Here is a 55621-nt window from a genome sequence, read left to right on the forward strand (position 1 = left end):
TGGTCCATTGAGGGGAATCCCTCATCGCGCCTGCGCATGCGGCCTCCTATGCTGGGCTCACTTTCCCCCAACGGAGGTCCGCATGAACACGCAAGAGCCCAGCCGCCAGCCCAGCCCCGATCCGGCCGAGCGCGATGCCTTCTTCCCGTCGCCGTACTCGCTCTCGCAGTTCACATCGCCCAGGAGCGACCTGTCCGGGGCCGACTATCCGGATGCACGCCGCGATGGCCGCTGGAAGGTGCTGATGATCGCCGCCGACGAGCGTTATCTGCCGACCGCCAATGGCCACCTGTTCTCCACCGGCAACCACCCAGTGGAAACCCTGCTGCCGATGTACCACCTGGACAAGGCCGGCTTCGACATCGACGTGGCGACGCTGTCCGGCAACGCCGTGAAGTTCGAGTGGTGGGCCTTCCCGCGCGAGGACCGCGAAATCGGCGCACTGTACGAACGCTACGAGGCGCGCTTCCGCCAGCCGTTGCAACTGGGCGAGGTGGTGGCTGGCCTGGGGGCCGATTCAGACTATGCCGCCATCTTCATTCCCGGTGGCCATGGCGCATTGATCGGCCTGCCCGGGAGCGCGGCGGTGAAGGCCACGCTGCAGTGGGCCATGGCCGGGCAGCGCCACATCATCACGCTCTGCCATGGCCCGGCGGCGCTGCTGGCGGCGGGCGTCGACGAAGCCGACGGTGGCTCGCTGTTCCGTGGTTACCGCATCTGCGCCTTCCCCGACGCAATGGACCGGCAGACACCGGAGATCGGCTACATGCCGGGGCAGCTGCGTTGGTTCTTCGGTGAACGCCTGGCGCAGCAGGGCGTGCAGATCGTCAACGAGGGGATTGATGGCAGCGTGCTGCAGGATCGCCTGCTGCTGACCGGCGACAGCCCGCTGGCCGGCAACGCGTTGGGCAAGCTGGCCGCACGTACGCTGCTCGATGCACTGGCGGGGCGCTGAGCCCATGCCTGCGCTGGTGCCCGCGCTGCTGGAACTGGAACAGGCGCGGTCACTGCCCGCGGTGGGCGGCGTACTGCGCGCCGCCGCCTCACCCCTGGGCTACGATCGACTGCTGGTGTTTGCCACCGGAACCGGGTTGGACCGCGACGCGCAGCGTGTGTACTGGATCGAGGGCGACTGGTTCGATGACGGCAGCGATACCGCACTCGCCCGCTACCTGCATGCCTGCCCGGTCAACCGTCATGTGCTGGACAGCAATGCGCCGTTCTTCTGGAGCAAGCGCCAGGGCATGCGCGGCGAACGCTATCAGGTGGTGAGCCAGCCGCGCGGCGATGGCCTGCATGGATTACAGGTTCCGGTGTTCGGCCCGACCGGCCTGGAGGGTGCGGTCAGTTTCGCCGGCACCTCGATTGATGCATCCGCCAGCGCGCGCCTGCTGCTGGAATTGGTCGGAACGTCAGCCTTCCGTGCGGCGCGCCAGCTCGCCGAGGCGCCCGCGGATGTTCGCGCAGGCGCGTTGAGCGCACGCGAACGCGAGGTGCTGCGCTGGGTCGCCGCTGGACGGCGCCAGGCGGAGATCGCGGCCACGCTGGGGCTGTCTGCACGCACGGTGGAGAACCACCTGCGGCGAGCGCGACAACGGCTCGGCGTGGCCACCACCGCGCAGGCGGTGCGCGCGGCAGGCCGCAGTGGCGAGATTGAAGACTGAGCCAGGCAGTACAGATGCTGTCAGGCGTGCCGCGGCGTCAGCGTACCGATGAAATCGACCGGAATGGCGAAGCCTTCCAGCTGCATCCACGGCGTGGGCTCATCCTGCACCGTCAACTCGAAATCGCGGGTCACCAATGCGCAGAACAGCAGCAGCTGCGCGTGGCCGACCGCACTGCCGATGCAGGCCCGCGAGGAAAATCCGAAGGGCACGTAGGCGCCCTTGTTGGCCTGGCGTCGCTCCGGCAACCAGCGATCAGGATCGAAGCTGTCCGGGTTCTGCCAGTACTCCGGCGAATGATGCTGGAAGTAGGACGACAACTCGTATGCCCCGCCCTTGCGGATGCACACGCCCTCGATGTCGATATCGTGCGAGGCCGGACGATGCAGGGCGAACAGTCCCGGCCACAGCCGCAGGGTTTCCTTGACGAAACGCGACGTGCACGGCAGCGACTTGATCGGCAGCGCATACAACTGCTCCAGGCTCAGCGCCGAGGTTTCCTCGCGGATGCGCGCCTGCCAGTGCGGAAATCGATGCATCGCGTACAGCAGGCTGGCCGCCGTGATGCCCGGCAGGCCCGACATGCCGGCCAGCACCATCGACACCAGATAGGCCACGCGGTCCACCCCGACCCCCTGCACCAGCGGCAGCAGGGATTGCAGGAAGTCCTCGCGCGGCACGGTCTGGCGCGCACGACGCCGGATGTGCCGCGACACCGTGCGGGCCGCGCGGCGGGAAAGATGGAAGTCGATGATCCGCCGCCAGAACGAGAAGTTCTGCAGCACGATGGCGTTGTATCGGGTCTTCTGCTCACCGATGAGCGCATCGACGTCGGATCGACTGAGGCCGTCGATCAGCATCGGCAACAGCGACTGCGAGATCGTCCACCAGCTCAGTTCGCTGAGGTCATGCGGCCTGTCCGCGCGCTGGGCAAGGAAGCCGTGCATGCGCGTGTAGAGGTCGCGCATGTGGCCGGGACTGGCCAGCCGCCCGGCCTGCTCGCTCAGCAACGCCCGCACCTCGCGCCACGCAACAGGGTCCCTGCCACTGCGCAGCCCGAGAAAATCAATCAGTGAATCCGGTACGGTGTGCTGGTCGGTGTTGGCCTTGTCGATCCTGACCGCCAGGGCCGGATCAAAGATGCCGACGACATCATTGTTGAAGCGCAGTACCGGCCCTTCGCGACGCACGCGTTCGAGCAGGTCGTCGATGGAAACCACTTCCGCATCCGCTGCACGCTCATCCATGCCCTGCCTCCAATGCCAGGGAAGATCATCGACCCTCCCTGGCGATGTCATCGAATACGTGGAGTCCTTCCGGTCAGAAGATATTCCAGTAGCGATACTTGGAACGGATGCACTGCGTGGAATTGTCCGAACGCAGGTTCAGCGACACCTGCAGGGCGCGAATCAATCGTGTCATGGCACAGCTCCTTGTGGTTCCGTTGATGGTTGCTGCGGTGCCGGGTTCAGTGGCCGGCAGCGCCGTTCTAGCACGCAGGCCCGCGCGGGCGGGTCAATGCGCTGTCAAGGCCCTGCTGAATACGCCGCGGCGACCGGCGGATACCGCCAGCGCGCGCACAGCCATGAACAGGCAATCCGTGCGATGCTCCATGAAACCGTTTTCATGGAATGGAGGGATTCCACGATGTTGTCGCGTTTCCGTCGCCCTGTACTGTCTGCGCTGCTGGCGCTTGCCCTGCCTGCGACCAGCGCCTGGGCCGCAGCCCCCGCGCCGTTGAAGGTGATGTCGTTCAATGTGCGCACCCCGGCCGATACCGAGCCGGGCAAGCGCTGGCCCGACCGTCGCGACGCGATGGTGAAGGTCATCCTCGATGCGCACCCGGCGGTAGTCGGCACCCAGGAACTGGTGCAGGAGCAGGCCGAGTACCTGGCAGGACACCTCCCCGGCTACCGCTGGTTCGGCGAGGGCCGCCGCGGCGGCAGCGGCGACGAGCACATGGGCGTGTTCTACGACAGCAAGGTGCTGGCGATCGAGGAATCAGGCAACTTCTGGTTGTCCGATACGCCCGATGTGCCCGGCAGCATCACCTGGGGCAACCTGTATCCACGCATGGTCACCTGGGCGCTGTTCCGCCGCATCGACGACGGCCGCCGCTTCTACTTCATGAACACCCACCTGCCCTACCGCGACGAAGACGAGCCGCGGCGGGTCAAGGGTGCCGAACTGATCGGCAAGCGCGTGGCAAACCTGCCGGCCGATCTGCCCGTCGTGCTGACCGGCGACTTCAACAGCGAACCCGGCGGCGACACCTACAAGGCATTCACCCGCGTGCTGCAGGACACCCGTACCCAGGTGAAGGCTCCGCAGGGCCCGCGGCTGACCTTCCACGATTTCACCGGCAAGGCCACCGTGCAGCTGGACTGGGTCCTGGTGCGCGGCTTCCATGCGCGCAGCTTCCTGACCGATGACCGCCGCATCGGTGGCGTGCTGCCATCGGATCATTTCCCGCTGGTGGTCGAACTGGACTGGCCCAGGCACTGAGCAGCCACGGCAGCCGCCGCTACGGCGGTGGCTGCCGCGACAGCAGGCGATACAGCGCCTGATGCTGGTCGCGCGCCTGGCAGATGCGGGCCCCGATCGCCAGGAACACGGCCACGCCAATCAGGCCCAGCCCCAACATCGAATCCTGCAGGCGCAGGAAACCGACCGCCGCCGCCATCGTCGCCAGCACCAGCAGCACCACGACCGCCACTGACAGACCCGCACCGGGTGGACCCGGATCGCCGAACAACATCCGTTGGGTATCCCGCCTTCCATCCGCCATCGCCTGTCCTCCCGAGTGCCTGACCCACTTGTTACACGTCGGGCCGGCATTCCGGCAGAGTCAGAAACGTCACGAAGGTGAAGATGTACGCGGAACGCATCGCGTTACCCTGCCTCCTCCCCCGAACTGCGGAGCAGGACATGGCCCACCAGAGCCGGCTGGCTGGATTCATCATCGACTGCCAGGACCTTCCCGCCGACGCAGGTGCCGGTTTCTGGGCCGCCGCGCTCGGCCTGCAGGCACAGGCGGCGCGTGTCGAAGGGGGCGCCGAGTATGCCGACCTGCTGGGTGCACCGGCGGGCTTGAACGTGGAAGTCCAGCGGGTCGATCACCCGTCACGGGTGCACCTGGACATCGAGAGCGACGACATCGATGCCGAGGCCGACCGCCTGGAGAAGCTCGGCGCGCGCCGGATAGGCTTCGTCAAACGCTGGTGGGTGATGGAAGCACCGACCGGCCATCGCTTCTGCATCGTGCGCATGCGCGAGCGCGAGGTGCCGGCCAATCAGTGGCCCTGAAAGCAGGAGGGGACGGAAGCCACTGCCTCCGTCCCCTGCGGTTACTGCACCTGCGCCACGCTCGGTTGCTGCGGTGATTGCCCCCAGCCGCCCAGCGCCTTGTACACGCCCACCACGCTGACATTGACTTCGGACTCGGCCGCCGCCAGGGCGTCATCGGCCGCCAGCTGCGTGCGCTGCGCATCCAGCAGGGTCAGGAAGTCTTCCGAGCCTTCGCGATAGCGGATCTGTGCCAGTGATTCGGCACGCCGTGCGGCCTGTGCCTGCTCGACCACGATCGCCAGCCGTGCCTGCTGCTTGGAATAGCGGGTCAGCGCGTTCTCGGTATCTTCCAGCGCCAGCAGCACGGCCTGCTCGTACTGCGCGGCCACGCCTTCGGCTTCAGCCTTGCTGGCACGCAGGCGTGCACGCACGGTACCGAAGTCGAATGCTGCCCAGCTCAGCGACGGGGTCAGCGACCAGGCCTTGTTGTTGCCATTGACCAGGCCACTGGCATCGCCGCCGAGGAACCCGACGAAGCCGGACAGCGACAACCGCGGGAACAGGTCCGCGGTGGCCACGCCCACGCGTGCGGTCGCAGCCGCCAGGCGACGCTCGGCCGCGCGCACGTCGGCGCGCTGGCGCAGCAGTTCGCGGGTATCGCCCAGCGGCAGCGCCTTGGCGAAGGCCGGCACGTCGTGCGGCGCGAGCATGTCGGTCAGCACTTCCGGGCGCTGGCCGAGCAGCACGGCCAGCCGGTTGCGCGACTGCGCCTCGGCCACTTCCAGCAACGGGATGTCGGCCTCGATCGCCTTCAGGCGGGCGCGGCTGCTCTGCACATCCAGCTCGCTTCCCGCGCCCAGTTCCCAGCGCGCCTCGGTCAGCTTCTGCGTATCGCGCAGGTTTTCCAGCGTGTGCTGGGCCACCGCGATGCGCTTCTGCGTTCCGCGCAGCTCGAAGTAATTGCGTGCCACTTCGGCGGCGACCAGTACCTGCGCATCGGCCAGGTTGGCCTGCTCGGCACCGAGGTCGGCGCGTGCGGCCTCAGCGGCACGGCGCTTGCGGCCGAACAGATCCAGCTCCCAGCCGGCGTCGAAGCCGAGCTGGTAGCTTTCACTGAACACCCGCTGCCCACCCAGCTGCGGATCGGGTTGCTTGCGGCGGTCGTAGCTGCCGCCAGCGGTGATGTGCGGCGCCTGGTCGAAACGGCTTTCGACGAACACCGCGCGGGCCTGGCTGACGCGGGCCACGGCCACGCGCAGGTCCAGGTTGTCCGACAGGGCGCCATGCACCAGCTGTTCCAGCACCGGATCATCGAACTGCGCCCACCAGCTGGCCACCGGCGAAACGGTGCTGAAGACCGGCTGCTGTGCGCTCTGCAGGACCACCGGTTCCTGCACCGGGGCCTTGTAGTTCGGGCCGACGCTGACACAGCCTGCCAGCACCAGGCTGGAGACGGCCATCGCCAACGTGCGGATCACCATGGCAGCACCTCGCCCAGGTAGGTGAAGCTGCCGCTGGCACCGGATTCGCCGATCAGCGCCATCTGCACGCTGGAGCGCGCGCCTTCGGCGATTTCGATTTCGCCGTTGCCGCCGTTCATGTCGGTCTTCACGTAACCCGGATGCACGGTATTGACCTTGATCGGGGTGTTGCGCAGCTCGTAGGCCAGGCTCAGGGTCCAACTGTTCACCGCGGCCTTGGACGCGTTGTAGGCGGGAATCTTGAAGTCGTAGATGCCCGATGAGGGATCCGCGTGCAGGGTCTGCGAGCCGAGCATGCTCGACACGTTGACGATGCGCCCGGACTTGGCCTGCTTGACCAGCGGCAGGAATGCCTGGGTTACTGCGACCAGCGCATACACGTTGGTGTCGAAGGTACGCTTCCAGGTGTCGAGCGACTGCTCCGACGGCGCCTGCGCCGGGTTCTCGATCATGATGCCGGCATTGTTGACCAGGATGTCGAGGCGGCCGTGACGCTGGCGCACCTGCTCGACCGCTTCGGCGATGCTGGCCGCGTCGGTCACGTCCAGTTGCAGGGCTTCGACCGGCAGGCCTTCAGCCTGCAGCTTCAGTGCCAGCTCCACCGCCGTATCGCGCTTGCGACCGGCCAGCAGCGTATGCACACCTGCCTGGGCCAGCTGGCGCACGGTTTCCAGGCCGATGCCACGGGTGGCGCCGGTGACCAGCGCGATCTTGTTCTGATGGGTATTCATGGATGCATGCCTTGTGAGGGGAAAGCCGCCGCCGGCCAGTGACCGGCGGCGACGGGGTTCCATGTCAGTGGTGGATGGTCGGCTCGCCGTGCTGCACCAGCTGGCCACCGCCGTTGCGGGTGACGAACTTGCGCAGGGCCACGTAGAACACCGGGGTGAGGAACAGGCCGAACAGGGTCACGCCCAGCATGCCCGCGAACACGGTGATACCGGTCACCGAGCGCACCTCGGCACCCGCGCCGTGCGACAGCACCAGCGGCACGGTACCGGCGATGAAGGCGATGGAGGTCATCACGATCGGGCGCAGACGCAGGCGGCAGGCTTCCAGCGCGGCTTCAACGATGCCCTTGCCGCCCATCTCCAGCTCTCTGGCGAATTCGACGATCAGGATCGCGTTCTTGCACGCCAGGCCCATCAGCACCACCAGGCCGACCTGCACGAACACGTTGTTGTCGCCACCGGTCAGCCACACGCCGAACAGCGCGGACAGCAGGGTCATCGGCACGATCAGGATCACCGCCAGCGGCAGCGACCAGCTCTCGTACAGCGCGGCCAGCACCAGGAAGGCCAGCATGATCGCCACCGGGAACACGATGAAGGCCGCCTTGCCCTGGGTCGCCTGCTGGTAGCTCAGGTCGGTCCATTCGGTGGTCATGCCCACCGGCAGCACCTTGCCGGCGATCTCGGTCAGCTTGTTCATCGCCTCGGCCGAGGACAGCAGGCGCGGGTCGGCCTCACCGGCCAGGTCTGCTGCCGGATAGCCATTGAAGCGCAGCACCGGGTCCGGGCCGAAGGTCTGCTTGATGGTGACCATCGAACCGATCGGCACCATCTCGCCGCGGTCGTTGCGGGTGCGCAGCTTGCCGATGTCCTCGACCGTCTCGCGGAACGGACCGTCGGCCTGGGCGATCACCTGCCAGGTACGGCCGAACTGGTTGAAGTCGTTGACGTAGGCCGAACCGAGGTAGGTCTGCAGGGTGTCGAACAGCTCAGTGAGCTGCACGCCCTGCGCCTTGGCCTTGACGCGGTCCACTTCGGCATCCAGCTGCGGCACGTTGGCCTGGTAGCTGCTGATCGGGAAGGCCATGCCCGGCGTCTGCGCAACGGTGCCCTGCATTGCCTGCACCGCATTCTGCAGCGCGCCGTAACCCAGGTTGCCACGGTCCTCGATGAACATCTGGTAGCCGTTGCCGTTGCCCAGGCCGAGGATCGGCGGCGGCATCATCGCGAACGCGAAGCCTTCCTGCAGGCCGGCGATCTTCTGGTTGATCTCGGCATTGATCTGTGCGGCGGTGCGGCCATGGCGCTCGGCGAACGGCTTGAGCGGGATGAACGCCACACCGGTGTTCGGCGTGTTGGTGAACTGCAGCGCGTTCAGACCCGGGAACGAGATGGTGTGGGCCACGCCATCGGTTTCCTGGGCGATCTTGGCGACCTTGCGCAGCATTTCATCGGTGCGCGCGATCGACGAACCTTCCGGCAGCTTTACACCGGCGATCAGGTACAGCTTGTCCTGGGTCGGGATGAAGCCCGGCGGCACCAGCTTGAAGATCACGCCGGTACCGACCAGCAGGATCGCGTAGACCACGAACACCGCGCCACGACGGCCGAGGATGCGGGCTACGCCACGCTCGTACTTCTCCGAGCTGGACTTGAAGAAGCGGTTGAACGGACGGAACACCCAGCCGAACAGGCGGTCGATCAGGCGGCTCGGCGCATCCTTCGGAGCACCATGGGCTTTCAGCAGACGCGCGGCCAGGGCCGGCGACAGGGTCAGCGAGTTGATCGCCGAGATCACCGTGGAGATGGCGATGGTGACTGCGAACTGCTTGTAGAACTGGCCGGTGACGCCGGACAGGAAGGCCATCGGCACAAACACGGCACACAGCACCAGCGCGATCGCCACGATCGGGCCGGACACTTCACGCATGGCCTGGTGGGCCGCAGCGGTGGGTGACAGGCCTTCCTCGATGTTGCGCTCGACGTTCTCCACCACCACGATCGCGTCGTCGACCACGATGCCGATCGCCAGCACCAGGCCGAACAGGCTCAACGTGTTGATCGAGAAGCCCAGCAGGTACAGCGCGGCGAAGGTACCCACCACCGACACCGGCACCGCGATCAACGGGATGATCGAGGCACGCCAGGTCTGCAGGAACAGGATCACCACCAGCACCACCAGGGCGATGGCTTCCAGCAGCGTGGAGACCACGGCCTTGATCGAGTCGCGCACGAAGATGGTGGTGTCATACACCGCTTCGTACTTCACGTCGGCCGGCATGGTCTTCTGCATCTCGTCCATCGTCGAGATGACCTGGTCACGAATCTCCAGCGCATTCGCACCGGGCGACTGGAAGATACCGATACCGACCGCGTTCTTGCCATCCAGCTGCGAGCGCAGGGTGTAGTCACCGGCACCCAGTTCAAGGCGGGCCACGTCGGCCAGGCGCACGATCTCGCCATCGGTGCCGCTCTTGAGCACGATGTCGCCGAATTCCTTTTCGGTCTTCAGGCGGCCCTGGGCGTTGATCAGGGTCAGGAACTGGCTGTTCGGCAACGGTTCGGCACCGAGCTGGCCGGCCGAGACCTGCACGTTCTGCTCGCGCATGGCACGCACCACGTCGCTGGCGGTCAGGCCGCGCGAAGCCACCTTGTCCGGATCCAGCCAGGCACGCATGGCGTAGTCGCCGCCGCCGAAGATCTGCGCGTCACCCACGCCCGGAATACGCGCCAGCGCATCCTTGACGTGCAGGCGGGCGTAGTTGCGCAGGTACAGGGTGTCGTACTTGCCTTGCGGCGAGGTCAGGTGCACCACCATCAGGAAGGTTGGCGACTGCTTCTGCGTAGTCACGCCCTGCCGGCGCACGTCCTCGGGCAGGCGCGCCTGCGCCTGCGCCACGCGGTTCTGCACCTTCACCGCCGCCGCGTCCGGATCGGTACCGGGGCGGAAGGTGACGGTCATCTGCAGCACGCCGTCCGAGCCGGCGACCGACTTCAGGTACATCATGCCTTCGACGCCGTTGATCGCTTCTTCAAGCGGCGTGGCGACGGTCTCGGCAATGACCTTGGGGTTGGCGCCCGGATACACCGTGCGCACGACCACCGACGGCGGCACCACTTCGGGGTACTCGCTGATCGGCAGGATTGGAATCGTGATCAGGCCTGCGGCGAAGATCACGATCGACAGCACCGCCGCGAAGATCGGCCTGTCGATGAAGAAACGGGAAAAGTCCATGGAGGAATTCCTGGGAAAGGCGTCCGGCGGGCAACAGCCACCCTGCCCCTCGCCGGGATGACGAAGGCAGGGAAGGCTGCCGCTGGCGCCGGCAGCTAAGCGGGGACGCGGATCAGGAGCCGGCGGATCAGTGGTTCAGGGCGGCGGTGGCATCGCGGCCCGGTGCCGGCGCAGCCTGCGGCTGCATCGCCACGGCCTTGGCCTGCACCGGCATGCCCGGCATGAAGACCTTCTGCACGCCGTCGATGATCACCTTGTCGCCGGCGGCAAGGCCGTGCTCGACAATGCGCAGGCCGTCGGCGGTGCGGCCGAGCTGGATGTCGCGGCGCTGGGCCTTGCCATCCTTGTCTACCACGTAGACGTACTTGCGGTCCTGGTCGGTCAGCACGGCCTTGTCATCGATCAGCATGGCCTGGAACTGGCCGCTGCCAAGCAGCTGCACGCGGGCGAACAGGCCCGGCGTGAACTGGCGGTCGGCGTTGTCCAGCAGCGCACGGACGCGGATGGTGCCGGTGCTGCGGGCCACCTGGTTGTCGAGGAAGTCGACCTTGCCCGCATGCGGGTAGCCCTCTTCGCCGGACAGGCCGACCTTCACCGGCAGCGCGCTGTCACGCTCGCTGGGGCGCTCGCCCTTGCGTGCCATCTGTGCATAGCGCAGGAAGGTGCTTTCGTCGGCATCGAAGTAGACGAACACGGTATCCAGCGAGACCAGCGTGGTCAGCACGCTGGCACTGTCACCGGCGGTGACCAGGTTGCCGGCGGTGACCATCGCGCGGCCGGCGCGGCCGTCGATCGGCGCACGCACCTTGGTGAACTCCAGGTTGAGGCGGGCTGCATCCAGCGCCGCCTGCGCGGCCTGCACGGCGGCGCCGGACTGGTCGGCCGCCGCGCGGCGCTGCTCGGCGGTCTCGGTGGAGATCGCCTGCTGCTCGGACAGCCGCTTGGCACGCTCGGACTCGCTGCGGGCCAGCGTGGCCTGGGTGCGGGCGCGGGCCAGCTCGGCGGCCGCGCGATCGTACTCGGCCTGGTAGCTGCGCGCGTCGATGGTGAAGAGCACTTCGCCCTTCTTCACTTCCTGGCCTTCGACGTAGTTGACCTTGTCGATGTAGCCGGACACGCGCGGGCGCAGTTCAACGCTCTGCACCGCTTCGACGCGGCCGCTGAACTCGTCCCACTGGCTGACCTGCTTGACCAGCACCGGCGCGGCGCTGACCTGCGGCGGCGGCGGAGCACCGGCCTCTTCGGCATGGCCGCCGCTGCAGGCCGCAAGCACGGCCGCGGCGAGGATCGACACGCCGACCATCGCGATGCGATGGCCGAAACGATGTGGGGTGGTATTGGGGGAAGTCATGGCATGCATCCGTACGGAGGGGTGGTACAGCTATATGAGAACGTGTTGCAAAAATCGGCGGCGCATACTGCGACCTCAACCATGGTCGAGGTCAAGCGATGCCCGCGGTATCGCGCCACAGTGGAGGGACATCCAGGTGCAGCAGGCCGCGCGGCAGTTCGGCATCGCTGCTGTCGCAGCGGACGATGGCGCGGTTGTCGCGGCAGCCGTCCAGCAGGGAGACCACACGACGACCGACCAGCAACGAGCTTGGCCACTCGATGCACGCATTGGCCGCGTTGGCCGGGGTGCACACCGGACTGCAGACTTCCAGCATCTGCGCGCGCACACCCAGTGCCTGCGCTTCCTGGTGCACCACCTGCGCGTACATGCGCAGCGCGGCGGTGGTGATCGAGGTCTCGCCGTAGCCCGCCCAGGGCTTGGCGTTGGCGGGGCTGCCGATCATCACGTAGCGGCGTGCATGCACGTTGTCCTGCAGCAGTGGCAGCAGGTGACGCACCGCGTGCACGTGCGGCATCAGGTCGGCCTGCATCGCCCCCAACAGCTCATCGCCATTGCGGTCGGTCACCCGGCCGCGACGGTAGGGGCCACCCATTGCGGCGATGACCGCCGCCAGCGGACGCGGGCGCTGCGCGATGCGTTCGGCCAAGGCACGTGCCGAGCCGTCATCGCTGAGCGAGCCCACCAGCGTCTCCAGGCCAGGCTCGTCGGCGAACTGCTCATGCAGCGCCGCCAGCCGACCCGGGTCGCGGCCAACCACCAGCACCGGGCTGCCGGCTTCCAGCAATGCGCCGACCACGCCCTGGCCGACGGCACCGGTGCCGCCGAGGACCAGGACTTCGGGCGTCAGTATCCCATTCACGGGACATTTCCTCCCAAATCCGGGATAGTCCCGATCCGGCGCAGCCGGTCACCCTTGTGCGGGGCCAGGCGGATGGCACCGCCACGCTGCTGACGCATGGGCGCGGTAAACTCACGAAAGTCCTTGTGTACCAAGGAACTCGGACGGGCTTCGACGGTCATCGCCAGGTCCAGGGTGTTCTGGCCGACATGCCGGAAGCGGGCAAGAATGTTGCGCATGCTCATGGCGAGGGGGCTCCATTTCACGAATGGCGCCACGATAGACCTCAAACCTTTACTTGATTAGTCCTGATTAAGGGGAATAATCATCCCGCTCCCGGTCCAATCGTTCTGTCACGATTGTCCCATCCCCGACGTCCAGGATCCCCGACCATGTCCCACGATCTCAACGAGACGCTGATCTTCGTCAAGGTGGTCGAGCAAGGCAGTTTCATTGCCGCTGCCAAATCGCTCGGCCTGCCCAAGACCACGGTCAGCCGCAAAGTGCAGGAGCTGGAAACGCGCCTGGGCGCGCGGCTGCTGCACCGGACCACCCGCCGCCTCGGCCTGACCGAAGCCGGCTCGATCTACCACGAGCATTGCCAGCGCATCGCGCGCGAGCTGGAAGAAGCCGAAAGCGCGGTGAGCCAGTTGCAGTCCGGCCCGCGCGGCTGGCTGCGCTTCACCGTGCCCTATTCGATCGGCATCACCTGGATCGCCCCGCTGCTGGGCCAGTTCCATGCGCAGTATCCGGAAATCCGCCTGGACATGCACATGGGCAACGAGAAGCTGGACCTGATTGCCGGCGAAGCGGATCTGGCGCTGCGTGTGGGCGCCCTGCCCGATTCCAACCTGGTCGCGCGCAAGCTGGGCAGCCTGCGCACGCAGGTGTTCGCCAGCCCGGCCTACATCGAGCGCTATGGTGAGCCGCTGCATCCGGAAGAACTGCAGTTCCATCGCATCCTGGCGATGCGCAAGCCGTATCACACTGGCAATTCACCGCGCTTCACCTGGCAGCTGGGCGAGAACGGCGGCGAGCTGCGTGACTTCCCGGTCACCCCGCTGATGACCGCCAACGACATGTCTGCGCTTAATGGTGCACTGGTGTGTGGCGAAGGCCTGCTGCTGACCGGTGATGTGATGGCCAAGCCGTTCGTCGAGTCCGGCATGGTACGGCGCGTGCTGGCCGGCTGGACCGGTCCGGAAGTGGACTTCAACGCCGTGTTCGCCGGTGGCCGCCTGGTCTCGCCGAAGGTGCGGGCGTTCGTCGATTTCCTGGTGGAAAAGCTCAACTTCGACGCCAACTACATGCTGGCGCAGTGCCCGGGTGCGAAGCTGGCACAGCAGCAGAAGGCCCAGGAAGACGCGGCGTTGGAGAGCAGCGGCAAGCGCATCCTGGAGAAGGTCGCCGCCTCGGCGGTGTAACCGGCTTCTGTAGAGTCGAGCCATGCTCGACTGCGGTTGGAACGGCGCCGACCAAGGTCGGCGCCGTTCGGAGAAGCCGCGAACGGGAACGCTGTCGGCGTGCCGAGCAAGCTCGGCACCCACAAAATGCCGCCTGCAAGGGCGGCATTTTCGTTCCGGCTGCGTGGCTCTCGGTAGATGCCGACCTTGGTCGGCGCCGTTCGGAGAAGCCGCAACCGGAAGCGCTATCGGCGTGCCGAGCAAGCTCGGCACCTACAGAAAATGCCGCCTGCAAGGGCGGCATTTTCGTTCCGGCCAGGCCGGAACAGCAACAACGCTACGCGTTATTGCTTGAGCGGAATCACGCGGATTTCAACGCGACGGTTTTTGGCACGGCCGGCATCGGTGCTGTTGTCGGCAATCGGATACGACTTGCCAGCCCCCAGCGTTTCGATGCGCACGCTCTGCACGCCTTGGCCGATCAGGTACTGCGCCACCGAATCGGCGCGTTCCTTCGACAGGCGGTTGTTGACCGCGTCGCTGCCGATGCTGTCGGTGTGGCCCACCACTTCGATCATGGTCTGGTTGTACTCGCGCAGCGTACCGGCCACACCGTTGAGCGAGCCGTAGAACTGCGGCTTCAGGGTGGCCTTGCCGAAGTCGAAGGTGATGCCGTCCGGCAGGTTCAGCATGATGTTGTCGCCCTGGCGCTGCACATCGATGCCGGTGTTGGCGGTGCGCTCGCGCAGCGCGCGTTCCTGGCGATCCTGGTACTGGCCGACGGCGGCGCCGCTGAGCGCACCGATACCGGCACCGATCAGTGCGTGCTGACGACGCTCGGTGGCGCTGTCGCCGGTCAGCAAGCCGGCAGCCACACCGATGGCGGTACCGATCAGCGCGTTGCGGCCGGTACGGTTCTGCTGTTCGGTCGGGTTGCCGTACTGGTCGCTCTGCACATAGGAGCCGCCGGTGGCGCAGGCCGACAGGACGGCCGCACTCATCAGGGCCAGTGCGACGTTGCGGGTGGTGTTGCGGATCATGTGGTTCTCCTTGTTTTCCGGTCGGGTCGGCGGCTTACGGGCGCAAAGAGAATAAACAGCCCGATGCGATGTCGGGATGATGATCGGTCGAGGCAACAGGGCCGCGTTCAGCTAACTGACTGGAACGCTCAGCCCGCGCTTTACCCAGCCCCCGTCTGCCGGTAGGCGGCCAGCGCAGCATCGCGGCCGGCGGCCAGATCCACCAGCGGCGTACGCGGATAGCCCGGGGCATGCGCCGCCAGCAGCAGCGGATGCTGCCACGGCGCGAAGCGCGCCTTCACCGGCAGCGCCGCCAGTTCGGGCACCCAGCGGCTGATGTAGCGCGCCTGCGGGTCGAACTTCTCCGCCTGGGTGACCGGGTTGAACACCCGGAAGTACGGGGCCGCGTCGGCGCCGGTGCCTGCCACCCACTGCCAGCCCATCGTGTTGTTGGCCAGGTCGGCATCGACCAGGGTGTCCCAAAACCAGCGCGCGCCCTGCAGCCAGTGCGCACGCAGGTGCTTGCACAGGTAGCTGGCAACAATCATCCGTACCCGGTTGTGCATGTAACCGGTGTGCCACAGCTCGCGCAGGCCCGCATCGACGATCGGCACGCCGGTGTTGCCGCGCTGCCAGTCATGCAGTTGCGCTGCAGTGGGCGTGGCCCAAGGGAAGCGGTCGAAACGCGGATTGAGGTTGTCGGTCGGCGTCTTCGGGAAGTGATGCAACAGGTGGTAGGCGAAATCGCGCCAGCCCAGTTGCCGCAGATAGCCGTCGATGTCGGCGTCAGTGCCGGCACTGCGCAATCTCTCCAGCGCATGCGCGATGCGCCACGGTGCGATCTCGCCGAAATGCAGATGCGGCGACAGCCGCGAGGTGCCGACCCGGTCCGGCAGGTCACGCTGCTCGCGGTAACCGCGCAACGCGCCGTCCTCGAACACGGACAACGCCTCCAGCGCGCCGGCCTCGCCCGGCTGCCAGTGCTCCCAGAAGCCGGAATCCCAGTCCAGCGTGGGCGCCAGCCGCAGCTCGTCCAATGCGAGGCCGTCGACCGAGTGCGCGGTCAGTGCCTTCGGCGCGGCACTCAGCGTCGGCAGGCGCCAATGACTGAGTACGTTGCGCCAGTACGGAGTGAACACCTTGTACGGCTGACCCTGCTGTGTCGCGATGTCCCAGGGCTCGAACAACAGGCTGCCATTGCAGCTCTGTGCGTCGATGCCCTGCTCGCGCAGCGTGCGTTTGATGGTGGCGTCGCGCGCCTGCGTAGCCGGCTCGTACTTGCGGTTCCAGTACACCGCCTCGGCGCCGGTCTGCCCGATCAGCAACTGCAGGGCCGGCAGGCTGTCACCACTACGCAGCACCAGCGACGAACCGCGCGTGCGCAGGTCGGCGTCCAAGGCACCCAGTGAACGGTGGCGCCACGCATCGGAGGCCGCGCCAGGCACCCACTCGCCTTCCTCGTGCGGCGCGTGGAGATAGACCGGCACCACGTCGTGACCCGCATCCAGCGCGGCCTGCAGGGCCGGATTGTCCTGCAGCCGCAGATCACGGCGGAACCATACCAACGCTACCGACACATGCACCGCCTTCGATGTGGAAGGCGGACATGATAGCCAGGGGCGGTGAAGGTGATGCGCGCGTCCGGCCACCCACCCACGGCGGGGTTCTAGCGCTTGAACCGCTGCATGGCCTCGCGGATCACTGACCGTGCCTCGGCGGCGTTGCCCCAGCCATTTAGCTGCACCGGGTTGCGCCCGGCCGGCAGGTCCTTGTAGACGCGGAAGAATGCTTCGATCCGCTGCCGTTCGGCCTCCGGCAGGTCCGCCAGGTCGCGGATACTGGCGTAGGTCGGGTCGACCTTGTCGGTCGGCACCCCGATGATCTTCTCGTCGTGCTCGCCGCCATCGATCATCTTCAGGTAACCGATCGGCCGGAAACGCACGATCACGCCCGGATGCAGCGGTTCGCGGGTCAACACCAGCGCATCCAGCGGATCGTTGTCGCCGGCCAGGGTGCGCGGCATCGAGCCGTAGTTGGCCGGATAGGCGACCGGCATCGACTGGAAGCGGTCCACGTGCACCAGGCCGTCTTCCTTGATCTCGTACTTGGTGAAGCTGCCGGCCGGGATCTCCACCGCCAGGTTCACTTCCTGCGGGGCCTGCGCCGGCTGGGCGACCAGGAAGGGATGCAGCACGGTATCGGCGGCGGTTACCGCACTGGCCAGCAACAGCAGGGACGCGCCGATGGCAGCCAATGGAATGATGCGGCGGGGTGTGGTCATCGGCGTCTCCTCATTCCCAGCAGCGGTCGGCGCGACCCTTGGCGGTCTGCGCACGCGGGCAGTCGCGTGGCGTGATGCGGCCTTCGGTCAACTCCGTGCGCTGCTTTCCACCCTTGGCATCACGACGCAATTCGAAGGCATCGTAAAGACGGCCGGTCACGGTGCGTGCTTCATAGCGCAGGTGCTGCGGGTCGATGTTCAGCACCTGGAACAGCTGGGTGTCCTCGGCCACCGGGTCCATCGTCCTGCGCGCTTCGTCGGAAAGGCGGTACTGCTTCGGTCCGGCCACGGTCACCACATACTGCGGCGTCGCGGCCTGCCCTTCGCCACGGCGGCCATAGGTGTGGTCATGGCCCTGCAGCACCAGATCGACGTTGTGGCGGCGTACCACCGGCAGCAGCACGTCACGCAACGCGGCGTTCTCGCGCCCTTCGCGCGGCGAGTAGAACGGCTGGTGCAGCAGCACGATGGTCCACGCCTGCCGATTGCCGGTCAGCACCTTGTCCAGCCACTGTGCCTGCGCCTTGGCGGTGCCGAGGTCGAGTGCCGATGTGCCATCGACCACGGCCACGCGCACGCCCTGCGCATCGAACCAGTAGCTGGTCTGCTGCGCGGCGGTGGCACCATTGCCCGGCAGCGCGAACGTCACCGGCCAGTGGCGGCCCAGCACGCGGCGCTCCTGCGGGGTGTCCTCGAATTCCTCGAAGTACTCGTGGTTGCCGATGGCCGGCGCCACCAGCGTTTCCTGCGCCAGCCAACTGGTCGCAGCGAACCACTCACCCCACTCGCTGTCATCCATGTTGTCGCCTCCGCTGACCAGGTCACCGGCAAACAGACTCATGCGCGCCTGCGGCGCAGCCTTCTGCGCGGCACGCACCACGCGGCTGACATGGCTGACGTTCTTGTTCTGGGTATCGCCGAAGTACAGCAGGGTCAGCGGCTGATCGGCGCTGGCCAGCGTGCGCAGCTGGTTCCAGGCGCTCCAGCTGCCATTGCCCTGCACACGGTAGACGTACTGGGTATCCGGCTGCAGGCCATCGATATCTGCCCGATGGTGGTGCGACAGACCGTTCTCGGTCTGCAGCGCGCGGGTCGTCGCACGCACCTGGCGGATGCCTTCAATGGCCGGCGAATCTGCGGCCAGCGCGATTTCCAGCAGCGGCGCCTGCACGCTGTCGTCGGTACGCCAGGCCACGGCGAACCCATGGCTGGAATCAACCGCCGGCGAGGCGACGATGCGGTCCGGCACCGTCGTCGCCGCGTAGTGGCGGCTACCTGCCGGCACCTGGGTATTCGGTTCGGCCGCCGCGAACGACAGCGACGGCAGCGCCAGCAGCAGGCCCAGCGCCAGCGCGCGCATTACGCACTGCCCGCTCATGCGCCACACTCCAGCGGCAACGCCAGCTGCTTGGCGATGCTCTCCCAATCGAAGGCCACCACGCCCTGGTCGTCATGTACTGCATACAGCGCACCGTGTGGGAAGCGCGCGCTGGGCTGCTGCATCATCCAGATGCCATCGGTGTTGGCCACGGTATTGCCCTGGAACGCGCCGACCGGCTTCAGCGTGTGCCGGTCGAACAGGTGGAACACGCTGCGCTGCTTGCCCTGTTCGGTGGTGATCCACCAGCCGTCCTTGCCGCAGGTGCGCAGGGTCACGCCTTCGGCCTGGGCCTTGAACACGTCGCGGCCAAAGGTGGTGCCAGTGAAGCGGCCCGCCAGGGTGTAGACCTTGAACTCGCTGGCGTAGCGCTCGTCCTCTTCGGCAATCAGCAGCCGGTCGTTCTCGGGGTCGCCCCAGATCGACTCGACCACGCGCAGTGCACCGGCCTCGGTGGTATCGCCGATGCTGGCCACCAGCTTCGCCTCGACCTTCGCGCCGTCGCGGGTCACATGGTACTGGCGCACGCGCTTGTCCAGCTCGGCCAGCGGCGGCAGGATGTCACGCCCCTGCGCATCCTCGCCGTTGTCCCAGGAATCGGTGACGTAGACGCTGTAGCCATCGGCACGGCGGTCGACCCACAGACCGTACGGCTTGCGCAGGTCGTCCGCAGCGAAGGTCGCCAGCGGCGCGAAGTCCGGCAGGCTCAGCACCTGCACGCGGTGATTGTCGCGCTCGACGATCCACAGCAGGTCGTCGGTCACCGCGATGCCGTTTGGGCGGTCGAACTGCCCCGGTGCGGTGCCGCTGCTGCCGACGTCACGCAGGTGCTGGCCGGTGCTGCCGTCGTAGACCACCAGCTTGTCGGTGGCCTTGGCGGTGGCGATCAGCCACAGCGCGCCGTCCGGCGCGCGCCAGGCCGCCGGCGAGTCGATGTTGTCGGCCGGGGTCATCGGTGACAGGAACGCTTCGGCGATGGTGCTCACCACGCGCTCGCCATTGGCGGCCGGCGCGGCCGCTCCCGCAACCGGATCGTTGCCGGTGGCCGGCGTGCAGCCGGCGACCAGCGTAGCCGCCAGCGCGGCGGCCAGGACAGTGACGCCACGCCCCATCACAGCGCCACCTTCAGGCCCAGCGCATAGGTGCGGCCGTACTCTTCCATCTGCAGGGTGCGCGAGCGGGTGCCCTGGTACAGCTCCAGCGGCTTGTCCAGCAGGTTCTGCGCTTCGAAGTACATGCTCACGCGCGGGGTGAACTTGTAGTCCAGCGAGAAATCGAGCTGGGTGTTGGGTGCCACGTAGATGTCGAATGCACGCCCCTTGCCGATGCTGTCCAAATACTCGCTGCGGTACACGGCCGCCAGACGCGTGCTTACACCGTACTTTTCATAGCCGATGTGTGCGCTGTAGACATGCTTGGAAGCGCGCGGCAGGGTGAAGTCCTCGCCCTCACGTCCCTTGATGCCGGCATCGAACGTGGTGTCCAGCCAGGTGCCACTGGCACCGACCAGCAGGCCATCCAGGCCCTCCGGCAGGAAGGCCAGCTGCTGCTGCCAGTTGAACTCCGCGCCACGCACGATGGCCTTGCGACCATTGATCGGCTGGGTCACGTCGAATCCGCCGTAGGCCGGATCATTGGTCCGCACGGTCTCCACGATGTAGCCATCGATCGACTTGTGGAACAGGCCCAGCGAAACGATGCCGCTGCTGCCGATGTACTTCTCCACCGACAGGTCGATGTTCTTCGACTCGTACGGATCCAGTTCCGGGTTGCCCAGGCGCACTTCCTCGTCACCGCGGCTGTAACCCACGCGCGGCGAGACGTCGCCGAAGGACGGGCGCGATACGGTCTTGTTGGCCGAGGCGCGCAGCACCCAGTCATCGGCCGCGTCATAGCGCAGATGCAGGCCCGGCAGCACGTTGGTGTAGCTGCTGTTGGCCACGCGCGGGGTGACCGTGAAGCTGCGGCCGTTGGCGGCCACGTCCACCTGGTTGCCGACTGCCTTGAAGCGGGTGTTCTCCACGCGCACGCCGCCGATGATGCGCAGCGCGCCCACATCCCAGGTACCCATGGCATAGCTGGCGAAGATGTCCTCGCTGGCCACGTAATCCTCTTCCAGCGACGTCATCGCATTGCCGCCGACATCCTGCGGGCGGGCGCTGTACTGGCCACCATTGGCGGCCCAGAACGCGCGCATCGCAGCCGAGTCCATGCCATCCCCCATGTTGCCGTGGCGATGCTCCGGCGAAGAGGTGGTCCAGCTCGACAGCACCACCTTCGGGCCGACGCGCAGTTCGCGCTCATCGACATTCACGTCGCGGTCGCGCCAGCGGCCCAGCAGGCCGAACTTGATGCTGCTGCTGTCGCCGTCGAAGCGCACGTTGACCTGCGCGCTGTGTTCCTTGTCGTTCACCTGCTTGGGCGAAAGCACGACGCGGTCGAACGCGTAGTTGCCGTTGTCCAGCCACTGCGGATTGTCGAAGCTGTAGCTGGGCAGGCGGCTGCTCTGGTCCAGGGTGCCATTGAAGGCCTTGCCGTTGAGCTTGAAGCGCGCCTCCATCTCGTCGTTCACGCGCTCTTCGGTACGGGTGTAGCCGATCCGGTAATCGACCACGGCGTTGGTCAGCTTGTTCTCGCCACCAAGACTGGCCGCAAAGGTGTTCTCCTTCTTGGTGCGGTAGCGCATGCGCTTGTCGATCGAGTCCTTCGGCATGCCATCGAGCCGGTACTGGTCGGTGCCGGTCTTGACCATCTTCGCGTCGTCGAAGTTGAAGATCACGCGCTGGCGGGTCTCCGCATCGTCGAACTGGCTGTACAGCGTGCGCAGGTAGTACGTGCTGTCTTCGTTGGGGCGCCAGTCGAGGTTGAGGTTGGCACCGATGCGCTTGCGCTCGATCTCGTACTTGCGGTGCTGCAGGTTGATCGCGGTCACGTCACCGGGGGCGGCATCGTCCTCGCCGTCATATTCCACTTCGGTGTTGTCCGACTCGAACTTCCGCTTCTGGTAGTTCACGCCCAGCGCCACGCCGAACGTGTCGTTGAACACTTCGCTGTAGTTGAAGGCGGCCTTGGGGCTGGTCTCGCCGGACAGCTGCTGGTGGCTGCCCTCGATCTTGCCGCGCAGGCTGCGGCCGTCGCGGTCGAAGGCCGACGCCGATTCCACCAGCACGGCGCCGCCGATGGCATCACCGGGCATGTCCGGGGTCGGCGACTTGACCACGCGCAGGCGCTCGGTGGAGTCCGATGGGATCACGTCCAGCGGCGCGGCGCGGCTGGAATCTTCCGGCGTACCGATGGCGATGCCATCCACGCTGACGCTGTTGAGATTGGCATCCAGGCCGCGAATGACCACGAAGCGGCCTTCGCCCTGGTCGCGGGTCACGCTGACGCCCGGCAGGCGCTGCAGTGATTCGGCCACGTTCTTGTCCGGATACTGGCCCAGGGTATCGGAGGACACCGCGTCCTCGATGGCGTCGCTGCTGCGCTTGAGGTCGACCGCGCGGATCTGCGATTCGAGCTGGGCGCGCACTTCGATACGGTCCAGGTCTACCGCGTCGGCCGCCACGGCGCCGGTAGCGGCTACCGCCTGTTGCCCGGCAGCCTGCAGCGGTGCCGCGGCCCCCATCGCCAGGGTCAGGGTGATGGCAACGGCCAACGGAGTCTTGATATGCACTGGGAATCCCCATTCCTGTTAAGAATGGGTCTGCACGGTATGTCCGCAAGGTTGCATGGCCGTGACATGCGCCTGCACATTTCATGTACATCAGATCCAGGCCCGGTTTGGGATTCGACACGCCAATCCGGCAAAATGGCCTCCTCTCTCCTTTTCCCCCTTCCCGACCATGAAGATCGTCGAAGTGCGCCACCCGCTGGTGCAGCACAAGATCGGCCTGATGCGCAACGCTGCGCTCAGCACCAAGGATTTCCGCGAACTGGCCAACGAGCTGGGTACGCTGCTGGCCTACGAGGCCACCGCCGACCTGGACACCGAGCCGCACACCCTGCCCGGCTGGGCCGGCCCGGTGACGGTGCAGCGTATTGCCGGCGCCAAGATCACCGTGGTGCCGATCCTGCGTGCCGGCCTGGGCATGCTCAGCGGCGTGCTGTCGCTGATCCCGGCGGCCCGTGTCAGCGTGGTCGGCCTGCAGCGCGACGAGGAAACCCTGCAGCCGGTGCCCTACTTCGAGCGCCTGACCGGCCGCCTGGAAGAGCGCGACGCGCTGATCCTGGACCCGATGCTGGCCACCGGCGGCACCCTGATCGCCACCATCGACATGCTCAAGCGTGCCGGTGCCCGCCGCATCAAGGGCATCTTCCTGGTGGCCGCGCCGGAAGGCATCGAAGCGGTCAAGGCCGTGCACCCGGACGTGGAGATCTACACCGCAGCCATCGATGCCCAGCTCAACGACAAGGGCTACATCCTGCCGGGCCTGGGCGACGCCGGCGACCGCATCTTCGGTACCCGCGTCGGTTGATCCGGTGAACCGGGGTCAGAGCCCTTTCACAGCGAAAGGGATCCGACCCCAACATCGCGGGGGTCGGACCCCTTTCGCAGAAAGGGCCCTGACCCCACCACCCCGCATTCCGGCCTACAGCCCGGCGGCGAAGGCTTCCAGCTGGTCGATGGCGGTGTTCCAGCCGTCGAAGAAGCCCAGCTGCTCATGCTGGTCACGCAGCGCCTTGTCCGGGTGCATCACCCGCGCGGTGTAGCGGCAGCCCTGCCCCTCGTCCTCCATCGTGATCACGGCGGTAAAGCCCAGCCAGGGTGACTGCGGTCGCCAGCCCGCACCCAGCATCGAGGTGAACACCAGGCGCTGCTGCGGCACGATCTCCAGGAAACTGCCCGGATTGTCACTGCTGCCGCCATCGGGACCCTGCATGAAGGTGTGGAAGGCCCCGCCGGGGCGCAGGTCGAATGCGCGTACCTCGGTGGTCCACGGCTTCGGGCACCACCACTGGCGCAGCAGTTCCGGGTCGGTCCACGCCCGCCACAAGGCGGCGCGCGGTGCGTTCAGCACACGGCAGATCACCAGATCGGTGTCGGGGTTGTTACCTGCGTCTACGGCCATGGGCCTGCTCCTGTCGGTGAAGGGTTTCGACGAAATCGACCATGCGGTCGGAACGCGCTTCCCAAGCCGCACGCTGTTCTGCGAGCCATTGTTCGGCCTGGCCCAGCCGCGCCGGCACCAGTTCGCAGGTGCGTGTGCGCCCCTGCTTGTGGCTGCGCACCACGCCGCTGCGCTCCAGCACGGCCAGGTGTTTCATCAGTGAGGGCAAGGCCATCTCGAAGGGTTCGGCCAGCATCGACACCGTGCGCGGCCCCTGCCCCAGCGCCGCTACGATCGCGCAACGGGTCGGGTCGGCCAGTGCCTGGAAGACGTCTTCAATGGCAGGATAATACTTACCCATATAGCTAAGTAATACGCCGGTCTGAACGTTGCCGCAAGCAGGCGCGGCACTGGCGTGATTCTTCACGTGGCCTTGCCGGCCTGAAGCGAATGCTCCGCGCACCCGCCACCCTTGGAGCTCTCGATGAAAGCCTCTTTCCTGCTGGCCGCCGTCCTGCTGGTCGGCCTGCCCCTGGCTGCCAACGCCACAACCCCGCAGCAGCAGCGCATGGCCGAATGCTCGGCCAAGAACAAGGGCTTGAAGGGTGATGCCTACAAGACCGCGCAGAGCTCCTGCCTCAGCGGCCACGCTGCCGAGACCAAGGCGGTCAATCCGCAGCAGGAACGGATGCGCAAGTGCAACGCTGACGCGGGCGCGAAGAAGCTGGCCGGTAATGCGCGCAAGACCTTCATGAGCAGCTGCCTGAAGTCGTCATAATCGTCGCGTCCGGATCGAACGCCATCCACGCATGGCGTGGATCTGCCACCGTCAGTGAAAGGCCGGGCATTGCCCGGCCTTTTCATTACCCCAGGGCGCGCGCCTTCAGCTCGCCCTGTTCGTGCAGGGTCACGAAACGTCCCTTGTCATCACGGCCCAGCTGCGCCAGCGCCACCTGCGGGTCGTGGGTGAAGAACAGCCGCACGTTGCGCGCCAGCTTGTCTTCAAGGAACTGCCGCTTCTCGTCGATCAGCAGCTCGGCGTTGCGGTCGTAGCCCATGGTGATCGGCACGTGTACCCATGAGCGCCCCGGGATCAGGTCGGCACAGAACACCACGCCACCATGCGCACTTTCGCCGGCATGCGCGTGACCGACGATCTCGGCCAGCATCAGTCCCGGCGTATGCCCGTCGCTGTAGCTGAAGCGCACGCTGCGGCCAAGTGCCTTCGAGTACTCCCCGTCCACCACTTCCAGCCGGCCACTGGCCTGCAGCAGGCCCGGCAGTTCCGGAATGAAGCTGGCACGGTCGCGCGGATGCGGCTGCACGGCGCGCTGCCAATGCTGCGCACCGACCACATAAGTCGCATTGGGGAACAGCAGTTCCGGCTCTCGCCCTTCGCTCCATGCCGCCAGCAGGCCACCGGCATGATCGAAGTGCAGGTGGCTGAGCACCACCACGTCGATATCCTCGTGCTCGAAGCCGGCTTCGCGCAACGAATCGATCAGTACGTGCTGGCTTTCCTGCACGCCGTAGCGCTCGCGCATGCGCGGATCGAAGAACGCCCCGATACCCGTTTCAAACAGCACGGTCTTGCCTTCCAGCGGACTGGCAAGCAGTGCGCGGCAGGCCAGCTCGATGCGATTGAGCTCGTCCGGCGCCGCCCATTTTTCCCACAACGCACGCGGTGCGTTGCCGAACATCGCGCCGCCATCGAGGCGCTGCGAGTTTCCACGAATAGACCAGAGTTTCATGCGTCGATTATCGGCGCCGGCCCGTTAAATAATCGCTAGAAAGGAAACAGAAAACCCCGCCGGCAAAGGCGGGGTTTCGGTAATCTGCCGGATTGCCGGCCAGCAGCCGGCGCTACCGGATCAGCGTGCCGGCACGACCTGGGCGCTGCCCACCGGGTTGCGGGGGTCGCTGCCGCCGAACAGCTTGTTCGCCTTGCGGTCCCATTCCACGGTCTGCAGGTTGCCCCACACGTGACTGGAACCGCGGCCGCCTGCGGCGACGTCACCCGGCAGGTCGATCTTGTGGCCCATCGCCTGCAACTGCTTCACCGTCGCCGCGTCGAACGCATCGTCCTCGGCTTCGATCAGGTCCGGCAGCCACTGGTGGTGGTAGCGCGGCAGCGCGGCAACCTGCTGTGCATCCAGGCCGTCGTCGTAGCCGAGGATGCCCAGCAGCACCATGGTGATGATGCGGCTGCCACCCGGGGTGCCCAGCACCACGACCTTGTCGGCGTTCTCCATGAAGGTCGGCGTCATCGAGCTGAGCATGCGCTTGCCGGCCTTCGGCGCATTGGCCTCATAGCCCATCACGCCGAACGCATTGGGCGTGCCCGGCTTCAGCGCGAAGTCGTCCATCTCGTTGTTCAGCAGCACGCCGGTGCCCTTGGGAATCAGCCCCGAGCCATACAGCAGGTTGACGGTCTGGGTGGCGCCGACGCGGTTGCCGTCGCGGTCGATGATCGAGAAGTGCGTGGTCTCGTCATCTTCCAGCGGCGTCGGGTTGCCCGACAGCAGGTCGCTGGGCGTGGCCTTCTCCAGATGGATGGTCGCCCGCAGGCCCTGTGCGTAGTCCTTGCTGGTCAGCACTTTCTGCGGGATCTGCACGAAGTCCGGATCGCCGAGGAAGAAGGTGCGGTCGCGGTAGGCGCGGCGCATCGACTCCACCACCAGGTGGGTGCGGTGGGCCGGGTCCATCTTCCTGATGTCCCAGCCTTCCAGGATCTGCAGCATGCTGGCCAGCGCGATGCCACCGGACGACGGCGGCGGCGCGGTGGTGATCTTCCAGCCGTTGTAGTTGAACACGATCGGCTCGCGCTGCTTGACGCGGTAACCGGCCAGTTCTTCAGCGGTCCACTTGCCGCCAGCCTGCTTCACGCCCGCCAGCAACAGCTTTCCGGTCTGGCCCTTGTAGAAGCCATCAAAGCCACCCGCGGCCAGGCGCTCCAGCGTCTGCGCCAGTTCCGGCTGCTTGAACAGGTCGCCGCTGGCGATCGGCTTGCCATTGCGCAGGTAGACCTCGCGCGTGCCGGGATAGCGCTCCATCACTTCACGCCGCGACGCGTAGCCCTTGGCCATGCGGTCGTACACCGGGAAACCTTCGCGCGCGATGCGGATCGCCGGCTGCAGCGAGGCGGACAACGGCAGCTTGCCATGCTTGGCCGACAGCTCGACCAGCGCTGCGGGCAGGCCGGGAATACCCGCCGACCAGGCACCGTTGACCGAACGATCACGGTCCAGGTTGCCCTGCTTGTCGAGGAAGGCCTGCGGGGTCGCCGCAGCCGGGGCGGTCTCGCGCGCATCCAGCATCACATCCTTGCCGGTGGCCGCGTCGTGCAGCAGGAAGAAGCCGCCGCCGCCCAACCCGGAACTGATCGGCTCGACCACCGCCAGCGTGGACGACACCGCCACTGCAGCGTCGAAGGCGTTGCCGCCCTGCGCCAGGATGTCGATGCCGGCCTGGGTGGCCAGTGCGTGGCCGCTGGCAATGGCCGCGCCATCAGGGCGATCGGCACGGGCCGGGCTGTCAGCCCAGGCCATGGGGCTCAGCAGCAGGCCGAGCAGCAACAGGGGGTGGACGATCAGCGTCTTCATTCGGATGGGGGCTCCGCGTAGAGTTCGGGGTGATCGTGCTGCAGCTGGCGCAGCTTGGCCAGCAGCTGGTCTTCCGTTTCCACGATCTCCGGGTCCGGGTCGATGCACTCGACCGGGCAGACGACCACGCACTGTGGCTCGTCGAAATGACCCACGCATTCGGTGCAGCGCGCAGGGTCGATCACGTAGATGGTTTCACCCATCGCAATGGCCTGGTTGGGGCAGGCCGGCTCGCACACGTCGCAGTTGACGCAGAGCTCGTTGATTTTCAGCGACACGGCGATACTCCTCGCCCGCGCCCTGGGACAAAGGACCGGCCAGCGCGGGCGCGCGGGCCGGTCAGGTCATCAGCGGCGCCCCTTGCAGGATGCCGCCCGGGCCATGCCGGAGCATGGCCGCCATGGCTCGGTATTACTTGGCTTCGACGAAAATGTACTCGGCACCGGTCGGCTGGATCGCAGCCTGCACGCGGGCGTTGTCGGCCGACTGGCCGATGAAGACGACGCGCACGCCCTTCATCGAATCCGGCGACACGTCCTTGAACACGGCCTGGATCATGTCAGCCATCTTGCCCGAGGCCGACGAACCGAAGGCCAGCATGTTGCCCGGCTGCACGCCACGGGCCACGGCCTGGGTCGCGCTCTCGGTCTGGCGCTCGTACTTGGCCTGGAAGTCCGGGTCCGATTCCGGCGAGAGGTAGTACAGGAACGGGCTGTTGGTGATGTTGCCCATGTTCTGGATCGCCACTTCCTGCAGGTACTTCTTCCAGCCTGCATCGTCGTCCTTGGCCGGGGCGACCAGGGCCGGCTTGGCCTCGTCGACCGGAGCGGCCTCTTCCTTCTTGCAGGCGGTGAAGGCCAGGGCCAACGAAGCGATCAGCATCGCGCGCATGGTGGTGTTCATGGGTTTCCTCCCGGAATGGTGCGTGGTGGTGTACGTAATGGGGTGCGGGTACAGCGGGGCTTACGACTGTGCCGACTTCGCTTCGCGGACCTTGCGCAGGGCTTCGAGCACCGCGGCCGGCACGAAACCGGACACGTCGCCGCCCAGGCGCGCGATCTCGCGGACCAGCGAGGACGAAATGAAGCTGTGCTGCTCGGCCGGGGTCAGGAACAGGGTCTCGACCTCGGGGATCAGGTGGCGGTTCATGCTGGCCATCTGGAATTCGTACTCGAAGTCGGACACCGCGCGCAGGCCGCGCAGCAGCACCCCGCCCTGCACCGAACGTACGAAATGGGCCAGCAGGGTATCGAAGCCGATGACCTCGACGTTGCCGTGGTGGGCCAGCGCGCCACGCGCCAGCTGCACGCGCTGCTCCAGCGGCAGCGCCGGGCCCTTGGACGGGCTCTGCGCCACGCCGACCACGACCTTTTCGAACAGCGGCGCGGCCCGGCTCACAAGGTCGATATGACCGTTGGTGATGGGGTCGAACGTGCCGGGGTAGACGGCAATGCGGCGATTGGCCACGGTCATGGGCGGATGCAGATGTTCAGATGAGGTCAAAGTGTAGCAGTGGCACGGCGGTACAGGGCAAAGCGCACCTCGCGGGTGCCACCCTCGCGGTGCAGCAGCCAGTCCGGCGGCAGCACCGGCACGTGGCCGGCCGGCGATTCCAGGTACAGCCAGGCGTCGGCGGCCAGGTGCCGCGGCAGCTGGGCCAGCACGTCCTGCCACAGGCCATCGGCAAACGGCGGGTCGATGAAGACCAGGTCGGCCTGCTGCGCCTGCGCCCCTTGCAGCCAGCGCAGGGCATCGGCCTGCACGACGGTGATCTGGTCGCTGGCCTGCAGCCTGGCGACGGCGGCGGTCAGGTTGCGTCCCAGCTGCGCATCGCGCTCGACCAGGGTGGCGTGGGCAGCGCCACGCGAGACCGCCTCCAGGCCCAGCGCGCCACTGCCAGCGAACAGGTCCAGCACGCGGGCCCCGCCGAGCTTGGGCATCAGCCAGTTGAACAGGGTCTCGCGCACGCGGTCGCTGCTGGGGCGAAGGCCCGGCAGGGTCGGCACCGGCAGCCGGGTATTGCGCCAGCGCCCGCCGATGATGCGGACCTGGCCGTCATTGCCACCGCGGCCGCTCATCGGCGCCCCCGGCGGGAGGAATTCGAGAAATTCAGCATGAGCGGGATTGTAGTTCGGCCGGGCGGCGCCCGGCACCCGCAGAAGCCGAAGCAACAGCAACAGCGGGCATCCCCGCGGGATGGCGGGGTGGGTCCGGTTGAGGGGGACGCTGCAAGTACGTCCATGTAAGCTCGGTCGCCGCATCCATGCGGCTCACGCCCCCTCAACCGGACCCACCCCGCCTTCGACAGTTTCCTGCGATCTGTCGGAACGGCTCTTGGGGTCAGATCCGTTTTCCTGCAGAAAACGGATCTGACCCCATTGGATGCACCCCGCCTTCGACAGTTCCCTGCGATCTGTCGGAACGGCTCTTGGGGTCAGATCCGTTTTCCTGCGGAAAACGGATCTGACCCCAGATTTATTTCGATGTCTGACAGATGTGTCGACCAAGGTCGACACCCACCAACAGCCGAGTGAACCTGTCAGAGGCGGGGCGGTGTGGGGTGGCAGGACCGTTGGCGCCATGGATGGCGCCATCGAGCCCCCATGGGTGAGGGCGCTTTGCTTGCGAAGCACTGCTTCGCAAGCGCCCGAACGCACAGCCGCCAGCGGCTGGGCCGGCCCCCGGAGGGGGGTTTACGGCGTGTCCTGCCAACCCACACCGCCCCGCCATCCCACGGATAGCCCGCTGTTGCTGTTGCTGTTGCTGTTGCTGTTGCTTCGGCCTCTGCAGGTGCCGGGCGCCGCCCGGCCGACCAACCCCTTGATTTCGGGACAATCAGCCATACCCCTTGGCGAGGCCGCACGCGCTGGCGCGGCATTGCACATGGAGCCCTATCGATGACCGAGACCACCCAGACCGAAACCCTTGGCTTCCAGACCGAAGTCAAGCAGCTGCTGCAGCTGATGATCCACTCGCTGTACTCCAACAAGGAGATCTTCCTGCGCGAGCTGGTCTCCAACGCCGCCGACGCCGCCGACAAGCTGCGCTTCGAAGCCCTGACCCAGCCGGCCCTGCTGGAAGGCGACAGCGAACTGCGCGTGCGCGTCAGCTTCGACCCCGCCGCCCACACCATCACCATCGAAGACAACGGCATCGGCATGAGTCGCGCCGAGGCGATTGCCCATCTCGGCACGATCGCCAAGTCCGGCACCGGCGATTTCCTGCGCCAGCTGTCCGGCGACCAGAAGAAGGATTCGCAGCTGATCGGCCAGTTCGGCGTCGGCTTCTACAGCGCCTTCATCGTTGCCGACGAGGTCGAAGTGACCTCGCGCCGCGCCGGCCTGGCCGCAGGTGAAGGCGTGCGCTGGACCTCGCGCGGCGAAGGCGATTTCAACGTCGCCACCGTCGACAAGGCCGAGCGCGGCACCCGCATCGTCCTGCATCTGAAGGATGGCGAGCATGATTTCGCCGACGGCTGGCGCCTGCGCAGCATCCTCAAGAAGTACTCGGACCACATCGGCCTGCCGATCCAGATGCCGAAGGAAGGCGAGGAAGGCGCCACCGTCGAGTGGGAGACCGTCAACCGCGCCAGCGCGCTGTGGACCCGTCCGCGCACCGAGATCGGCGACGCCGAGTACACCGAGTTCTACAAGCACGTGGCGCACGACCACAGCGATCCGCTGGCGTGGAGCCACAACAAGGTCGAAGGCAAGCTGGAGTACACCTCGCTGCTTTACGTGCCCGGCCGCGCGCCGTTCGACCTGTACCACCGCGATGCGCCCAAGGGCCTGAAGCTCTATGTGCAGCGCGTGTTCGTGATGGACCAGGCCGAGCAGTTCCTGCCGCTGTACCTGCGCTTCATCAAGGGCGTGGTCGACTCCAACGACCTGTCGCTGAACGTCTCGCGCGAGATCCTGCAGTCCGGCCCGGTCATCGATTCGATGAAGGCGGCGCTGACCAAACGCTCGCTGGACATGCTGGACAAGCTGGCCGCCGACAAGCCGGAGCAATACGCCACGTTCTGGAAGGAATTCGGCCAAGTGCTGAAGGAAGGCCCGGCCGAGGACTACAACAACCGCGAGAAGGTGGCCGGGCTGCTGCGCTTCGCCTCCACCCGCGGCGACAGCGATGCGCAGACGGTGTCGCTGGCCGATTACCTCGGCCGCATGACCGAAGGCCAGGACAAGATCTACTACCTGACCGGCGAGAGCTACAGCCAGGTGCGCAACAGCCCCCACCTGGAAGTGTTCCGCAAGAAGGGCGTGGAAGTGCTGCTGCTGACCGACCGCATCGACGAGTGGCTGATGGGCTACCTGACCGATTTCGACGGCAAGGGCTTCGTCGACATCGCTCGTGGCGACCTCGACCTGGGCGCGCTGGAAACCGAAGCGGACAAGCAGGAACAGGAAGCCGCGGCGAAGGACAAGCAGGGCCTGGTCGAGCGCCTGAAGACCGTGCTGGGCGATGACGTGGCCGAAGTGCGCGTGTCACACCGCCTGACCGATTCGCCGGCGGTGCTGGCCATCGGCGAACAGGACCTGGGCCTGCAGATGCGCCAGATCCTGGAAGCCAGCGGGCAGAAGGTGCCGGACAGCAAGCCGGTGCTGGAAATCAACCCGGGCCACCCACTGATTGCCAAGCTGGATGCCGAAGCCGATGGCGCGCGTTTCGACGACCTCGGCCGGGTGCTGTTCGACCAGGCCGCGCTGGCCGCCGGTGACAGCCTGAAGGACCCGGGTGCCTACGTGGCGCGGCTGAACAAGCTGCTGCTGGAGCTGTCGGCCTGATCGACAGGGTGGTCGCCGGGCATGGCCCGGCTTACCCGGCGGTGCTCTGGTAGAGGCCGACCTTGGTTGGCGCCCCAAAAGCGTGCCAACCAAGGTTGGCACCTACCGGGGCGGATCGAGCGTGCCAGCCAAGGTTGGCACCTACCGGCGCGGGTGGAGAGTGCCAACCAAGGTTGGCACCCACCAGGGGCGGCGGTTGGCGCCTGCCGAAGGGGTTCAGGCGTCGCGATCCAGCAGCGAACCCAGCATCTGGTCCTGGCGGCGGATCACCGCGGCATTGGCGGCGAAGGCCACCACCTCGGCTTTCGCGGCCAGCAGGTCACCCGGCGGCGCGCCGGCATCGGCGCCGACGGGAATCACCGCGGCCTGCACCCCACCCTGCCCGGCAGCACTGCCCTGCAGCTGCAGGCGCTGGGCATCCGGGGTCGCCAGGTTGGCCACGTTGTGCGCAGCCACCTGCACGCCCTGCTGGGACGCACGCATCCCGCCGAGGGCAATTCCCATCACGTTGTCCATGGCGGTCTCCGGGCCGCACGACGCAGCCCTCCGGACCGGTTAACGGCCGGCGGGCCGCGACCTTGAGTCCACATCGGCCCGACAGGCCCGAGTGGTAGCATATCCCCCTGATTTCAGCGCCTTTTGCCAATGCTCAGTTTTTTCCGCCGCAAGAAGCCCCAGGATGCCCCCGCAGCGGAGGCACCCAAGACCCAGCACTACTCGGCTGAAGAGCTGGCGGCGGCGTTCCCGTCGGCCGCGCCGGTCGAGGACAAAGAGCCAGCACCGGTAGCCGTACCGGCCGCGCCTGCGCCGGCCGAGCCGCCGCCGGCAGCCGTCGTTCCGGTCGCTTTCGAGCCCACCCCGGTGGTTCCGGCTCCGGTGGTTCCGGCTCCGGTCGTTCCCGCTCCGAGCGCTCCGCAATCGGCCGCCCGGATCGATGTCGCCCCGGTGGCGGCCCCGGCCATCGAACCGGCACCCGCACCACTGCCTCAGCCCACCCCGGCACCGGTCACCGACGACCTGCCTGCCGCCGCCTCGATCGATGCCGTTCCGGCGCCTGCCGGCAAGCCCGGCTGGCGCGAACGCCTGCGCAACAGCGTCATCGCGCGCAGCTTCGGTGGACTGTTCTCGCGCAACCCCAAGCTCGACGACGATCTGCTGGACGAACTGGAAACCGCACTGATCACCGCCGACGTCGGCGTGGGCGCCACCACCGATCTGGTCGAGGGCCTGCGCAAGCGCATGAAGTCGCGCGAGTTCGCCGACGCCAATGCGCTGCTGGCCGCGTTGCGCGCCGAGCTGATCGCGATCCTGCAGCCGGTGGCCAAGCCGCTGGTGATCGATCGCAACGCCAAGCCCTTCGTGGTGCTCACCGTCGGCGTCAACGGCGTCGGCAAGACCACCACCATCGGCAAGCTGGCCAAGCGCTTCAAGGACGACGGCCACAGCCTGATGCTGGCTGCCGGCGATACCTTCCGCGCCGCCGCCGTGGCCCAGTTGCAGGCCTGGGGCGAGCGCAACGGCGTAGCCGTGGTCGCGCAGGGGCAGAACGCCGATGCCGCTTCGGTGGCATTCGACGCGCTGCAGGCCGGCAAGGCCCGCGGCACCTCGGTGCTGATCGCCGATACCGCCGGCCGCCTGCACACCCAGTCCGGCCTGATGAACGAGCTGGGCAAGATCCGCCGCGTGCTCGGCAAGATCGACCCCACCGCCCCGCACGAAGTGCTGATGGTGATCGACGGCACCACCGGCCAGAACGCGCTGTCGCAGTTGCGCCAGTTCAATGCCGCAGTGAACGTGACCGGCCTGGTGGTGACCAAGCTGGACGGCACTGCCAAGGGCGGCGTGGTGTTCGCGCTGGCCCGCGAGTTCGGCATCCCGATCCGCTTTGCCGGTATCGGCGAGCGCCCGGAAGACCTGCGCGTGTTCGATCCGGAAGCCTTCGTCGACGCCCTGCTGCCCGAAGCGCTGGGCGCCTGATACACCGCGCAGCCACGCATGGCGTGGCTCTACCGCAGCCTGGTAGAGCCACCCCACGGGTGGCTGCCTCTCTGGAACTCCAATGCCCCGCCAGCCGCACGCCAGCGCCGAAACTGCAGAACGGGACGGTTTCGTCGCCCGCCTGCTGCACTGGTTCGACGACCATGGTCGCCACGACCTGCCCTGGCAGCACCCACGCAGCCCCTATCGGGTCTGGCTGTCGGAAATCATGCTGCAGCAGACCCAGGTAGCCACGGTCATCCCGTACTTCCAGCGGTTCCTGCAGCATTTCCCGACGCTGCCCGACCTCGCCGCCGCCAGCAATGACGCGGTGATGGCGCAGTGGGCCGGGCTCGGCTACTACGCCCGCGCACGCAACCTGCATGCCGCCGCGAAGCGCTGCGTGGAACTGCACGACGGCGACCTGCCGCGCGATTTCGATGCCTTGCATGCCCTGCCCGGCATCGGCCGCAGCACCGCAGGTGCGATCCTCAGCCAGGCCTGGAACGATCCGTTCGCGATCCTCGATGGCAACGTCAAGCGCGTGCTCAGCCGTTACCACGGCATCGACGGCTTTCCCGGCCTGCCGGCCATCGAGAAACAGTTGTGGTCGATTGCCGAGGCGCACGTGGCGCAGGTGCCGGCCGGGCGAATGGCTGATTACACCCAGGCGCAGATGGACCTGGGTGCGACGGTGTGCAGCCGCGCCAAGCCAGCCTGCGTGATCTGCCCGCTGCAGGACGCGTGCGCGGCGCGCCGCGAAGGCCGTACCGCCGAACTGCCCACGCCCAAGCCCAGCAAGACCCTGCCCGAGCGCGAAGCCGTGGCCCTGCTGCTGCGCGATGCCCAGCAGCGCGTGCTGCTGCAGAAGCGGCCGGACACCGGCATCTGGGCGCAGCTGTGGACGCTGCCGCAGGCCGATGCCGGCAGCGTACTGCAGGACTGGTTCGACGCGCACGTCGAAGGTTCGCTGGAAGACGCCGAGGAACTGCCGGTGTTGCAGCACACCTTCAGCCACTACAAGCTGCACCTGCAGGTACTGTCGCGGCAGGTGCACGGCCTGCGCGTGGAAGAACCCACGCTGCGCTGGGTCGCCAACGACGAGCTGCCCGCGCTGGGCCTGCCAGCGCCGATCCGCAAGCTGCTCGACGGCGCCACGACCAAGGCGCCGAAACGAAATTCCAAGAAACCCCGCAACCACGAGTGAGTGCCATGTCCCGAACCGTCTTCTGCCAGTACGAACAACGCGATGCCGAGGGCCTGGACTTCGTGCCCTACCCCGGCGAACTGGGCCAGCGCATCTTCAACAACATCGGCAAGCAGGCCTGGGCCGCGTGGCTCGCGCACCAGACCATGCTGATCAACGAAAACCGCCTGTCGCCGCGCACCCCGGAGCATCGCGCATTCCTTGAGGGCGAACTGGTCAAGTTCCTGTTCGAGAAGGACGCGGAAAAGCCTGCCGGCTTCACCCCGGAAGCCTGACCCACAGGTAGTGCCGGCCGCTGGCCGGCATCGCGCAGATGCCAGGTTGCCGGCCAGCGGCCGGCACTACCGCGCTATTTCGTATTTTCCTCGCGCTCCTGCACCTGCGCCTGGCGCAGCTCCTGCTCGGAGGCACGCAGTGCCTTCACGTCCAGCTTGCGGATGCTGTTGATGAAGCACGGCATGCGCGGGCCACCGGTCGGGTCGCGCACCAGCACCTTGTCGAAACGCGATGACACGCGGCCCATGCTGCTGGTCAACCCGATGGCGGTGGCGTACGACAGGTCCGGGCACGGACCACTCAGTTCCAGCAGGTAAGCCTCGCTCGGCCGGGTCCACACCGCCAGCGCGCTGTCACCCAGTTCGGTCCAGCCATTGAGGCTGCCGAAGAACTGCATGTCGTTCTGCGGCGCGCCGGCGTGGGCGCGGTAAAGATCCAGTTTCTCGGTACTGCTGAGCCGGCCGGTGGTCGCGCAGGCGGCCAGCGCCAGGCAGAGTCCGGCGATCAGGATCGGGGTCTTCATGGCGATCTCCTCGGGGAACCTGCTGCGATCATGCGCCGGCCGATGTGCGACCGGCGCGAGGGCAGGTAAACCCGTTCAGGCGCCGGGAGGCGGCCGTTGCCGGCCGCTCAGACGTCGGCGTGGGCCAGTGCGTGCAGGCGCCCTTCGCGCAGCTCCAGCACCCGGTCCAGGCGCCGCGCCAGGCTGCGGTCGTGGGTAACCAGCACCAGGCTGGTATGACGCGCGCGGTTGAGTTCCAGCATCAGCTCGAACACGGTGCCCGCGGTGCGGTCATCCAGGTTGCCGGTCGGCTCGTCACCGAGCACGCAGGCCGGATGATTGACCAGCGCACGTGCCACCGCGGCACGTTGGCGTTCGCCGCCGGACAGCTCGCCCGGCTTGTGGTCCAGGCGATGTCCGAGGCCGACCGCTTCCAGCAGCGTGGTGGCCCGGCTGCTCGCTTCGGCCACGGCAGTGCCGGCCAGCAGCACCGGCATCATCACGTTTTCCAGCGCGGTGAACTCAGGCAACAGGTGGTGGAACTGGTAGACGAAGCCCAGCGCCTGGTTGCGCAGCAGGCCACGCGCGGTGTCCGACAGCGCGGACATGCGCTGGCCGGTCACGTAGACCTCGCCTGCGGTCGGAATATCCAACCCGCCCAGCAGGTGCAGCAGCGTGCTCTTGCCGGCACCGGAGGCACCGATGATCGCCACGGTTTCGCCGGCGGTCACGGTCAGGTCCAGTCCATCGAACACCGGGGTCTGCATGCGCCCTTCGGCGTAGGTCTTGCCCAGTGCTTCGGCGCGGATCACCTCATCGCCGCGGTTGAAGACCTTATTCATAACGCAGGGCCTCCGCCGGCTGGGTGCGTGCTGCCCGCCAGGCGGGATACAGGGTGGCCAGGAAGCTCATCAGCAGCGCGACCACGGTGATCGCCACCACGTCGCCGGTCTGCATGTCGGTCGGCAGGCCGGTGATGTAGTACACATCCTCCGGCAGCAGCTTGACGTTGAACACGCTCTCGATTGCACCGAGGATGCGTTCCAGGTTGAGGGTCAGGGTGATGCCGCCGATCAGGCCGGCCAGCGTGCCGAAGATGCCAATCAGCGAACCCTGCACCATGAACACCTGCATCACCCCGCCCGGGGTCAGGCCGAGGGTGCGCAGGATGGCGATGTCGGCCTGCTTGTCGGTCACCAGCATCACCTGCGAGGACACCAGGTTGAACGCACCCATGGCGATGATCAGCGACAGCAGGATGCCCATCACCACCTTCTCCATGCGCAGCGAGTGGTAGAGGTTGGCGTTCTGCTGGGTCCAGTCACTTACCCGGTACGCACCACCCAGGCTCTGCGCCAGGTCCACACCCACTTCCAGCGAGCGGTCCATGTCGTGCAGTTTCAGCCGCACGCCGGTGGCGCCGTCGCTGCGCAGCACGCGCTCCAGGTCCTGCATGTTGGCGAAGCCGACGCCCCGGTCGACCTCGTTGTAGCCGGCCTCGAAGATGCCGCTGACGGTGAAGCGTTTCATCCGCGGCACGGCACCGGCAGGCGTGCCCTGCACTTCGGCGAAGGTCACCAGCACCTGGTCACCGACGTCGACGCCGAGCCAGATCGCCAGTTCCTTGCCCAGCAGCAGGTTGAAGCTGCCCGGCGTCAGGCTGGCATAGCTGCCCTTGGTGACCTTCTTGTCGATCACCGATACCTTCGGCTCCAGCGCCGGATCGATGCCCTGGATGATCGCACCCTGCACGCGCGGGCCGCTGATCATCGACTGGATCTCGATGTAAGGCGCGGCACCGGCCACGCGCGGATCCTTGCGGGCTACGTCGACCACGCGCATCCAGTCCGGCATCGGCTCGCCGTCGCGGCTGATGGTGGTGTGCGCGGTCATCTGCAGCAGGCGGCTGCGGATTTCCTTCTGGAATCCGCTCATCACCGCCAACGTGGTGATCAGCACCGTAACGCCGAGCGCGATGCCCAGGATCGATGCCATCGAGATGAAGGAGATGAAGCCGTTGCGGCGCTTGGCGCGCAGGTAGCGCAGGCCAATGGCCACGGGAATGGGTTTGAACATGCAGGCACGCCGGTCAATTCAGCTTATGGTGCCATCGTCCGGGGCTGACGGGAAACGGCGCGTGCGGCCACGGCCAGTCGCAGTTCACGTCGCTGCCCGGAATCGAGCACATCCGGCCAGAACAGCAGGCACCGGCGGCGCTGGTCCTGATGCCAACGCAACAGCAGCCACGGCCCGCGCACCACCAGCCGGGGTGCCTCGACGTCCTGCCCGGCCACCCGAATCGGCTCGGGAAGCGGAGGCAGAAGCACCTGCACGCGCGGCCTGCGCTGGCGCCAGGCCAGTTCGGCCAGGCCCGTGCACCAGGCCAGCACCACTGCGGGCATCAGCAGCCGTGAAGGCAGATCCGATGCGCGCAGCAGCCACGGCGCAGCCAGCAGCACCGCCAGCTGGGCGGCGGCCTGCAGCCGCGAGGGGCGCCACTCAAGGCTTGAGGGCGAGGATCTTCTGCATGAGGGGGATCGCGTGCGCATGCGGGCAGGCCTCGTAGCCCATGAACCAGCGCCACAACTTATCGTCCTCGCAGTCGAGCAGGAACAGGAAAACCTCGCGCTCTTCGGTCGGCGCAGTGCTCCACTCGTGGTCCAGGTAGCGGCCGAACAGCTGGTCCAGCTCACGCATGCCGCGGCGGCAGCGCCAGCGCAGCTTCTTCAGCAGAACGTCTTCTTCCATCGTGTTTCTCCAGATACAGCAAAGCCACGCATGGCGTGGCTCTACTGGGGTCATGCAACTACCCTGCGCCGTGTATCAGGCGCGGCGTTCCATCATCAGCTTCTTGATCTCGGCGATCGCCAGTGCCGGGTTCAGGCCCTTCGGGCAGGTCCGGGCGCAGTTCATGATGGTGTGGCAGCGGTACAGCTTGAACGGATCTTCCAGATCGTCCAGGCGCGCACCGGTGTCCTCATCGCGCGAGTCGATGATCCAGCGGTAGGCCTGCAGCAGGATCGCCGGGCCCAGGTAACGCTCGCCGTTCCACCAGTAGCTCGGGCAGCTGGTCGAGCAGCAGGCGCACAGGATGCACTCGTACAGGCCGTCCAGCTTCTTGCGGTCTTCCGGCGACTGCAGGCGCTCGCGGTCCGGCGGTGCCGGGGTCTGGGTGCGGATCCACGGCTTGATCGACGCGTACTGCGCGTAGAAGTGGGTCAGGTCCGGAACCAGGTCCTTGACCACGTTCATGTGCGGCAGCGGGTAGATCGGCACTTCCTTCTTGCCGCAGTCCGAGATGGCTCGGGTGCAGGCCAGGGTGTTGGTGCCGTCGATGTTCATGGCGCACGAACCACAGATACCTTCGCGGCACGAGCGGCGGAAGGTCAGGGTCGGGTCGATCTCGTTCTTGATCTTGATCAGGGCGTCCAGGACCATCGGGCCACAGGCGTCCAGATCGACTTCATAGGTATCGGTGCGCGGGTTGCTGTCGTCGTCAGGACTCCAGCGGTAGATCTTGAAGGTGCGCACGTTCTTGCCGCCGTTCTTGACGGGGAAGTGCTTGCCCTTCGTGATCTTGGAATTCTTGGGGAGTGAAAACTCGGCCATGGCTGCTCTCGTTGGCTCAGGCGGCCCGCGCGCGTGGGCGCGGATTGCATGGTAGGCGGGGTCGGATCAGTACACGCGCGGCTTCGGCGGCACCACGGACACGTCGTCGGTCAACGTGTACATGTGCACCGGACGGTAGTCGAAGCTGCACTTGCCCTTCTCGTCGACGCTGACCAGGGTGTGCTTCTGCCAGTTGACGTCGTCGCGGTCCGGGAAGTCCTCGTGCGCATGCGCGCCGCGGCTTTCCTTGCGCTGTTCGGCCGAGTTGATCGTCGCCACCGCATTGAGCAGCAGGTTGTTCAGCTCGTAGGTCTCGATCAGGTCCGAGTTCCACACCAGCGAACGGTCGGAGACCTTCACGTCCTGGAACGAGTCGAAGATCTTGTCCATCTTCTCGCAGCCTTCCTTCAGCGTCTGGCTGGTGCGGAAGACCGCCGCGTCGGCCTGCATGGTGCGCTGCATGCGATCGCGGATGACCGAAGTCGGGGTATCGCCGTTGGCGTGGCGCAGCTTGTCCAGCAGGCCCAGCGCCTTGTCGCAGGCATCGGCCGGCAGCGGCTTGTGCGCAGCGCCCGGCTTGATGGTCTCGGCACAGCGGTTGGCCACGGCACGGCCGAACACCACCAGGTCCAGCAGCGAGTTCGAGCCCAGGCGGTTGGCGCCGTGCACGGACACGCAGGCCGCTTCGCCGATGGCGTACAGGCCCGGCACTACCGCGTTGTCGTTGTCGCCGACCTTCTGCACCACTTCGCCGTGGTAATTGGTCGGGATGCCGCCCATGTTGTAGTGCACGGTCGGGATGACCGGAATCGGCTGCTTGTGCACGTCGACGCCGGCGAAGATGCGGGCGCTCTCGGCGATGCCCGGCAGCTTCTCGTCGATCACGCCCGGGCCGAGGTGGGTCAGGTCGAGCAGGATGTGGTCCTTGTGCTCGCCGACGCCGCGGCCTTCGCGGATCTCGATGGTCATCGAACGGCTGACCACGTCGCGCGAGGCCAGGTCCTTGTAGTGCGGCGCGTAACGCTCCATGAAGCGCTCGCCGCTGCTGTTGCGCAGGATGCCACCTTCACCGCGGACACCCTCGGTGATCAGGCAGCCGGCGCCGTAGATGCCGGTCGGGTGGAACTGCACGAACTCCATGTCCTGCATGGCGATGCCGGCACGCATGGCCAGGCCGCCACCGTCGCCGGTGCAGGTGTGCGCCGAGGTGGCGCTGAAGTAGGCACGGCCGTAGCCGCCGGTGGCCAGTACCACGCCCTGGGCGCGGAACAGGTGCAGGGTGCCGTCGGACATGTCCAGGGCCAGCACGCCGCGGCAGGCGCCTTCCTCGTCGAAGATCAGGTCGAGCGCGAAGTACTCGATCATGAAGCGCGCATCGTGCTTCAGCGACTGCTGGTACAGCGTGTGCAGCATCGCGTGGCCGGTACGGTCGGCCGCCGCGCAGGTACGCTGCGCCGCCGGGCCTTCGCCATACTTGGTGGTCATGCCACCGAACGGACGCTGGTAGATCTTGCCTTCGGCGGTGCGCGAGAACGGCACGCCGTAATGTTCGAGCTCGATGATGGCCGGGATGGCCTCACGGCACATGTACTCGATGGCGTCCTGGTCGCCCAGCCAGTCCGACCCCTTGATGGTGTCGAAGAAGTGGTAGCGCCAGTCGTCCTCGCCCATGTTGCCGAGCGCGGCCGAGATACCGCCCTGGGCGGCAACGGTGTGAGAACGGGTCGGGAAGACCTTGGTCAGGCACACGGTCTGCAGGCCCTTGGCGGCCAGGCCGAACGTGGCGCGCAGGCCGGCACCGCCGGCGCCGACCACGACCATGTCGTACTTGTGTTCGGTGATCTTGTAAGCGGACATCTAATCTGGATTCCTGTGTAGGTGCCTGGGCTCAGGCAACGCCGAGGGCGATGCGGCCCACCGCAAACACACTGACGATCATGCCGAGCACGGCGACGAACTTCACCGCGGTCTGCAGCACCAGGGCCAGCAGCGATTCGTGGATGTAGTCTTCCAGCACGACCTGCATGCCGAGCTGCGCGTGCCAGAACATGGCGATCAGCAGGCCGATCAACGGCACCGCGTTCCACGGCTTGGCCACGGCGGCGGCGGCGGTGGCGTAGTCCGAGCCCAGCAGGCCCAGCACGAAGACCAGGAACCAGATGCCCAGCACCACCAGTGCGGCGGCGGTCAGGCGCTGGTGAACGAAGTGCTCGGTGCCGGTCTTGGCCGAGCCAAGGCCGCGCACGTTCTTCAACGGGGTACGGAACTTGCTCACGCGGCACCTCCGAACATCACATAGGCCCACACCAGCAGGGTGATCACCAGGCTGCCGATGACCGACAGCCAGCTGCTGCGGATGAAGGCGGGGATGCTGAAGCCGATGGCGAAGTCCTGCACGACGTGGCGGATGCCATTGCACAGGTGATAGGCGAACGACCATGTCCACGCGAACAGGAACACGCGGCCATACCAGGCCCCGGCATGGCCGGTGAAGCAGTTCCAGGACTCGGGCCCCATCATCAGGGCCAGCAGGCCGGCGGCGATGATGAGGGCACCAACAGACAGAAAGACGCCAGTGGCTCGATGCAGGATCGAGGTGGCCATCTGAATCTGCCAGCGATACACCTGAAGGTGCGGGGAAAGTGGGCGTTGTCTGGTCGCCATTCGCTGGGCTCGTTGTCTCGGCTGGGCGGCACACGGCCGCGTTGGCTCAATGCTGATCAGAAATCGATGCAGCGTCCGTTTTTCTCCCAATCGCCATACCGCACCGGATCAAGTCCGCCGCGGCCGCCGAATTCTTCCGCTTTTTCCTGTTCCACGGGCACGGGTGCCGCGGGGACCAGCGGGGCTTCAGATTCGTCGTCGGGAGTGGGGGTTGTTTGGCCTATCATGTTCGGTCTCGCAACGCACAAATTTTAGACCTCGTTCACGTGCCTGACAACCTGCCCCCTGCTTTCGTCGGATATCCGCGCCTGCCCGGCCACCAGCTGCTGAGCCTGCAGGGCCCGGATGCGGCTGTCTTTGCCCACGCCCAGTTCAGCAGCGATGTCACCGCCCTGCCCCTGCAGCACTGGCAGTGGAGTGCCTGGCTGAGCGCCAAGGGCCGCACCCTGGCGGTGTTCCAGCTGCTTCGGCTGGCCGACGACCACGTGATGCTGGTGCTGGCTGACGGCGATGCCGATGCGATTGCGTCGCAACTGCAGCGCTTCGTGTTCCGCCGCAAGGTGAAGGTGCAGGTGCGCAGCGATCTGGCGGCGGCTGGCGCGTTCACCGCGCCCGAGGCCGCCAGCGGCGGGGCGATTGCGCAGACCGCAGGCGACGGCTGGGAGCTGGACCTGGGCAGCGATGCCCTGCCGCGCACCCTGCGCGTTGGCAGCGCCGACGCGTTCGCTGCCGGCAATGAAGCCGATGAGGCCGCTTTCGCCCTGGCCTGGCGCCAGGCCGACCTGCGCTACGGCCTGCCGCGGCTGGAAGAAGGCCAGCGCGAAGTGTGGACCCCCCAACAGCTGGGCCTGGACCGCCTAAACGGCTACAGCGTGAAGAAGGGCTGCTATCCCGGCCAGGAAATCGTCGCCCGCACCCACTTCCTCGGCAAGGCCAAGCGTGCGGTGCAGTTGCTGCATACCGCAGCACCGGCACAGGCCGGCGATGGCGTGCAGCAGGATGGCGCGGGGCTGGGCACGATTGCCAGCGTGGCCGGCGACCTGGCACTGGCGGTACTGCCACTGGAGGCCAGCGACGCTGACCTGCAGGTGGGCGATGCCATTGCGCAGCGCGTGCCGTTGCTGGATGGCCTGGCCCGCTGAAGCAGGCGGGGACCTGCACGGGTGGGTGCAGGAATGGTAGTGCCGGCCGCTGGCCGGCAACCATGCAGGGTTGAGGTTGCCGGCCAGCGGCCGGCACTACCCCTTACAGGCGCGCGCCGGTCTCCGGGTTGAAGAAATGCAGGCCCTGCGGATGGATCGCCACGCGGATCTGCTCGCCCACCTCGGGCAGCGCCTGCGGCGCCACGCGCATGGTCAGCGCGTGCTGGCCACTGCTCAGGTTGACGAAGATCTCGTTGCCGACCGGCTCGATGCCTTCGATCCGCGCGCTGAACGCATGCGCATCGTCGGCGGCCGCCGGCTGCAGATGCTCCGGACGCACGCCCACCGCGATCGGCTTCTGCAGCCACGCCGGGTCGATGGTGGCCTGGCCCAGCGGCGCACACCAGTCACCGTCGACCACGGTCACGCCACCGGCATCGCCCTGCAGCGTGCCGCGCAGCACGTTCATCGCCGGGCTGCCGAGGAAGCCCGCCACGAACAGGTTGGCCGGGCGGTCGTACAGCGCCATTGGCGTATCGATCTGCTGGATGATGCCGTCCTTCAGCACCACGATGCGCTGGCCGAGGGTCATCGCTTCCACCTGATCGTGCGTCACGTAGATCATGGTGGTGCCCAGCTTGCGGTGCAGCTGCGCGATCTCGGTACGCACGCTGTGGCGCAGCTTGGCATCCAGGTTGGACAGCGGTTCGTCGAGCAGGAACACCGCCGGCTCGCGCACCAGCGCACGGCCCAGCGCGCCACGCTGGCGCTGGCCACCGGACATCGCCTTGGGCAGCTTGTCCATCATCTCGGTCAGGCCCAGCGTCTGCGCCGCCTCGGCGATGCGCTTGTCGATGGTCGCCTTGTCGTGACCGCGCAGCTTCAGGCCAAAGGCCAGGTTCTCGGCCACGGTCATGTGCGGGTACAGCGCATAACTCTGGAACACCATCGCGATGTCGCGATCCTTCGGCGCCACGTCGTTGACCACGCGATCACCGATGGTCAGCGTGCCGCCGCTGATCTCCTCCAGGCCAGCCACCATCCGCAGCAGGGTCGACTTGCCACAGCCGGACGGGCCGACCAGCACCATCAGCTCGCCATCGGCGACCTCGAAGCTGGCGTCCTTCACCGCGACCTGGCCGTTGTCATAGACCTTGCGCACACCCTGCAACTGCACTTTTGCCATATCACCTATCCGGTCCGCCCGAAGCCGGGCTGTCTTTTGGGACTGCCTCGGCCCTCCCGATGGCAGTGATGATTGCGCGCTTGCCGCATGACGGCGAGCACTGCAATCGAATACAGTTGCCCATTCTGCCATGTAAACGTTTTCACGTGGCACTATCCGATGATCGGTGCGCACCGATCTGCGTCGGCGGTTGAACGAAGGTTCCGCCGAGGCAGTGGTTTCGAATGGAACGGTCTTCCGGCCCCCCGGAGAACGCCCCTGACGAACCTCGGACAGGCAGTTGCGCGGATGTCCCCCGAACCCAGCCATGAAGCGATTGACAACGATGTCACCCGGATCTGAAACTCGAGCGATGCACGACACCCTCTTCCTGTTCGGTGCCACAGGTGATCTGGCCCAGCGCTACCTGTTCCCTTCGCTGCTTCGCCTGCTTGGCGACGGCCTGCTGCCGGAGGACTTCCGCATCCGTGCGCTGGCCCTGTCCGGGCATGACACCGAAGCCTTCCATGACATCCTGCGGCCGCGCCTGCAGCAGGCCATGCCGATGGCCACGCAGGACGACATCAGCGCCCTGCTGCGTCGCATCGACTACCGCTCTGTGGACCTGCGCGACGTCGACTCGGTTGCCGCCGCGGTCGCCGACCTCGTGCACCGCAAGTGCGTCAGCTACCTCGCCATCCCGCCGGGCCTGTACATCTCCACCTGCGAAGGCCTGGCCAAGGGCGGCGCCCTCGCCGCGCCGGCACGCCTGATGCTGGAAAAGCCGATCGGCAGCGACAGCGAGAGCGCCGAGGAAATCATCAGCACCATCGGCCAGTGGATCGACGAGGACCGCGTGTTCCGCCTCGACCACTACCTGGGCAAGGCCGCGGTGCAGAACCTGATCGCACTGCGCTTCGGCAACACGCTGCTGGAAGCGGTGTGGAACCGCAACTACATCGAATCGGTGCACATCCTGGTGGCCGAAAGCGAAGGCGTGGATGGCCGCGATGCCTATTACGCCCGCTCCGGCGCGCTGCGCGACATGGTGCAGAGCCACATCCTGCAGCTGCTGTGCATGGTGGCGATGGAACCGCCGGCATCGCTGGAAGCCGATCGCATCCGCGACGAGAAGGTCAAGGTGCTGCGCGCCCTGCGCCCGCTCGATGCCCGGCACGCCGCGCGTGACAGCATCCGTGGCCGCTACACCGCCGGCACCATCAATGGCCAGCCGGCACAGGCCTACCAGCCGCCGGAAGGCAGCGACGTGGAAACCTTCGCCGGTGTCACCGCGCATATCGACAACTGGCGCTGGAGCGGCGTGCCGTTCCACCTGGTCACCGGCAAGCGCCTGCCCGAGCGCACCACCCGCGTGGTGGTCACGCTGAAGCCGGTCACCCACTGGCTGTTCGAGCGCCCGCAGCGCGCGCAGGCCGCACCGAACCGCCTGGTGTTCCAGCTGCAGCCGCAGGAAAACATCGAACTGGGCCTGATGAGCAGCCTGGCAGGCCCGGAATGGGGCGCGCTGGAGCTGCATCCGCTGGAGCTGGAACTGTCGGTGCCGACCGGCCTGCACCGCCGTATCGCTTACGAACGCTTGTTCCTGGATGCCTTCAACGGCAACCACACGCTGTTCGTGCGCGATGACGAAGTGCGTGCGGCCTGGGCCTGGATCGACAGCGTCGCCGACGCCTGGAAGGACGCCAAGCTGCCGCTGGAGCCCTACCCCGCCGGCCAATGGGGCCCGGGCAATGCGGGCGGGTTCCTGCCGCAGGACCTGGACGCGCCCGACAGCGGAGCGTCGGCATGAGTGCCAGCTCGCAGCCAGTGCTGGTCGCCGACATCGGTGGCACCAACGCGCGCTTCGCCCTGGCCGACACCTCGCTGGACGCACCGCTGCAGAAGGACAGCATCCGCGAGTACGCGGTGGCGGAGTTCCCGTCGCTGGGTGATGCCGCGCGCCACCATCTGGAACAGATCGGCGCCACGGCAAGCCGCGGCGTGTTCGCCGTGGCCGGTCGCGTGGATGGTGACGAAGCACGCATCACCAACCATCCGTGGGTAATCTCGCGCAGCCGCACCGCTGCCATGCTCGGGTTCGACGAACTGCACCTGATCAACGACTTCGCCGCGCAGGCGATGGCGATTTCGCTGCTGCAGCCCGATGACGTGGTCCAGGTCGGCGGGGCTGCCTGGGTACCGGGCAAGCCCGGCCAGCCACGCAACTACGCGGTGATCGGGCCCGGTACCGGGCTCGGCGTCGGCGGCCTGATCATGCGTCACGGCCGTTGCTATCCGCTGGAAACCGAAGGCGGCCATGTCAGCTTCCCGCCGGGAACCCCGGAAGAGATCCGCATCCTGGAGATCCTGTCCGAGCAGTTCGGCCGCGTCTCCAACGAGCGCCTGATCTGCGGCCCCGGCCTGGTCAACATCCATCGCGCCGTGTGCGAGATGGCCGGCATCGATCCGGGCCAGCTGCAGCCGGTGGACGTGACCGCCCGCGCCCTGCACGGCGATCCGCAGGCGATGCGCACCGTGGATGTGTTCTGCGCCGTGTTCGGCGCCATTGCTGGCGATCTGGTGCTGACCCAGGGCGCCTGGGACGGCGTGTTCCTGACCGGCGGGCTGACCCCGAAGATGCTCGATTCGCTGCAGCACTCCGGTTTCCGCCAGCGCTTCGAGCACAAGGGCCGGTTCTCTTCCATCATGGCGCGCGTGCCCTCGTTGGCGGTGATGCATCCCCACGCCGGACTGCTGGGCGCCGCCGCCTATGCCGCCGACGCCGAACGTGACGCACCTGGAGTTGCCGCATGAGCCCCACCACCTTCCACGACGACCGCATCGAGTTCATCAACCATGGCGATGCCGATGGCTGGATCGAAGCCGTTGCCGCCGAGATGGCGCACACCCTCAACCACGACATCAACGAAGTGGGCCGCGCCCGCATCCTGCTGTCTGGCGGCACTACACCGGCGCCGGTCTACCAGGCGCTGGCCGAGTTGGACGTGCACTGGGACCGGGTGGAAGTGAGCCTGGCCGACGAGCGCTGGCTGTCGCCGCAGGATCGCGACAGCAATGCCTGGCTGGTGCGCGAGCACCTGCTGAAACGCGCCGAGGGTGCGCATTTCGATCCACTGGTGCGGATCGGCAAGCCCCTGCCCGAATGCGTGTACACCGCCAACCTGCAGGCACAGCACAGCCAGCCGCCGAGCCTGGTGGCACTGGGCATGGGCAACGACGGCCACACCGCCTCGCTGTTCCCGGGCTCGAAGGACCTCGCCCGCGCACTGGAAAGCACCCTGCCCTATGCCGCGCTGGATGCCACCGGCTGCCCGGGCGCGAACCAGTGGCCGCTGCGCATCACGCTGACCCCGCATGGGCTGCGCCAATGCCGACAGCGCCTGCTGCTGCTGCGCGGCAAGCAGAAGCTGCAGGTGCTGCGCCAAGCGTTGGACAGCAACGACGCCCAGCAGTATCCGATCCTCAACGCGATCAACCTGGAAGGCGCGCGCCTGCGCGTCCACTGGGCTGATTGATGTCGGCGGCGGCGCCCCGCCGCCGCTTGCCTCTCGCCACCTTGAACGCCGGTAGCCAATGAGCCTCCATCCGCAACTGCAAGCCATCACTGAGCGTGTCATCCGCCGCAGCGCCGCCTCGCGTGCCGCCTACCTGGCCGCGATCGACGCCTCCCTGCGCGAAGGCCCGTTCCGCAGCCGCCTGAGCTGCGGCAACCTCGCCCATGGATTCGCCGCCTGTGGCGGTACCGACAAGAGCCGCCTGCGCGGCGGCGTGACGCCGAACCTGGGCATCATCACCGCCTACAACGACATGCTCTCGGCGCACCAGCCGTTCGAGACCTATCCCGAGCAGATCCGCGAGATCGCCCGCGAGCTGGGTGCCACCGCACAGGTGGCCGGCGGCGTGCCGGCGATGTGCGACGGCGTCACCCAGGGCCGCGGCGGCATGGAACTGTCGCTGTTCTCGCGCGATGTGATCGCCCAGGCCACTGCGATCGGCCTCAGCCATGACATGTTCGATACCACCGTCTACCTCGGCGTGTGCGACAAGATCGTGCCGGGCCTGCTGATCGGCGCGCTGGCCTTCGGCCACCTGCCGGCGGTGTTCGTGCCGGCCGGCCCGATGACCCCGGGCATCCCCAACAAGCAGAAGGCGGAAGTGCGCGAGCGCTATGCCGCCGGCGAAGCCACCCGCGAAGAGCTGCTGGAAGCCGAGTCCGCCTCGTACCACGGCGCCGGCACCTGCACCTTCTACGGCACCGCCAATTCCAACCAGGTGCTGCTGGAAGCGATGGGCGTGCAGCTGCCGGGCGCATCGTTCGTCAATCCGGGCACGCCGCTGCGCGACGCCCTCACCCGCGAAGCCACCGAACGTGCACTGGACATCACCGCGCTCGGCGACGACTTCCGCCCGCTGGGCCGGATCATCGATGAGCGCGCGATCATCAACGCGGTCATCGCGCTGATGGCCACCGGCGGTTCGACCAACCACACCATCCACTGGATCGCAGTGGCGCGTGCCGCCGGCATCGTGCTGACCTGGGACGACTTCGACGAACTGTCGCAGCTGATTCCGCTGCTGGCCCGCGTCTATCCGAACGGCGAGGCCGACGTGAACCGCTTCGCGGCCGCTGGCGGACCGGCCTTCGTGTTCGGCGAGCTGATCAGGGCGGGCCTGATGCACGGTGACCTGGTCAGCGTGGCGCGCGGCGGCATGGCCGACTACGCGCGCGAGCCGCAGCTGCGCGACGGCCAGCTGGTCTACCTGCCGGGCCTGCAACACAGCGCCGATGACGAAGTGGTGCGTGGCGTCGACAATCCGTTCGAGCACCAGGGCGGCCTGCGCCTGCTGCGCGGCAACCTGGGCAAGTCGCTGATCAAGCTGTCGGCGGTGAAGCCGCAGTACCGCACGATCGAAGCACCGGCCGTGGTTGTCGATGCGCCGCAGGTGCTGAACAAGCTGCATGCCGGCGGCCTGCTGCCCGAGCACTTCGTGGCGGTGGTGCGTTACCAGGGCCCGCGTGCCAACGGCATGCCGGAACTGCATTCGCTGGCGCCGCTGCTGGGGCTGCTGCAGAACCAGGGCCGGCGCGTGGCACTGGTCACCGACGGCCGCCTGTCCGGCGCCTCGGGCAAGATTCCGGCGGCGATCCATGTGACGCCGGAAGCGGCGCGCGGTGGTCCGCTGGCCAAGGTCCGCGAGGGCGACATGATCCGCCTTGATGGCGAGGCCGGCACGCTGGAAGTGCTGGTGGACGCGGCCGAGTGGGCCGCGCGTCCGCTGGCCCCGAACACGGCGCCTGCCGCGCATGACCTGGGCCGCAACCTGTTCGCGATCAACCGTCGCGTGGTGGGGCCGGCCGATCAGGGTGCGATTTCGATTTCGTGCGGGCCGGCGGCGGCCGATGGCGGGCCGTGGGAATACGACGCGGAGTACGAGCTGGGGCACGATGCCGCAGCGGCGGCGGCGCCGCATGAGGCAAAAGACGCCTGAAGCGAAAAGCCGCGGCAGGCTTCCCGGCCTGGGCAGTAGAGCGCCCTGGACAATTCCCGGCGCGTCATTTGCGCTGCGGCCACTGAATCAAGAAGAGCAAAGGCAAGGGCAAAAGCATGGGTATCGAACAACATCAGGTGAAGGCGGCGGAGCTGTTGCGTGCGGCGGGCATCCTGCCGGTGGTGACGATTCATACGCTGGACCAGGCGCGTGCGGTCAGTGCGGCGTTGCTGGAAGGTGGCCTGCCGGCGATCGAGTTGACGCTGCGTACGCCAGTGGCGATGGAAGCATTGGCGATGCTCAAGCGCGAGCTGCCGGACGTGGTGGTGGGCGCCGGCACGGTGCTGACCGTGGAGCAGATGCAGCAGTCGATCGATGCGGGCGCGGACTTCCTGGTGACCCCGGGTACGCCACCGGCGCTGGCCGATGCGCTGGCGGCGGCCCCGCTGCCGGTAGTGCCGGGTGCGGCCACGCCGACCGAACTGCTGTCGCTGTATGCGCGCGGCTTCCGCGTGTGCAAGCTGTTCCCTGCCACCGCCGTGGGGGGGCTGGCGATGATCAAGGGTCTGGCCGGCCCGGTTGCCGACCTCAAGCTGTGCCCGACCGGCGGCATCACCGAAAACACCGCCGCCGAGTACCTCGAGCAGAAGAACGTGGTCTGCATCGGCGGTTCGTGGATGGTGCCGGGCAGCTGGATCGCCGACGGTCAGTGGGACAAGGTGCGCGCCAGCGCCGCCGACGCCGCGAAGATCATCAAGCGCGTACGCGGCCACTGAGCCCGACGCAGCTGTAGAGCCGAGCCCATGCTCGGCTCCGCGCCCGCAGGCCGGAAAGCAGCCGAGCATAGGCTCGGCTCTACATTTTCTCTATCGGCAGTGACGGCGCACGGAACCTGTCGGTGGCCCTGCGGAGGGCTCAGCCGTTGGCCGAATCCCTTACAGCGGCCGTGCCGGATCCACCAGCCCGTACTGGCTGGCCATGCGCGCCAGCGCGATGTTGTCGTGGATCCCCATCTTCTCGAACAGCCGCGCCTTGTGCGTGTTCACCGTCTTCGCACTCAGGCTCAGGCGCCGCGCGATGTCTTCCTGGCGCAGGCCCTGGGTCAGCAGCAACGCCACTTCCAGCTCGCGCGGCGACAGGCTGTCGAATGGAGAGCCGTTGCCTTCAACGGTCGACAAGGCCAGGTTCTGCGCGATGCTGGTGCCCAGGTAGCGACGGCCCATGGCCACATCGCGCACCGCACGCAGCAGCTCCTGTGCATCGCAGCCCTTGCCGATGTAGCCCGCAGCCCCGGCTTCCAGCAAGCGCTTCGGCAGCGGACCGTCTTCCAGCACCGACACGATCACCACGCGGGTGTTGCGATGGCTGCGGACGATGCGCTCGGTCACCTCCATGCCACTCACGCCGGGCAGGTGCAGGTCGCACAGCACCACGTCCGGCAGCAGCTGGCGGACGTCGCGCAGCGCATCTTCGCCGGTCTCGGCTTCGCCCACCACCTCGATGTCGGTCTCCCCCGACAGGATCATCTTCATCCCGGTGCGGACCAGTGCGTGGTCATCCACCAGGTAGACTCGAATCGTCATTCACGTACCTCTTCGAATGCGGCCATTGCAGGTCAAGCTAGGCAGGGCGCCGATACCCCTGCAAGCGCGTTCGAGATGCGACCCGGGCATTCTGCCTTGCGCATCACAGTACCGCGCGTTGTGCTTGCCCCCTGTCTTGCAGAACCTGCTGCAACGAAACAACTGATCTATTACGTAGACGCCCCGGAGGGGCCATCCACGTCAATCCCCCTGTGATGATGCTTCGCTGGCCGTCGCTGGCGGCGAATCCTGACGTCGCCAAGGATGCCGGCGACTGAACATGACCAGATAGCACCCTACCACCCAAACCAGCGCGGCACACCATCCGGCCAGGATATCGGAGGGGTAATGCACGCCCAGATAGACCCGGGAGACGCTGACCAGCAGGCTGAACGCGGGCGCCAGCAGCAGCACCGGCCAGCGCCAGCGGGTGTTCCAGGCCAGCAGCACCAGGGTCACGGCCAGGGTCATCGAGCCCATCGCGTGGCCGCTGGGAAAGCTGAACGTCGATTCCGGCGCGATCGATTCCCACAGGCTGGGGCGCTGGCGCTGGAAGAAATGCTTGCTGCCCATGTTCAGCAGCGCCGAGCCGACGAAGCTGACCGCTACGAACGTGGCCTCACGCCAACGCCGGTAGCCCAGCAGCACGCCGATGATCAGCACGTCGGCGGGAATCAGGAACCATTCGTAGCCCAGCCTGGAAATGAGCACGAAGAAGCGGTCCAGCAGCGGTGAGTGCAGGCCATGCATCTGCCACAGCAGCGGCGCATCGAAATGGAACGATTCAAATTCGTGCACTTCGTCGGCCAGCGCGACGAAACCCGCCAACGGCAGCAGCACGCCACCGAACAGCAGCACCAGGCGCCAGGCATTGTGCGCCATCCAGTGGCGGAAACCGGAGGCGGACTCCGGCGCAGCGAGGATCGCAGGCTTATCCGGCGCTTCGGACATATTTGTGTTCGACGTAATCGTCGATCAGGGCGACGAACTCCTGGGCGATGTTCTCGCCACGCAGGGTCACCTTCTTCTCGCCATCGACGAACACGGGCGCGGCCGGGGTTTCACCGGTGCCCGGCAGGGAAATACCGATGTTGGCGTGCCGCGACTCACCCGGCCCATTGACGATGCAGCCCATCACCGCCAGGGTCATGTTCTCCGCACCCGGATGGTGGATCTTCCACAGCGGCATCTTCTCGCGCACGTGGTTCTGCACCACCTTGGCCAGTTCCTGGAAGAACTCGGAGGTGGTGCGGCCGCAGCCCGGACAAGCCGTGACCAGCGGCGTGAAGGCACGCTGGCCGGTGGTCTGCAGCAGTTCCTGGGCGACGATCACTTCCTGCGTGCGCGACTGGCCCGGTTCCGGGGTCAGCGAGATGCGGATGGTGTCACCGATGCCTTCCTGCAGCAGCACGCCCAACGCCGCCGACGAGGCGACGATGCCCTTGCTGCCGATACCGGCCTCGGTCAGGCCCAGGTGCAGGGCAAAATCGGAGCGCTGGGCCAGGTCGCGGTACACCGCGATCAGCTCCTGCACGCCACTGACCTTGGCCGACAGCACGATGCGATCGCGCGGCAGGCCGAGCTCCACCGCCTGCTCGGCCGAATCCAGCGCCGAACGGATCAGCGCCTCGCGCAGCACGCGACCGGCATCCCAGGGCTGCTCGCGCAGGTTGTTCTCGTCCATCAACTTCGCCGCCAGGGCCTGGTCCAGCGAGCCCCAGTTGGCACCGATGCGCACCGGCTTGTTGTAGCGGATCGCGAACTCGATCAACTGAGCGAACTGCAGATCCTTCTTCTTGCCGAAGCCGACGTTGCCCGGATTGATGCGGTACTTGGCCAGCGCTTCGGCACATGCCGGCTCGGCGGTCAGCAGCTGGTGGCCGTTGTAGTGGAAATCACCGATCAGCGGCACGTCGATGCCCATCATCGCCAGCTTGTCGACGATGCGCGGGATCGCCGCAGCGGCTTCCACGGTATTGACGGTCAAACGCACCATTTCCGAACCGGCCCGCCACAGCTCGGCCACCTGCTTCACGCTGGAGGCCACGTCGGACGTGTCGGTGTTGGTCATCGACTGCACCACGACCGGCTTGCCTCCGCCTACGGTGACCCCGCCGATCTGCACGGCATGGGTCTGGCGGCGGGGCCAGGAGGTGGCATCGGAGGGAGGAGTCGGGCGGGTGACGGCGTCGTGCATGGGCGCATTCTACCGCCCGCCCCCGCATTCCGGGTGACTCGCATTCAGCCGGTGGCACGGCTGCGGCCGATTGTCGCAGGCACAGCCGCCCGTGAACGCATACGATGAGCGTGAATGACCGGTCCCGACGCCCCGTTTCTCCGTACCCTGTGCAGCCTGCGCTGGCTTGCCGTAGGCGGCCAGGCCGCCACCATCCTGGTTGCCACCTGGGTGCTGGGCCTGCCGTTGCCGCAGCTGCCGCTATGGGCCGGCGTGGCGGTGCTGGCCCTGTTCAACATCTATACCCAGTTGCGTCCGGACGCGGCTGACACCGCACCGCTGACCGCGTTCGGCCACATCCTGGTGGACGTGATCATCCTGACCTGGATGGTCGGCTGGAGCGGCGGCATGGCCAACCCGTTCAGCTCGCTGTTCCTGATCCTGATCGCGCTGGCCGCGTTCGCCCTGCCCCTGCGCTGGGCATTGGCGGTCGCACTGGCCTGCCTGCTCGGCTACGCCGCCAGCGGCATCTTCGGCCAGCCATTGCCGGACGGTTATTTCCGCGCGCAGGACCTGAATCGCTGGGGCGTGGTCGCCAACTTCCTGATCTCCGCCGCGGTGGTACTGGCCTTCTCCACCCGGCTGGCGCTGGCCCTGCGGGAGCGCGAACTGGAACTGTCGGCACTGCGCGAGCGCTTCGCCCGCAACGAGGGCATCGTCGCGCTGGCCACCCATGCCGCCTCGGTGGCGCATGAACTGAACACGCCGCTGGCGACCATGACCCTGCTGGCCGACGATGTGGCCGAGCGCAGCGAAGAGCCGGAAGTGCGCGAGGACATGGAAACCCTGCGCGAGCTGCTGGTGCAGTGCCGGGAGCGCGTGCTGGCGCTGGCTGCTCCGGCCTCGGCCGACGCACCGGGCCGCAGCCATTCCAGCGCACAGCAGGTGCTTGAGCAATGGCGCCTGGTGCGGCCGACCATCGACCTGCACCGCAACGATGATGCGCCGCTGCGGCTGCCGCTGGACCCGGGCGTAGGCCATCTGCTGATGGTCCTGCTCAACAACGCCGCCGATGCCGGCGAGAAAGCCGGCCGGCCACGCGTGGACCTGGACCTGCGCATCGAAGGCGACGACCTGATCGGCGAAGTCCGCGACTACGGCCATGGCTTCGACGCCCGTGCCGCCGTGCTGCCGGGCAAGCTGTTCGGCAGCAGCAAGAGCGAGGGCATGGGCGTCGGCCTGGCCCTGTCCCATGCCACCATCGAACGCCTCGACGGCGAGATGTGGATGCGCCCGGCCCAGGGGGCCGGCAGCCGCGTCGGCTTCCGCCTGCCGCTGGCCCCACGCGAGGACACCCCATGACCCTTCACCATTCCACCCTGGGCCTGCTGGTCGACGACGACGAGCTGTACCTGCGTACCCTGCAACGCAGCCTGGCCCGCAAGGGGCTTGAAACGCAGACCGCACAGGATGCCGCCAGTGCGCTGGCGCTGGCCCGGCAGCATCCACCGGCCTTCGCGCTGATCGACCTGAAGCTGGGCAGCGATTCCGGCCTGGCACTGATCCAGCCGCTGCGCGCGCTGCGCGCGGACATGCGGATCCTGCTGGTGACCGGCTACGCCAGCATCGCCACCGCGGTGGAGGCGATCAAGCTGGGTGCGGATGATTACCTGCCGAAGCCGGCCACGGTGCCGATGATC

56 protein-coding genes (1 of these 56 cut by a window edge) are annotated in these 55621 nt (G+C 67.0%); 19 read left to right on the forward strand and 37 right to left on the reverse strand.

The features are described 5' to 3' along the window. The first annotated feature begins 82 nt into the window (after nt 1–82). Both hchA and AC5P53_RS09155 read left to right on the forward strand, forming a co-directional pair. Complete coding sequence (gene hchA / locus AC5P53_RS09150) at nt 83–955, forward strand: glyoxalase III HchA (RefSeq protein ID WP_495227312.1); 873 nt, start codon at nt 83–85, stop codon at nt 953–955. A gap of 4 nt (nt 956–959) precedes the next feature. Further along, nucleotides 960–1664: a PA1136 family autoinducer-binding transcriptional regulator gene (locus AC5P53_RS09155; protein WP_495227313.1), complete on the forward strand. Its 705-nt coding sequence runs from the start codon at nt 960–962 to the stop codon at nt 1662–1664. Between the two features lie 20 nt (nt 1665–1684). Here AC5P53_RS09155 and AC5P53_RS09160 read toward each other — a convergent pair whose 3' ends face one another. Further along, on the reverse strand, nt 1685–2911 hold the full coding sequence (locus AC5P53_RS09160; RefSeq protein WP_495227315.1) for a cytochrome P450: 1227 nt from the start codon (nt 2909–2911) through the stop codon (nt 1685–1687). Nucleotides 2912–3311: 400 nt separating this feature from the next. On the opposite strand from AC5P53_RS09160, the gene AC5P53_RS09165 reads away from it, so the two are divergent. Continuing rightward, on the forward strand, nt 3312–4169 hold the full coding sequence (locus AC5P53_RS09165; protein ID WP_053495141.1) for an endonuclease/exonuclease/phosphatase family protein: 858 nt from the start codon (nt 3312–3314) through the stop codon (nt 4167–4169). A gap of 19 nt (nt 4170–4188) precedes the next feature. Here AC5P53_RS09165 and AC5P53_RS09170 read toward each other — a convergent pair whose 3' ends face one another. Further along, the gene (locus AC5P53_RS09170) at nt 4189–4452 is read right to left on the reverse strand and encodes a hypothetical protein (protein ID WP_032959134.1); all 264 of its coding nucleotides are present in this window, start codon (nt 4450–4452) and stop codon (nt 4189–4191) included. Nucleotides 4453–4592: 140 nt separating this feature from the next. Between AC5P53_RS09170 and AC5P53_RS09175 the strand changes: the two genes are divergently transcribed. Continuing rightward, nucleotides 4593–4970, forward strand: coding sequence for a VOC family protein (locus AC5P53_RS09175; protein WP_014646791.1), 378 nt, complete (start codon nt 4593–4595; stop codon nt 4968–4970). A gap of 41 nt (nt 4971–5011) precedes the next feature. Here the strand turns inward: AC5P53_RS09175 and AC5P53_RS09180 are convergent, their stop codons facing one another. The 6 genes from AC5P53_RS09180 to AC5P53_RS09205 all read right to left on the reverse strand — a co-directional run bounded on the left by AC5P53_RS09180 (nt 5012) and on the right by AC5P53_RS09205 (nt 12836). After that, on the reverse strand, nt 5012–6433 hold the full coding sequence (locus tag AC5P53_RS09180) for an efflux transporter outer membrane subunit (protein ID WP_088375443.1): 1422 nt from the start codon (nt 6431–6433) through the stop codon (nt 5012–5014). Beyond that, nucleotides 6427–7164, reverse strand: a complete 738-nt coding sequence (locus AC5P53_RS09185) for an SDR family oxidoreductase (RefSeq protein ID WP_014646789.1) — start codon at nt 7162–7164, stop codon at nt 6427–6429. The genes AC5P53_RS09180 and AC5P53_RS09185 overlap by 7 nt, the downstream gene beginning before the upstream one ends. 64 nt (nt 7165–7228) lie before the next feature. Next, on the reverse strand, nt 7229–10399 hold the full coding sequence (locus tag AC5P53_RS09190) for an efflux RND transporter permease subunit (RefSeq protein ID WP_053495139.1): 3171 nt from the start codon (nt 10397–10399) through the stop codon (nt 7229–7231). 127 nt (nt 10400–10526) lie between these two features. Next, a complete protein-coding gene (locus tag AC5P53_RS09195; RefSeq protein ID WP_014646787.1) occupies nt 10527–11750 on the reverse strand; it encodes an efflux RND transporter periplasmic adaptor subunit in 1224 nt (407 codons plus the stop codon). Between the two features lie 91 nt (nt 11751–11841). Continuing rightward, nucleotides 11842–12612, reverse strand: coding sequence for an SDR family NAD(P)-dependent oxidoreductase (locus tag AC5P53_RS09200; RefSeq protein ID WP_495227318.1), 771 nt, complete (start codon nt 12610–12612; stop codon nt 11842–11844). Then, nucleotides 12609–12836: a hypothetical protein gene (locus AC5P53_RS09205; protein ID WP_495227320.1), complete on the reverse strand. Its 228-nt coding sequence runs from the start codon at nt 12834–12836 to the stop codon at nt 12609–12611. The genes AC5P53_RS09200 and AC5P53_RS09205 overlap by 4 nt, the downstream gene beginning before the upstream one ends. 147 nt (nt 12837–12983) lie before the next feature. Here AC5P53_RS09205 and AC5P53_RS09210 point away from each other — a divergent pair, with 147 nt between their 5' ends. After that, nucleotides 12984–14015, forward strand: coding sequence for a LysR family transcriptional regulator (locus AC5P53_RS09210; RefSeq protein WP_032959145.1), 1032 nt, complete (start codon nt 12984–12986; stop codon nt 14013–14015). 323 nt (nt 14016–14338) lie between these two features. On the opposite strand, the gene AC5P53_RS09215 is transcribed toward AC5P53_RS09210, so the two are convergent. From AC5P53_RS09215 to AC5P53_RS09240, 6 genes are all read right to left on the reverse strand, one after another. After that, nucleotides 14339–15034, reverse strand: coding sequence for a YiaD family glycine zipper/OmpA-like lipoprotein (locus AC5P53_RS09215; protein ID WP_014646784.1), 696 nt, complete (start codon nt 15032–15034; stop codon nt 14339–14341). A 140-nt stretch (nt 15035–15174) separates the two neighbouring features. Then, nucleotides 15175–16590, reverse strand: a complete 1416-nt coding sequence (locus AC5P53_RS09220) for a cryptochrome/photolyase family protein (RefSeq protein WP_032959146.1) — start codon at nt 16588–16590, stop codon at nt 15175–15177. Nucleotides 16591–16679: 89 nt separating this feature from the next. After that, nucleotides 16680–17294: an inorganic diphosphatase gene (locus tag AC5P53_RS09225; RefSeq protein WP_014646782.1), complete on the reverse strand. Its 615-nt coding sequence runs from the start codon at nt 17292–17294 to the stop codon at nt 16680–16682. A 10-nt stretch (nt 17295–17304) separates the two neighbouring features. Next, nucleotides 17305–18672 (reverse strand): purple acid phosphatase family protein, encoded by a 1368-nt coding sequence (locus AC5P53_RS09230; RefSeq protein WP_053496001.1) that lies wholly within the window; start codon nt 18670–18672, stop codon nt 17305–17307. After that, entirely contained in the window at nt 18669–19784 is a 1116-nt protein-coding gene (locus tag AC5P53_RS09235) for an NHL repeat-containing protein (RefSeq protein WP_032959149.1), read from the reverse strand. The genes AC5P53_RS09230 and AC5P53_RS09235 overlap by 4 nt, the downstream gene beginning before the upstream one ends. Then, a complete protein-coding gene (locus tag AC5P53_RS09240) occupies nt 19784–22297 on the reverse strand; it encodes a TonB-dependent receptor (protein WP_495227402.1) in 2514 nt (837 codons plus the stop codon). The genes AC5P53_RS09235 and AC5P53_RS09240 overlap by 1 nt, the downstream gene beginning before the upstream one ends. A gap of 217 nt (nt 22298–22514) precedes the next feature. Between AC5P53_RS09240 and upp the strand changes: the two genes are divergently transcribed. Continuing rightward, entirely contained in the window at nt 22515–23147 is a 633-nt protein-coding gene (gene upp, locus AC5P53_RS09245) for a uracil phosphoribosyltransferase (protein WP_005409099.1), read from the forward strand. Nucleotides 23148–23261: 114 nt separating this feature from the next. On the opposite strand, the gene AC5P53_RS09250 is transcribed toward upp, so the two are convergent. After that, entirely contained in the window at nt 23262–23741 is a 480-nt protein-coding gene (locus AC5P53_RS09250; RefSeq protein WP_014646778.1) for an SRPBCC family protein, read from the reverse strand. Beyond that, the gene (locus tag AC5P53_RS09255) at nt 23722–24147 is read right to left on the reverse strand and encodes an ArsR/SmtB family transcription factor (protein ID WP_229653747.1); all 426 of its coding nucleotides are present in this window, start codon (nt 24145–24147) and stop codon (nt 23722–23724) included. The genes AC5P53_RS09250 and AC5P53_RS09255 overlap by 20 nt, the downstream gene beginning before the upstream one ends. Before the next feature lie 57 nt (nt 24148–24204). Between AC5P53_RS09255 and AC5P53_RS09260 the strand changes: the two genes are divergently transcribed. Next, on the forward strand, nt 24205–24498 hold the full coding sequence (locus AC5P53_RS09260; RefSeq protein ID WP_495227321.1) for a PsiF family protein: 294 nt from the start codon (nt 24205–24207) through the stop codon (nt 24496–24498). Nucleotides 24499–24583: 85 nt separating this feature from the next. On the opposite strand, the gene AC5P53_RS09265 is transcribed toward AC5P53_RS09260, so the two are convergent. From AC5P53_RS09265 to rsmD, 6 genes are all read right to left on the reverse strand, one after another. Continuing rightward, nucleotides 24584–25471, reverse strand: coding sequence for an MBL fold metallo-hydrolase (locus AC5P53_RS09265; RefSeq protein ID WP_019338337.1), 888 nt, complete (start codon nt 25469–25471; stop codon nt 24584–24586). A gap of 120 nt (nt 25472–25591) precedes the next feature. Beyond that, on the reverse strand, nt 25592–27322 hold the full coding sequence (gene ggt / locus AC5P53_RS09270; RefSeq protein WP_495227323.1) for a gamma-glutamyltransferase: 1731 nt from the start codon (nt 27320–27322) through the stop codon (nt 25592–25594). Further along, nucleotides 27319–27600: a YfhL family 4Fe-4S dicluster ferredoxin gene (locus AC5P53_RS09275; RefSeq protein ID WP_004153175.1), complete on the reverse strand. Its 282-nt coding sequence runs from the start codon at nt 27598–27600 to the stop codon at nt 27319–27321. The genes ggt and AC5P53_RS09275 overlap by 4 nt, the downstream gene beginning before the upstream one ends. 133 nt (nt 27601–27733) lie before the next feature. Beyond that, nucleotides 27734–28225, reverse strand: coding sequence for a hypothetical protein (locus tag AC5P53_RS09280; protein WP_032959157.1), 492 nt, complete (start codon nt 28223–28225; stop codon nt 27734–27736). 60 nt (nt 28226–28285) lie between these two features. After that, nucleotides 28286–28795 carry a pantetheine-phosphate adenylyltransferase gene (gene coaD / locus AC5P53_RS09285; protein ID WP_014036814.1) on the reverse strand — a complete coding sequence of 170 codons (510 nt, stop codon included), beginning with the start codon at nt 28793–28795 and terminating at the stop codon, nt 28286–28288. Between the two features lie 26 nt (nt 28796–28821). Next, a complete protein-coding gene (gene rsmD / locus AC5P53_RS09290; protein ID WP_014646773.1) occupies nt 28822–29400 on the reverse strand; it encodes a 16S rRNA (guanine(966)-N(2))-methyltransferase RsmD in 579 nt (192 codons plus the stop codon). 819 nt (nt 29401–30219) lie between these two features. Here rsmD and htpG point away from each other — a divergent pair. After that, the gene (gene htpG / locus AC5P53_RS09295; RefSeq protein WP_046429950.1) at nt 30220–32109 is read left to right on the forward strand and encodes a molecular chaperone HtpG; all 1890 of its coding nucleotides are present in this window, start codon (nt 30220–30222) and stop codon (nt 32107–32109) included. A 216-nt stretch (nt 32110–32325) separates the two neighbouring features. Here the strand turns inward: htpG and AC5P53_RS09300 are convergent, their stop codons facing one another. Continuing rightward, on the reverse strand, nt 32326–32625 hold the full coding sequence (locus AC5P53_RS09300; protein ID WP_495227324.1) for a hypothetical protein: 300 nt from the start codon (nt 32623–32625) through the stop codon (nt 32326–32328). A gap of 129 nt (nt 32626–32754) precedes the next feature. Here AC5P53_RS09300 and ftsY point away from each other — a divergent pair, with 129 nt between their 5' ends. The 3 genes from ftsY (at nt 32755) to AC5P53_RS09315 (ending at nt 35568) form a co-directional block, all read left to right on the forward strand. Then, the gene (gene ftsY, locus AC5P53_RS09305; protein ID WP_046429948.1) at nt 32755–34086 is read left to right on the forward strand and encodes a signal recognition particle-docking protein FtsY; all 1332 of its coding nucleotides are present in this window, start codon (nt 32755–32757) and stop codon (nt 34084–34086) included. Nucleotides 34087–34168: 82 nt separating this feature from the next. Continuing rightward, nucleotides 34169–35293 carry an A/G-specific adenine glycosylase gene (gene mutY, locus AC5P53_RS09310; RefSeq protein WP_046429947.1) on the forward strand — a complete coding sequence of 375 codons (1125 nt, stop codon included), beginning with the start codon at nt 34169–34171 and terminating at the stop codon, nt 35291–35293. Nucleotides 35294–35298: 5 nt separating this feature from the next. After that, nucleotides 35299–35568 carry an oxidative damage protection protein gene (locus AC5P53_RS09315; RefSeq protein ID WP_004153160.1) on the forward strand — a complete coding sequence of 90 codons (270 nt, stop codon included), beginning with the start codon at nt 35299–35301 and terminating at the stop codon, nt 35566–35568. Nucleotides 35569–35642: 74 nt separating this feature from the next. On the opposite strand, the gene AC5P53_RS09320 is transcribed toward AC5P53_RS09315, so the two are convergent. The 10 genes from AC5P53_RS09320 to AC5P53_RS09365 form a co-directional block, all read right to left on the reverse strand. Further along, a complete protein-coding gene (locus AC5P53_RS09320) occupies nt 35643–36092 on the reverse strand; it encodes a DUF6491 family protein (RefSeq protein ID WP_032958624.1) in 450 nt (149 codons plus the stop codon). A 107-nt stretch (nt 36093–36199) separates the two neighbouring features. Then, entirely contained in the window at nt 36200–36913 is a 714-nt protein-coding gene (gene lolD, locus AC5P53_RS09325; RefSeq protein ID WP_014036806.1) for a lipoprotein-releasing ABC transporter ATP-binding protein LolD, read from the reverse strand. Then, a complete protein-coding gene (locus AC5P53_RS09330) occupies nt 36906–38147 on the reverse strand; it encodes a lipoprotein-releasing ABC transporter permease subunit (RefSeq protein ID WP_032958619.1) in 1242 nt (413 codons plus the stop codon). Before AC5P53_RS09330 ends, lolD begins: the two co-directional genes overlap by 8 nt. Before the next feature lie 23 nt (nt 38148–38170). Next, on the reverse strand, nt 38171–38620 hold the full coding sequence (locus AC5P53_RS09335) for a hypothetical protein (protein ID WP_053496093.1): 450 nt from the start codon (nt 38618–38620) through the stop codon (nt 38171–38173). Beyond that, nucleotides 38571–38819: an FAD assembly factor SdhE gene (locus AC5P53_RS09340; protein WP_005409080.1), complete on the reverse strand. Its 249-nt coding sequence runs from the start codon at nt 38817–38819 to the stop codon at nt 38571–38573. Before AC5P53_RS09340 ends, AC5P53_RS09335 begins: the two co-directional genes overlap by 50 nt. 75 nt (nt 38820–38894) lie before the next feature. Continuing rightward, on the reverse strand, nt 38895–39680 hold the full coding sequence (locus AC5P53_RS09345; protein ID WP_005409079.1) for a succinate dehydrogenase iron-sulfur subunit: 786 nt from the start codon (nt 39678–39680) through the stop codon (nt 38895–38897). A gap of 66 nt (nt 39681–39746) precedes the next feature. Continuing rightward, a complete protein-coding gene (gene sdhA / locus AC5P53_RS09350; RefSeq protein ID WP_014646765.1) occupies nt 39747–41537 on the reverse strand; it encodes a succinate dehydrogenase flavoprotein subunit in 1791 nt (596 codons plus the stop codon). 31 nt (nt 41538–41568) lie between these two features. Next, nucleotides 41569–41955 carry a succinate dehydrogenase, hydrophobic membrane anchor protein gene (gene sdhD / locus AC5P53_RS09355; protein ID WP_005409077.1) on the reverse strand — a complete coding sequence of 129 codons (387 nt, stop codon included), beginning with the start codon at nt 41953–41955 and terminating at the stop codon, nt 41569–41571. Next, nucleotides 41952–42344, reverse strand: a complete 393-nt coding sequence (gene sdhC, locus AC5P53_RS09360) for a succinate dehydrogenase, cytochrome b556 subunit (RefSeq protein ID WP_024958620.1) — start codon at nt 42342–42344, stop codon at nt 41952–41954. The genes sdhD and sdhC overlap by 4 nt, the downstream gene beginning before the upstream one ends. Before the next feature lie 56 nt (nt 42345–42400). After that, nucleotides 42401–42571 (reverse strand): DUF1674 domain-containing protein, encoded by a 171-nt coding sequence (locus AC5P53_RS09365; RefSeq protein WP_005409075.1) that lies wholly within the window; start codon nt 42569–42571, stop codon nt 42401–42403. Between the two features lie 39 nt (nt 42572–42610). Between AC5P53_RS09365 and ygfZ the strand changes: the two genes are divergently transcribed. Then, entirely contained in the window at nt 42611–43486 is an 876-nt protein-coding gene (gene ygfZ / locus AC5P53_RS09370; protein WP_241886685.1) for a CAF17-like 4Fe-4S cluster assembly/insertion protein YgfZ, read from the forward strand. A gap of 103 nt (nt 43487–43589) precedes the next feature. Here the strand turns inward: ygfZ and AC5P53_RS09375 are convergent, their stop codons facing one another. Continuing rightward, nucleotides 43590–44672, reverse strand: coding sequence for an ABC transporter ATP-binding protein (locus AC5P53_RS09375; protein ID WP_495227325.1), 1083 nt, complete (start codon nt 44670–44672; stop codon nt 43590–43592). 352 nt (nt 44673–45024) lie between these two features. Between AC5P53_RS09375 and zwf the strand changes: the two genes are divergently transcribed. From zwf to AC5P53_RS09400, 5 genes are all read left to right on the forward strand, one after another. Then, the gene (zwf, locus tag AC5P53_RS09380) at nt 45025–46461 is read left to right on the forward strand and encodes a glucose-6-phosphate dehydrogenase (RefSeq protein ID WP_014646761.1); all 1437 of its coding nucleotides are present in this window, start codon (nt 45025–45027) and stop codon (nt 46459–46461) included. Further along, nucleotides 46458–47465: a glucokinase gene (gene glk / locus AC5P53_RS09385; protein ID WP_014646760.1), complete on the forward strand. Its 1008-nt coding sequence runs from the start codon at nt 46458–46460 to the stop codon at nt 47463–47465. Before zwf ends, glk begins: the two co-directional genes overlap by 4 nt. Beyond that, nucleotides 47462–48187 carry a 6-phosphogluconolactonase gene (gene pgl / locus AC5P53_RS09390; protein WP_014646759.1) on the forward strand — a complete coding sequence of 242 codons (726 nt, stop codon included), beginning with the start codon at nt 47462–47464 and terminating at the stop codon, nt 48185–48187. Before glk ends, pgl begins: the two co-directional genes overlap by 4 nt. 58 nt (nt 48188–48245) lie before the next feature. Beyond that, on the forward strand, nt 48246–50162 hold the full coding sequence (gene edd / locus AC5P53_RS09395) for a phosphogluconate dehydratase (protein WP_032958604.1): 1917 nt from the start codon (nt 48246–48248) through the stop codon (nt 50160–50162). 116 nt (nt 50163–50278) lie between these two features. After that, nucleotides 50279–50938, forward strand: a complete 660-nt coding sequence (locus AC5P53_RS09400; protein ID WP_014646757.1) for a bifunctional 4-hydroxy-2-oxoglutarate aldolase/2-dehydro-3-deoxy-phosphogluconate aldolase — start codon at nt 50279–50281, stop codon at nt 50936–50938. Nucleotides 50939–51097: 159 nt separating this feature from the next. Here the strand turns inward: AC5P53_RS09400 and AC5P53_RS09405 are convergent, their stop codons facing one another. The 3 genes from AC5P53_RS09405 to ispG all read right to left on the reverse strand — a co-directional run bounded on the left by AC5P53_RS09405 (nt 51098) and on the right by ispG (nt 53942). Continuing rightward, on the reverse strand, nt 51098–51745 hold the full coding sequence (locus AC5P53_RS09405; protein WP_005416124.1) for a response regulator: 648 nt from the start codon (nt 51743–51745) through the stop codon (nt 51098–51100). A gap of 201 nt (nt 51746–51946) precedes the next feature. Continuing rightward, nucleotides 51947–52696 (reverse strand): phosphatase PAP2 family protein, encoded by a 750-nt coding sequence (locus AC5P53_RS09410; RefSeq protein WP_032958602.1) that lies wholly within the window; start codon nt 52694–52696, stop codon nt 51947–51949. Next, on the reverse strand, nt 52677–53942 hold the full coding sequence (gene ispG, locus AC5P53_RS09415) for a flavodoxin-dependent (E)-4-hydroxy-3-methylbut-2-enyl-diphosphate synthase (RefSeq protein WP_041863307.1): 1266 nt from the start codon (nt 53940–53942) through the stop codon (nt 52677–52679). The genes AC5P53_RS09410 and ispG overlap by 20 nt, the downstream gene beginning before the upstream one ends. 114 nt (nt 53943–54056) lie before the next feature. On the opposite strand from ispG, the gene AC5P53_RS09420 reads away from it, so the two are divergent. Continuing rightward, nucleotides 54057–55283: an ATP-binding protein gene (locus AC5P53_RS09420; protein ID WP_032960817.1), complete on the forward strand. Its 1227-nt coding sequence runs from the start codon at nt 54057–54059 to the stop codon at nt 55281–55283. Further along, nucleotides 55280–55621: the 5' portion of a response regulator transcription factor gene (locus AC5P53_RS09425; RefSeq protein ID WP_241886683.1), read on the forward strand. It continues 228 nt past the right edge of the window; 342 of the gene's 570 nt are visible here — the first part of the coding sequence; it begins with the start codon at nt 55280–55282; its stop codon lies beyond the right edge, outside the window. Before AC5P53_RS09420 ends, AC5P53_RS09425 begins: the two co-directional genes overlap by 4 nt.

The organism is Stenotrophomonas sp. YJH_SMC_82, from assembly GCF_059368875.1.

Coding starts and splice junctions, on each gene's coding strand:
- AC5P53_RS09280 (WP_032959157.1), bottom strand. CDS start 28,225: ATGAACACCACCATGCGCGCGATGCTGATCGCTTCGTTGGCCCTGGCC.
- AC5P53_RS09230 (WP_053496001.1), bottom strand. CDS start 18,672: ATGAGCGGGCAGTGCGTAATGCGCGCGCTGGCGCTGGGCCTGCTGCTG.
- AC5P53_RS09235 (WP_032959149.1), bottom strand. CDS start 19,784: ATGGGGCGTGGCGTCACTGTCCTGGCCGCCGCGCTGGCGGCTACGCTG.
- rsmD (WP_014646773.1), bottom strand. CDS start 29,400: ATGAGCGGCCGCGGTGGCAATGACGGCCAGGTCCGCATCATCGGCGGG.
- AC5P53_RS09250 (WP_014646778.1), bottom strand. CDS start 23,741: ATGGCCGTAGACGCAGGTAACAACCCCGACACCGATCTGGTGATCTGC.
- AC5P53_RS09400 (WP_014646757.1), top strand. CDS start 50,279: ATGGGTATCGAACAACATCAGGTGAAGGCGGCGGAGCTGTTGCGTGCG.
- AC5P53_RS09240 (WP_495227402.1), bottom strand. CDS start 22,297: ATGGGGGCCGCGGCACCGCTGCAGGCTGCCGGGCAACAGGCGGTAGCC.
- ggt (WP_495227323.1), bottom strand. CDS start 27,322: ATGAAGACGCTGATCGTCCACCCCCTGTTGCTGCTCGGCCTGCTGCTG.
- AC5P53_RS09330 (WP_032958619.1), bottom strand. CDS start 38,147: ATGTTCAAACCCATTCCCGTGGCCATTGGCCTGCGCTACCTGCGCGCC.
- AC5P53_RS09210 (WP_032959145.1), top strand. CDS start 12,984: ATGTCCCACGATCTCAACGAGACGCTGATCTTCGTCAAGGTGGTCGAG.
- sdhC (WP_024958620.1), bottom strand. CDS start 42,344: ATGGCGACCAGACAACGCCCACTTTCCCCGCACCTTCAGGTGTATCGC.
- glk (WP_014646760.1), top strand. CDS start 46,458: ATGAGTGCCAGCTCGCAGCCAGTGCTGGTCGCCGACATCGGTGGCACC.
- AC5P53_RS09165 (WP_053495141.1), top strand. CDS start 3,312: ATGTTGTCGCGTTTCCGTCGCCCTGTACTGTCTGCGCTGCTGGCGCTT.
- AC5P53_RS09410 (WP_032958602.1), bottom strand. CDS start 52,696: ATGTCCGAAGCGCCGGATAAGCCTGCGATCCTCGCTGCGCCGGAGTCC.
- ispG (WP_041863307.1), bottom strand. CDS start 53,942: ATGCACGACGCCGTCACCCGCCCGACTCCTCCCTCCGATGCCACCTCC.
- AC5P53_RS09225 (WP_014646782.1), bottom strand. CDS start 17,294: ATGACCACACCCCGCCGCATCATTCCATTGGCTGCCATCGGCGCGTCC.
- mutY (WP_046429947.1), top strand. CDS start 34,169: ATGCCCCGCCAGCCGCACGCCAGCGCCGAAACTGCAGAACGGGACGGT.
- AC5P53_RS09420 (WP_032960817.1), top strand. CDS start 54,057: ATGACCGGTCCCGACGCCCCGTTTCTCCGTACCCTGTGCAGCCTGCGC.
- AC5P53_RS09205 (WP_495227320.1), bottom strand. CDS start 12,836: ATGAGCATGCGCAACATTCTTGCCCGCTTCCGGCATGTCGGCCAGAAC.
- AC5P53_RS09175 (WP_014646791.1), top strand. CDS start 4,593: ATGGCCCACCAGAGCCGGCTGGCTGGATTCATCATCGACTGCCAGGAC.
- AC5P53_RS09345 (WP_005409079.1), bottom strand. CDS start 39,680: ATGGCCGAGTTTTCACTCCCCAAGAATTCCAAGATCACGAAGGGCAAG.
- edd (WP_032958604.1), top strand. CDS start 48,246: ATGAGCCTCCATCCGCAACTGCAAGCCATCACTGAGCGTGTCATCCGC.
- AC5P53_RS09335 (WP_053496093.1), bottom strand. CDS start 38,620: ATGCGCACGCGATCCCCCTCATGCAGAAGATCCTCGCCCTCAAGCCTT.
- AC5P53_RS09365 (WP_005409075.1), bottom strand. CDS start 42,571: ATGATAGGCCAAACAACCCCCACTCCCGACGACGAATCTGAAGCCCCG.
- AC5P53_RS09195 (WP_014646787.1), bottom strand. CDS start 11,750: ATGACTTCCCCCAATACCACCCCACATCGTTTCGGCCATCGCATCGCG.
- pgl (WP_014646759.1), top strand. CDS start 47,462: ATGAGCCCCACCACCTTCCACGACGACCGCATCGAGTTCATCAACCAT.
- hchA (WP_495227312.1), top strand. CDS start 83: ATGAACACGCAAGAGCCCAGCCGCCAGCCCAGCCCCGATCCGGCCGAG.
- AC5P53_RS09215 (WP_014646784.1), bottom strand. CDS start 15,034: ATGATCCGCAACACCACCCGCAACGTCGCACTGGCCCTGATGAGTGCG.
- AC5P53_RS09320 (WP_032958624.1), bottom strand. CDS start 36,092: ATGAAGACCCCGATCCTGATCGCCGGACTCTGCCTGGCGCTGGCCGCC.
- AC5P53_RS09180 (WP_088375443.1), bottom strand. CDS start 6,433: ATGGTGATCCGCACGTTGGCGATGGCCGTCTCCAGCCTGGTGCTGGCA.
- AC5P53_RS09375 (WP_495227325.1), bottom strand. CDS start 44,672: ATGGCAAAAGTGCAGTTGCAGGGTGTGCGCAAGGTCTATGACAACGGC.
- AC5P53_RS09340 (WP_005409080.1), bottom strand. CDS start 38,819: ATGGAAGAAGACGTTCTGCTGAAGAAGCTGCGCTGGCGCTGCCGCCGC.
- AC5P53_RS09185 (WP_014646789.1), bottom strand. CDS start 7,164: ATGAATACCCATCAGAACAAGATCGCGCTGGTCACCGGCGCCACCCGT.
- AC5P53_RS09170 (WP_032959134.1), bottom strand. CDS start 4,452: ATGGCGGATGGAAGGCGGGATACCCAACGGATGTTGTTCGGCGATCCG.
- AC5P53_RS09265 (WP_019338337.1), bottom strand. CDS start 25,471: ATGAAACTCTGGTCTATTCGTGGAAACTCGCAGCGCCTCGATGGCGGC.
- sdhA (WP_014646765.1), bottom strand. CDS start 41,537: ATGTCCGCTTACAAGATCACCGAACACAAGTACGACATGGTCGTGGTC.
- upp (WP_005409099.1), top strand. CDS start 22,515: ATGAAGATCGTCGAAGTGCGCCACCCGCTGGTGCAGCACAAGATCGGC.
- AC5P53_RS09155 (WP_495227313.1), top strand. CDS start 960: ATGCCTGCGCTGGTGCCCGCGCTGCTGGAACTGGAACAGGCGCGGTCA.
- AC5P53_RS09405 (WP_005416124.1), bottom strand. CDS start 51,745: ATGACGATTCGAGTCTACCTGGTGGATGACCACGCACTGGTCCGCACC.
- lolD (WP_014036806.1), bottom strand. CDS start 36,913: ATGAATAAGGTCTTCAACCGCGGCGATGAGGTGATCCGCGCCGAAGCA.
- zwf (WP_014646761.1), top strand. CDS start 45,025: ATGCACGACACCCTCTTCCTGTTCGGTGCCACAGGTGATCTGGCCCAG.
- AC5P53_RS09315 (WP_004153160.1), top strand. CDS start 35,299: ATGTCCCGAACCGTCTTCTGCCAGTACGAACAACGCGATGCCGAGGGC.
- AC5P53_RS09260 (WP_495227321.1), top strand. CDS start 24,205: ATGAAAGCCTCTTTCCTGCTGGCCGCCGTCCTGCTGGTCGGCCTGCCC.
- AC5P53_RS09300 (WP_495227324.1), bottom strand. CDS start 32,625: ATGGACAACGTGATGGGAATTGCCCTCGGCGGGATGCGTGCGTCCCAG.
- htpG (WP_046429950.1), top strand. CDS start 30,220: ATGACCGAGACCACCCAGACCGAAACCCTTGGCTTCCAGACCGAAGTC.
- ftsY (WP_046429948.1), top strand. CDS start 32,755: ATGCTCAGTTTTTTCCGCCGCAAGAAGCCCCAGGATGCCCCCGCAGCG.
- coaD (WP_014036814.1), bottom strand. CDS start 28,795: ATGACCGTGGCCAATCGCCGCATTGCCGTCTACCCCGGCACGTTCGAC.
- AC5P53_RS09160 (WP_495227315.1), bottom strand. CDS start 2,911: ATGGATGAGCGTGCAGCGGATGCGGAAGTGGTTTCCATCGACGACCTG.
- AC5P53_RS09190 (WP_053495139.1), bottom strand. CDS start 10,399: ATGGACTTTTCCCGTTTCTTCATCGACAGGCCGATCTTCGCGGCGGTG.